Source organism: Microbaculum marinum (assembly GCF_037855135.1).
GTDB classification, from domain to species: Bacteria; Pseudomonadota; Alphaproteobacteria; order Rhizobiales; family Tepidamorphaceae; genus Microbaculum; species Microbaculum marinum.
On the sequence record NZ_JAZHOF010000001.1, the window covers coordinates 557,501 to 611,076 of the forward strand.

The 53,576-nt window shown below is 63.0% G+C and carries 59 protein-coding genes, 1 tRNA gene and 3 pseudogenes (2 of these 63 running past the window's edge); 14 read left to right on the forward strand and 49 right to left on the reverse strand.

Annotation, left to right across the window (positions count from 1 at the left end; all coding sequences use genetic code 11):
• Together V3328_RS02575 and V3328_RS02580 are read right to left on the reverse strand one after the other, a co-directional pair.
• Window positions 1–56 carry the 5' portion of a cupin domain-containing protein gene (locus V3328_RS02575; protein ID WP_340328071.1) on the reverse strand. 397 nt of this gene lie to the left of the window's left edge, so 56 of the gene's 453 nt are visible here — the first part of the coding sequence; it begins with the start codon at window positions 54–56; its stop codon lies off the left edge, out of view.
• A 170-nt stretch (window positions 57–226) separates the two neighbouring features.
• Entirely contained in the window at window positions 227–1,144 is a 918-nt protein-coding gene (locus V3328_RS02580) for a CHAD domain-containing protein (RefSeq protein ID WP_340328072.1), read from the reverse strand.
• Between the two features lie 418 nt (window positions 1,145–1,562).
• Here V3328_RS02580 and V3328_RS02585 point away from each other — a divergent pair.
• A tRNA-Met gene (locus V3328_RS02585) sits at window positions 1,563–1,639 on the forward strand.
• A gap of 397 nt (window positions 1,640–2,036) precedes the next feature.
• Here the strand turns inward: V3328_RS02585 and V3328_RS02590 are convergent.
• The 5 genes from V3328_RS02590 to V3328_RS02610 are packed head-to-tail and all read right to left on the reverse strand — an operon-like array spanning window position 2,037 to window position 6,461.
• Window positions 2,037–3,335, reverse strand: coding sequence for an NnrS family protein (locus V3328_RS02590; protein ID WP_340328073.1), 1,299 nt, complete (start codon window positions 3,333–3,335; stop codon window positions 2,037–2,039).
• Window positions 3,332–4,081 carry an ABC transporter ATP-binding protein gene (locus V3328_RS02595; protein WP_340328074.1) on the reverse strand — a complete coding sequence of 250 codons (750 nt, stop codon included), beginning with the start codon at window positions 4,079–4,081 and terminating at the stop codon, window positions 3,332–3,334. Before V3328_RS02595 ends, V3328_RS02590 begins: the two co-directional genes overlap by 4 nt.
• The gene (locus V3328_RS02600; protein ID WP_340328075.1) at window positions 4,078–4,914 is read right to left on the reverse strand and encodes an ABC transporter permease; all 837 of its coding nucleotides are present in this window, start codon (window positions 4,912–4,914) and stop codon (window positions 4,078–4,080) included. The genes V3328_RS02595 and V3328_RS02600 overlap by 4 nt, the downstream gene beginning before the upstream one ends.
• 60 nt (window positions 4,915–4,974) lie before the next feature.
• Window positions 4,975–5,970, reverse strand: coding sequence for an ABC transporter substrate-binding protein (locus V3328_RS02605; RefSeq protein ID WP_340328076.1), 996 nt, complete (start codon window positions 5,968–5,970; stop codon window positions 4,975–4,977).
• 20 nt (window positions 5,971–5,990) lie between these two features.
• Window positions 5,991–6,461: a hypothetical protein gene (locus tag V3328_RS02610; RefSeq protein WP_340328077.1), complete on the reverse strand. Its 471-nt coding sequence runs from the start codon at window positions 6,459–6,461 to the stop codon at window positions 5,991–5,993.
• 120 nt (window positions 6,462–6,581) lie between these two features.
• On the opposite strand from V3328_RS02610, the gene V3328_RS02615 reads away from it, so the two are divergent.
• The 3 genes from V3328_RS02615 to V3328_RS02625 all read left to right on the forward strand — a co-directional run bounded on the left by V3328_RS02615 (window position 6,582) and on the right by V3328_RS02625 (window position 7,987).
• The gene (locus tag V3328_RS02615; RefSeq protein WP_340328078.1) at window positions 6,582–7,025 is read left to right on the forward strand and encodes an Rrf2 family transcriptional regulator; all 444 of its coding nucleotides are present in this window, start codon (window positions 6,582–6,584) and stop codon (window positions 7,023–7,025) included.
• A gap of 204 nt (window positions 7,026–7,229) precedes the next feature.
• Window positions 7,230–7,439 carry a hypervirulence associated TUDOR domain-containing protein gene (locus tag V3328_RS02620; protein ID WP_340328079.1) on the forward strand — a complete coding sequence of 70 codons (210 nt, stop codon included), beginning with the start codon at window positions 7,230–7,232 and terminating at the stop codon, window positions 7,437–7,439.
• Entirely contained in the window at window positions 7,439–7,987 is a 549-nt protein-coding gene (locus V3328_RS02625; RefSeq protein WP_340328080.1) for a DUF488 domain-containing protein, read from the forward strand. The genes V3328_RS02620 and V3328_RS02625 overlap by 1 nt, the downstream gene beginning before the upstream one ends.
• 237 nt (window positions 7,988–8,224) lie before the next feature.
• On the opposite strand, the gene V3328_RS02630 is transcribed toward V3328_RS02625, so the two are convergent.
• From V3328_RS02630 to V3328_RS02710, 17 genes are all read right to left on the reverse strand, one after another.
• On the reverse strand, window positions 8,225–9,502 hold the full coding sequence (locus V3328_RS02630) for an MFS transporter (protein ID WP_340328081.1): 1,278 nt from the start codon (window positions 9,500–9,502) through the stop codon (window positions 8,225–8,227).
• Between the two features lie 67 nt (window positions 9,503–9,569).
• A complete protein-coding gene (locus tag V3328_RS02635) occupies window positions 9,570–9,779 on the reverse strand; it encodes a hypothetical protein (protein ID WP_340328082.1) in 210 nt (69 codons plus the stop codon).
• On the reverse strand, window positions 9,776–10,105 hold the full coding sequence (locus tag V3328_RS02640) for a hypothetical protein (RefSeq protein WP_340328083.1): 330 nt from the start codon (window positions 10,103–10,105) through the stop codon (window positions 9,776–9,778). The genes V3328_RS02635 and V3328_RS02640 overlap by 4 nt, the downstream gene beginning before the upstream one ends.
• Window positions 10,105–11,022, reverse strand: coding sequence for a peptidylprolyl isomerase (locus V3328_RS02645; protein WP_340328084.1), 918 nt, complete (start codon window positions 11,020–11,022; stop codon window positions 10,105–10,107). The genes V3328_RS02640 and V3328_RS02645 overlap by 1 nt, the downstream gene beginning before the upstream one ends.
• A complete protein-coding gene (gene narI / locus V3328_RS02650; RefSeq protein ID WP_340328085.1) occupies window positions 11,019–11,801 on the reverse strand; it encodes a respiratory nitrate reductase subunit gamma in 783 nt (260 codons plus the stop codon). The genes V3328_RS02645 and narI overlap by 4 nt, the downstream gene beginning before the upstream one ends.
• A gap of 10 nt (window positions 11,802–11,811) precedes the next feature.
• Window positions 11,812–12,513, reverse strand: a complete 702-nt coding sequence (narJ, locus tag V3328_RS02655; protein ID WP_340328086.1) for a nitrate reductase molybdenum cofactor assembly chaperone — start codon at window positions 12,511–12,513, stop codon at window positions 11,812–11,814.
• Window positions 12,510–14,036 (reverse strand): nitrate reductase subunit beta, encoded by a 1,527-nt coding sequence (gene narH / locus V3328_RS02660; protein WP_340328088.1) that lies wholly within the window; start codon window positions 14,034–14,036, stop codon window positions 12,510–12,512. Before narH ends, narJ begins: the two co-directional genes overlap by 4 nt.
• Window positions 14,033–17,818, reverse strand: coding sequence for a nitrate reductase subunit alpha (locus tag V3328_RS02665; RefSeq protein WP_340328089.1), 3,786 nt, complete (start codon window positions 17,816–17,818; stop codon window positions 14,033–14,035). The genes narH and V3328_RS02665 overlap by 4 nt, the downstream gene beginning before the upstream one ends.
• Window positions 17,819–18,107: 289 nt before the next feature.
• A complete protein-coding gene (locus V3328_RS02670; protein WP_340328090.1) occupies window positions 18,108–18,650 on the reverse strand; it encodes a CBS domain-containing protein in 543 nt (180 codons plus the stop codon).
• Complete coding sequence (sdhD, locus tag V3328_RS02675; RefSeq protein WP_340328091.1) at window positions 18,647–19,021, reverse strand: succinate dehydrogenase, hydrophobic membrane anchor protein; 375 nt, start codon at window positions 19,019–19,021, stop codon at window positions 18,647–18,649. The genes V3328_RS02670 and sdhD overlap by 4 nt, the downstream gene beginning before the upstream one ends.
• Window positions 19,018–19,416: a succinate dehydrogenase, cytochrome b556 subunit gene (gene sdhC, locus V3328_RS02680; protein ID WP_340328092.1), complete on the reverse strand. Its 399-nt coding sequence runs from the start codon at window positions 19,414–19,416 to the stop codon at window positions 19,018–19,020. Before sdhC ends, sdhD begins: the two co-directional genes overlap by 4 nt.
• A 4-nt stretch (window positions 19,417–19,420) precedes the next feature.
• Window positions 19,421–20,260 carry a succinate dehydrogenase iron-sulfur subunit gene (locus V3328_RS02685; RefSeq protein WP_340328093.1) on the reverse strand — a complete coding sequence of 280 codons (840 nt, stop codon included), beginning with the start codon at window positions 20,258–20,260 and terminating at the stop codon, window positions 19,421–19,423.
• A gap of 210 nt (window positions 20,261–20,470) precedes the next feature.
• Complete coding sequence (locus V3328_RS02690) at window positions 20,471–20,833, reverse strand: cupin domain-containing protein (protein ID WP_340328094.1); 363 nt, start codon at window positions 20,831–20,833, stop codon at window positions 20,471–20,473.
• Between the two features lie 199 nt (window positions 20,834–21,032).
• A complete protein-coding gene (locus V3328_RS02695; protein WP_340328095.1) occupies window positions 21,033–21,374 on the reverse strand; it encodes a carboxymuconolactone decarboxylase family protein in 342 nt (113 codons plus the stop codon).
• 55 nt (window positions 21,375–21,429) lie between these two features.
• A complete protein-coding gene (locus V3328_RS02700; RefSeq protein WP_340328096.1) occupies window positions 21,430–22,257 on the reverse strand; it encodes a class I SAM-dependent methyltransferase in 828 nt (275 codons plus the stop codon).
• Between the two features lie 37 nt (window positions 22,258–22,294).
• Complete coding sequence (locus V3328_RS02705) at window positions 22,295–22,783, reverse strand: DUF6522 family protein (RefSeq protein WP_340328097.1); 489 nt, start codon at window positions 22,781–22,783, stop codon at window positions 22,295–22,297.
• Between the two features lie 36 nt (window positions 22,784–22,819).
• Window positions 22,820–23,989: an NAD(P)-dependent alcohol dehydrogenase gene (locus V3328_RS02710; RefSeq protein ID WP_340328098.1), complete on the reverse strand. Its 1,170-nt coding sequence runs from the start codon at window positions 23,987–23,989 to the stop codon at window positions 22,820–22,822.
• A 165-nt stretch (window positions 23,990–24,154) separates the two neighbouring features.
• On the opposite strand from V3328_RS02710, the gene V3328_RS02715 reads away from it, so the two are divergent.
• On the forward strand, window positions 24,155–24,619 hold the full coding sequence (locus tag V3328_RS02715; RefSeq protein WP_340328099.1) for a hypothetical protein: 465 nt from the start codon (window positions 24,155–24,157) through the stop codon (window positions 24,617–24,619).
• A 39-nt stretch (window positions 24,620–24,658) separates the two neighbouring features.
• Here the strand turns inward: V3328_RS02715 and V3328_RS02720 are convergent, their stop codons facing one another.
• The 6 genes from V3328_RS02720 to V3328_RS02745 all read right to left on the reverse strand — a co-directional run bounded on the left by V3328_RS02720 (window position 24,659) and on the right by V3328_RS02745 (window position 28,958).
• Window positions 24,659–25,567, reverse strand: a complete 909-nt coding sequence (locus V3328_RS02720) for a TehB-like domain-containing protein (protein ID WP_340328100.1) — start codon at window positions 25,565–25,567, stop codon at window positions 24,659–24,661.
• Between the two features lie 167 nt (window positions 25,568–25,734).
• Entirely contained in the window at window positions 25,735–26,067 is a 333-nt protein-coding gene (locus V3328_RS02725) for a hypothetical protein (protein ID WP_340328101.1), read from the reverse strand.
• Window positions 26,068–26,080: 13 nt separating this feature from the next.
• Window positions 26,081–26,698 (reverse strand): NifU N-terminal domain-containing protein, encoded by a 618-nt coding sequence (locus V3328_RS02730; protein WP_340328102.1) that lies wholly within the window; start codon window positions 26,696–26,698, stop codon window positions 26,081–26,083.
• 39 nt (window positions 26,699–26,737) lie between these two features.
• Window positions 26,738–27,271, reverse strand: coding sequence for a DUF2249 domain-containing protein (locus V3328_RS02735; protein ID WP_340328103.1), 534 nt, complete (start codon window positions 27,269–27,271; stop codon window positions 26,738–26,740).
• Window positions 27,272–27,293: 22 nt separating this feature from the next.
• On the reverse strand, window positions 27,294–28,646 hold the full coding sequence (locus V3328_RS02740) for a hypothetical protein (protein ID WP_340328104.1): 1,353 nt from the start codon (window positions 28,644–28,646) through the stop codon (window positions 27,294–27,296).
• Between the two features lie 57 nt (window positions 28,647–28,703).
• Window positions 28,704–28,958: a DUF2249 domain-containing protein gene (locus V3328_RS02745; RefSeq protein WP_340328105.1), complete on the reverse strand. Its 255-nt coding sequence runs from the start codon at window positions 28,956–28,958 to the stop codon at window positions 28,704–28,706.
• A 367-nt stretch (window positions 28,959–29,325) separates the two neighbouring features.
• Between V3328_RS02745 and V3328_RS02750 the strand changes: the two genes are divergently transcribed.
• The 4 genes from V3328_RS02750 to V3328_RS02765 all read left to right on the forward strand — a co-directional run bounded on the left by V3328_RS02750 (window position 29,326) and on the right by V3328_RS02765 (window position 31,062).
• Complete coding sequence (locus V3328_RS02750; protein ID WP_340328106.1) at window positions 29,326–29,781, forward strand: hypothetical protein; 456 nt, start codon at window positions 29,326–29,328, stop codon at window positions 29,779–29,781.
• Window positions 29,774–30,025: a DUF2249 domain-containing protein gene (locus V3328_RS02755; protein ID WP_340328107.1), complete on the forward strand. Its 252-nt coding sequence runs from the start codon at window positions 29,774–29,776 to the stop codon at window positions 30,023–30,025. Before V3328_RS02750 ends, V3328_RS02755 begins: the two co-directional genes overlap by 8 nt.
• A gap of 253 nt (window positions 30,026–30,278) precedes the next feature.
• Entirely contained in the window at window positions 30,279–30,563 is a 285-nt protein-coding gene (locus tag V3328_RS02760; protein WP_340328108.1) for a hypothetical protein, read from the forward strand.
• 70 nt (window positions 30,564–30,633) lie between these two features.
• The gene (locus V3328_RS02765; protein ID WP_340328109.1) at window positions 30,634–31,062 is read left to right on the forward strand and encodes an organic hydroperoxide resistance protein; all 429 of its coding nucleotides are present in this window, start codon (window positions 30,634–30,636) and stop codon (window positions 31,060–31,062) included.
• 27 nt (window positions 31,063–31,089) lie between these two features.
• On the opposite strand, the gene V3328_RS02770 is transcribed toward V3328_RS02765, so the two are convergent.
• Both V3328_RS02770 and V3328_RS02775 read right to left on the reverse strand, forming a co-directional pair.
• Window positions 31,090–32,274 (reverse strand): NnrS family protein, encoded by a 1,185-nt coding sequence (locus tag V3328_RS02770; protein ID WP_340328110.1) that lies wholly within the window; start codon window positions 32,272–32,274, stop codon window positions 31,090–31,092.
• Window positions 32,268–32,963: an NnrU family protein gene (locus V3328_RS02775; protein ID WP_340328111.1), complete on the reverse strand. Its 696-nt coding sequence runs from the start codon at window positions 32,961–32,963 to the stop codon at window positions 32,268–32,270. The genes V3328_RS02770 and V3328_RS02775 overlap by 7 nt, the downstream gene beginning before the upstream one ends.
• Before the next feature lie 214 nt (window positions 32,964–33,177).
• Here V3328_RS02775 and V3328_RS02780 point away from each other — a divergent pair, with 214 nt between their 5' ends.
• Together V3328_RS02780 and fdxA are read left to right on the forward strand one after the other, a co-directional pair.
• Window positions 33,178–33,654: an RrF2 family transcriptional regulator gene (locus tag V3328_RS02780; protein WP_340328112.1), complete on the forward strand. Its 477-nt coding sequence runs from the start codon at window positions 33,178–33,180 to the stop codon at window positions 33,652–33,654.
• A gap of 122 nt (window positions 33,655–33,776) precedes the next feature.
• A complete protein-coding gene (gene fdxA, locus V3328_RS02785; protein ID WP_340328113.1) occupies window positions 33,777–34,115 on the forward strand; it encodes a ferredoxin FdxA in 339 nt (112 codons plus the stop codon).
• Window positions 34,116–34,347: 232 nt separating this feature from the next.
• Here the strand turns inward: fdxA and ccoS are convergent, their stop codons facing one another.
• From ccoS to ccoN, 7 genes are all read right to left on the reverse strand, one after another.
• Window positions 34,348–34,551 carry a cbb3-type cytochrome oxidase assembly protein CcoS gene (ccoS, locus tag V3328_RS02790; RefSeq protein WP_340328114.1) on the reverse strand — a complete coding sequence of 68 codons (204 nt, stop codon included), beginning with the start codon at window positions 34,549–34,551 and terminating at the stop codon, window positions 34,348–34,350.
• Window positions 34,548–36,821, reverse strand: coding sequence for a heavy metal translocating P-type ATPase (locus V3328_RS02795; protein WP_340328115.1), 2,274 nt, complete (start codon window positions 36,819–36,821; stop codon window positions 34,548–34,550). The genes ccoS and V3328_RS02795 overlap by 4 nt, the downstream gene beginning before the upstream one ends.
• A gap of 3 nt (window positions 36,822–36,824) precedes the next feature.
• Window positions 36,825–37,643, reverse strand: coding sequence for a DUF2189 domain-containing protein (locus V3328_RS02800; RefSeq protein WP_340328116.1), 819 nt, complete (start codon window positions 37,641–37,643; stop codon window positions 36,825–36,827).
• 207 nt (window positions 37,644–37,850) lie between these two features.
• Window positions 37,851–38,732, reverse strand: coding sequence for a cytochrome-c oxidase, cbb3-type subunit III (gene ccoP, locus V3328_RS02810; RefSeq protein ID WP_340328118.1), 882 nt, complete (start codon window positions 38,730–38,732; stop codon window positions 37,851–37,853).
• The gene (locus tag V3328_RS02815) at window positions 38,723–38,893 is read right to left on the reverse strand and encodes a cbb3-type cytochrome c oxidase subunit 3 (RefSeq protein WP_340328263.1); all 171 of its coding nucleotides are present in this window, start codon (window positions 38,891–38,893) and stop codon (window positions 38,723–38,725) included. Before V3328_RS02815 ends, ccoP begins: the two co-directional genes overlap by 10 nt.
• A 17-nt stretch (window positions 38,894–38,910) precedes the next feature.
• The gene (gene ccoO, locus V3328_RS02820) at window positions 38,911–39,663 is read right to left on the reverse strand and encodes a cytochrome-c oxidase, cbb3-type subunit II (protein WP_340328119.1); all 753 of its coding nucleotides are present in this window, start codon (window positions 39,661–39,663) and stop codon (window positions 38,911–38,913) included.
• A gap of 2 nt (window positions 39,664–39,665) precedes the next feature.
• Entirely contained in the window at window positions 39,666–41,303 is a 1,638-nt protein-coding gene (gene ccoN / locus V3328_RS02825) for a cytochrome-c oxidase, cbb3-type subunit I (protein WP_340328120.1), read from the reverse strand.
• A gap of 385 nt (window positions 41,304–41,688) precedes the next feature.
• Between ccoN and V3328_RS02830 the strand changes: the two genes are divergently transcribed.
• The 3 genes from V3328_RS02830 (at window position 41,689) to V3328_RS02840 (ending at window position 44,271) form a co-directional block, all read left to right on the forward strand.
• Window positions 41,689–42,159: a group III truncated hemoglobin gene (locus tag V3328_RS02830; protein ID WP_340328264.1), complete on the forward strand. Its 471-nt coding sequence runs from the start codon at window positions 41,689–41,691 to the stop codon at window positions 42,157–42,159.
• A gap of 63 nt (window positions 42,160–42,222) precedes the next feature.
• Complete coding sequence (locus tag V3328_RS02835; protein ID WP_340328121.1) at window positions 42,223–42,858, forward strand: 5-formyltetrahydrofolate cyclo-ligase; 636 nt, start codon at window positions 42,223–42,225, stop codon at window positions 42,856–42,858.
• A 462-nt stretch (window positions 42,859–43,320) separates the two neighbouring features.
• On the forward strand, window positions 43,321–44,271 hold the full coding sequence (locus tag V3328_RS02840; RefSeq protein ID WP_340328122.1) for a LysR family transcriptional regulator: 951 nt from the start codon (window positions 43,321–43,323) through the stop codon (window positions 44,269–44,271).
• Window positions 44,272–44,328: 57 nt separating this feature from the next.
• On the opposite strand, the gene V3328_RS02845 is transcribed toward V3328_RS02840, so the two are convergent.
• From V3328_RS02845 to V3328_RS02890, 10 genes and pseudogenes are all read right to left on the reverse strand, one after another.
• Window positions 44,329–44,574 (reverse strand): DUF2274 domain-containing protein, encoded by a 246-nt coding sequence (locus V3328_RS02845; RefSeq protein WP_340328123.1) that lies wholly within the window; start codon window positions 44,572–44,574, stop codon window positions 44,329–44,331.
• Window positions 44,575–44,576: 2 nt separating this feature from the next.
• Entirely contained in the window at window positions 44,577–45,746 is a 1,170-nt protein-coding gene (locus tag V3328_RS02850) for a TraB/TrbI/VirB10 family type IV secretion system protein (RefSeq protein ID WP_340328124.1), read from the reverse strand.
• Window positions 45,743–46,720, reverse strand: a complete 978-nt coding sequence (trbG, locus tag V3328_RS02855; RefSeq protein WP_340328265.1) for a P-type conjugative transfer protein TrbG — start codon at window positions 46,718–46,720, stop codon at window positions 45,743–45,745. Before trbG ends, V3328_RS02850 begins: the two co-directional genes overlap by 4 nt.
• Window positions 46,717–47,406, reverse strand: a complete 690-nt coding sequence (trbF, locus tag V3328_RS02860) for a conjugal transfer protein TrbF (protein ID WP_340328125.1) — start codon at window positions 47,404–47,406, stop codon at window positions 46,717–46,719. The genes trbG and trbF overlap by 4 nt, the downstream gene beginning before the upstream one ends.
• Window positions 47,403–48,755 (reverse strand): P-type conjugative transfer protein TrbL, encoded by a 1,353-nt coding sequence (gene trbL / locus V3328_RS02865; protein ID WP_340328126.1) that lies wholly within the window; start codon window positions 48,753–48,755, stop codon window positions 47,403–47,405. Before trbL ends, trbF begins: the two co-directional genes overlap by 4 nt.
• Window positions 48,756–48,758: 3 nt before the next feature.
• Window positions 48,759–49,046 (reverse strand): putative entry exclusion protein TrbK-alt, encoded by a 288-nt coding sequence (gene trbK-alt / locus V3328_RS02870; protein WP_340328127.1) that lies wholly within the window; start codon window positions 49,044–49,046, stop codon window positions 48,759–48,761.
• A gap of 29 nt (window positions 49,047–49,075) precedes the next feature.
• Window positions 49,076–49,849 (reverse strand): P-type conjugative transfer protein TrbJ, encoded by a 774-nt coding sequence (trbJ, locus tag V3328_RS02875; protein ID WP_340328128.1) that lies wholly within the window; start codon window positions 49,847–49,849, stop codon window positions 49,076–49,078.
• Window positions 49,836–50,414: pseudogene (locus V3328_RS02880) on the reverse strand (conjugal transfer protein TrbE); the annotation flags it as partial. The gene trbJ and the pseudogene V3328_RS02880, both read right to left, overlap by 14 nt.
• Before the next feature lie 44 nt (window positions 50,415–50,458).
• Window positions 50,459–51,522: pseudogene (locus tag V3328_RS02885) on the reverse strand (DUF7146 domain-containing protein).
• A 61-nt stretch (window positions 51,523–51,583) separates the two neighbouring features.
• Window positions 51,584–53,576: pseudogene (locus V3328_RS02890) on the reverse strand (ParB/RepB/Spo0J family partition protein) (it continues 88 nt past the right edge of the window).

A 53,576-nucleotide genomic window follows, 5' to 3' on the forward strand; every position in this document is an offset into this window, starting at 1 on the left:
CGGCCGTTGTGACCGGTGCCGTCGCTGGTGATCCCTTTTTCCAGGGTGCTCTTCATGCCCGTCTCCACGATTTGATCGTTGCCCGCGCGCGGGGACGCCAGCGCGCCGTGCAATTGAACCACATCGCTTCACGTTGCGTAAATGTCCGTATCGACAGGGCTTGTGCAGCGGCGAAACCGAGGATCAACGCTCCCGCTGTCCAGGTGACAGCGCCGGGGGGGGGCGGTCAGAGTGGATCCCGCGCGGCATTTTCCAGTGCTGCCTGCCACCAGCGTGCAAGCCTTTCGGCGCGCTCGCTGCGGGTATCGACGAACAGCAGGGCGCCGCGATATCGGGCTGCGTCGGCGCGTCTGGCGCGCAGGACGGTGATCGCATCGAGCACGGCCTCGGCGTCCGCGATGCCGGCGAAGCCGTTGTCGCCGGCGCCGAGGCGACTTTCCAGCAGCACCAGGTCGTTATGCTGTCCCAGATCTTCCCTGAGGTCCTGCAATTCGCGGACCTCCGACTTCAGCAGGCGGGGCCAGAGACCGGTGAACAGGTCGAGCTGGTATCGCCAGTGGATGACGCGCTTGCGGGCCTCGTGCATGTCGTCCGGCAGCCGGGTCGCCAGGCCGTCGGCCAGCACGCGTTGCGCCGTCGCATAGGTCTTGCCCAACCCCTCTACGTACGGGCCCGGGCGGTCGGGCAGGCTCAATGTCCCGAGCTCCGCGCGGCAGGGCGACAGCAGGTCGGCGACCTCCCTGGCCATGATCCGGACCGCTGCGGTACCGGCAGACGCGCGAACCTCGGCGTCGGCGGCCTTGTGGAGGGACTTGACGTCGATCCTGGTTCGGGACCGGCGGGTGTACTTGGCGACGTGAGCGATGGCGTCGTGCAGTGCGACCGTGTCTCGCGCCCCGGAAAGGATGCGGGCGGCATCGCGCGCCTGGACGTTCAGACTGCGATAGGAGTCATCGCCGATGATGGCGCGCAGCAGGCGCAGATAGCTTCTGAACGCCTTGAGGTTCTTTCGCGCCTCGTGCACCGCTTCATGGACATTCCCCTTGCGTGCGGTGAGCCGGCCCACCGCCTCGTCCAGCAGGCCGACCATGATCTCGCCGACCTGCGAACCGATCGGCTCGGTTACGATGACGCGCGAGACCACCGGTTCACGTTTCCATGATCATTTGCGGCCGCGGCAGGCGTCGGAGAGATGCCGGGATGTCAACTGGAATACCGACCGTGGCTCTGCCGCGCCGAGGCGCCGGACGTGGGAATTTTCCCGTGGGCGGCGGCACGCGGCTATACACGGCCGGAACCTGCGCTGCGCCGGCCACGCTCGCCATCTCCGCATGGGTGGAACCGTCCCCGCCGTCCATTCACAAACGCTGTCGCGGTGGCATTGTAGCCGCGCAACATGGCGGTAACATCACAAACGACGAACGGCTGCAAAAAAACAGTCGGAAAACGGACCGCAAGGTTGGATAGGGGGTTTCATTCGGGCCGCCGGATTGCTACATAGAGCCGCGATCATGAAATGGTCGCTTCCAGAACGATCCGGTATATGCCCGGCTCGTCCCTGTCGCGGGGTGGAGCAGTCCGGTAGCTCGTCAGGCTCATAACCTGAAGGTCGCAGGTTCAAATCCTGCCCCCGCAACCAAAAATATGCCGCCAATCCAAAGGGTTGGGGGTTTTTTGTTTTCTCGATCGACTCTCGTGAAACTCCCTCCGGAATCATATCGGAATCACTCGAACCGAAAGCATGGCGTGCTGTGGCGCAGACGAGGCCCTGCGTCGCATTGGGTGCGTAGTTGCTGCATATGGTCCGACGAGCCTTGGATGCGTGGTGGCGGAAGTAGACAGCGCGCGACGTCGATTCTTTGGCAGCCTCACGGCCTCGGATTTCCGGGAACGTGAATGCGTTCTGACGTGCTCCCCTGAGATGTTCCCGCTTTTGAGCTAGCCTGTTCTCAACGAAGGAGACCGGCAATGAAGCGATCACGCTTCTGCGTCATGCACGATGACCTTTGGAGTGCCGGATGGCGGTGTTCGGTGGTCTACTCAATCGCTGCCTTTTTCGGCGATTGCGAAGGACCAGTTTGGCTGGGCACCTCTTTTAGGAGGTCATGCGTGGCCCCAACGTCTCGCTCCGACAGCTCAATCCTCGTCAAGAATGGTCCGTAGGCTGCGAGCCAAAGCATGAATGCCGTCGCCCAAGCAAGCGAGGCGAGGCCGTGGAAGGGTCCGGGCAATTCAATGCCGAAGTCCGGTGAAAGCCGTAGCACGACCGATGCGAAAAGACATATCGCGCCGAGACGAGCGAGGCGCGGCACGCCGAGTGGGCGGCCGGTGTGCAGTAGACCGGCGACGCAGAAGACGCCATACACGCCGAGGCCAAGACCGCCCATGAAAGCTGCATGCAGGCCGGCAATCTCTGTCCATGGAGCGCCGAGGCGCGCAGCGCCCGACAGGATCAGTCCGGTCCCGGCCAGCGCCGATGCGCCCGCCAGCATGAGGATTTCGGCACGCAATGCTGGACCGCCGATGAAGGCCTCTGCCACCCGGTCCATGAACGCAGCGCCGGCGGCGATCAGAAGATAGCCCGTGACGGCGGGGCTCAGGCCGGCCACCTCGCTCGTCATGGTGACCAGGACGAGGCCGGACGCGAGATTCATCCGCCCCGGATGCGGGCGAAACGGCGAGGTCGCTTCCGTGGGATCGAGCACCAGATTCGTGACCGGAACCGTGATCCGCCCAAGTGCGATGCCGAGCAAGCCGAGAAAGGCAAAGCCGATGAGGTGGACCGCGAGGGTCGCCAGACGGATATCACGTACGACAAAGGCAATGCGCGCCATTGCAGCACAACCGGCAAGCACGGCAATCCAGAACGCGAAGCCCAGGAGCCGGTCGGTCCCGCGCACGAGCGAAAGACGAAGCAGGTAGGCGAGAAGCAGTCCGAGCCAGGCGAGGTCGGCGACAGCCCCTACCGCTCCCATGCCGTCCCAGCCGAGGAGTCCGATGACGCGGCCAACGCCCCACAGTCCGGCGAGCATCCATAGCTTCCGGCCGCGCAGCGGTTCGGTATCGGTCCATTCGGGGGCTGCCGTGGTCACGAATCCGATCAGTGCGGCCCCGAATGCACCTACCAGCATCTCATGGGCATGCCATAGCGAGGGCGGAACCGTGTGCGCGAGCGGCAGGTCGAAGCCAAGCGCCAGAACCCAAAGCACGGGCCAAACGGCCGCGTAGATCGCAGCCAGCGGAAAAAACAGCCGAAAGCCCTCGTCGGCCAGCGCATTACGCCAGCCAACCGGCACGTCTTGGAGCGACGATTGGCTTTGGAGGCCGCATTTCATGCGACTTGCCTTTCGTCGACATCGTGGATGTGCCGGAACAGCGGATCATCGGCCAGCGCGCTCTGGACCCAGCGAAAGACGGCGGCATCGTCACGGGATTGCGGTTCATCGGTGAGCCGCCGTTCGCCGAGGATGCCATGGCCTCGCGTGTCGAGCACGGCAATCCGATGAGCGATCCGGGCCGCTTCATGCAGGTCGTGCGTGATGAACAGGCCCGACAAGCGTCCGCACACACAAGTGCTGATCACCAGATCCTGCATGCGCCGGCGCAGCGCCACGTCGAGCGCCGTAAAGGGTTCGTCGAAGTAAATGAAATCGGGCCGCACCGCGAGCGAGCGTGCGATCGCCACGCGCTGTTTCATGCCGCCCGATAACTCGACGGGATATTTGGCGAGGTCCTGGCCATCCAGAGCCACCTGCGCGGCGACCTCGGATATGCGTCGGGTCCGCTGGCGACGGGGGACACGCGCGAGCTTGAGGACGTATTCGATGTTGCCGGCCGCAGTCGCCCATGGCATCAGGCACGGGTCCTGAAAGATCATTGCATGGCGCAGATAATCGCGTTCGATGCGGCCGGCTCGCGGCTCGATGAGGCCGGCGGCGATGTGGACCAGCGTGGATTTTCCGCAACCGGACGGGCCGACGAGCGCGACGATCTCGCCGGGCGCAACGCGAAGATCGACGTCGTCCAGTACGGAGCGGCCAAGATAAGCATGGCCGATTCCATTGAGGGCGAGCACTGTCATCGCTTGACTCCCCATGGCTGGGCAGCGTGACGCCAGCGGTCGATCTCTCCCTTTACCGGGTGGACCAGCGTGTATTCGACGATCAGCAGCAGGATCACGGCGATCAGGACCCAGGCCAGTGCCTGCGCGATATCGAGGTTGATGCGGGCGTCGGCGAGGGCACCGCCTATCCCACCGGCATTTGCGAGGAGCTCGGCCATGACTGCAACCTTGAACGCGGTGCCGAGCGCCAGCGCGAGCGCCGGAAACAGCGTGGTTGTCGTTTGCCGGATGCCGACTGTCAGGAAGCGGCGTACCGCTCCGGCGCCGAACGCCTGCGCCATCCGGTCGAGGCCCCGGTCGCGGGTCGCGATGCCATGCGCTGCACCCAGGAAGACGACCGGCAAGGCGGTAACCAGGATTACCGTGCGCACGGTAGCGTCCGACGGGCCGAACCAGATCATCGACAGCACGATCCAGGCGATCGGCGGCACGCCGAGAAGGACGGTGATCAGCGGCGCGGCGATGCGCAGCGTTGCCGAGGAATAACCGGCGGTAACGCCGAGCACCACGCCCACAGCGGTCATGAGCGCGAATCCGGTCACCGCCCGCTGGAGCGTCATTGTGGCGATTGACCAGGCATCCGGATCGGCCGCCAATGTGCGGATCTCGCGTAGTGTTTCGAGCGGGGAGGTCAGGATGAAGGGGCCATATGCTTCGTGTCCCGCCTGCCAGGCAGCGGCCAGAAGACAAAGGGCAGCCAGACCGGCCCAACCCGACCAGACAAAGTGCAACACGCGCCCCGTCCGTTTGGCGAGGCTAGCGGTCAGGGAGAGATGGAACGGTTCATCCATGAGCCAAACATTGTCCCTAGGACGTCGAGGTGGAGCCGCGACGCATGCCGGCGCTCTCGGCTACAGGTAGAACGCATCGTCGGGCAGCTTGCCGCCGATCCGGGCCATATCGTCGCCGGCCATCGCGGTCAGCATGCGCTCAACGTCGACACGCGCGTCCGACGCTGGGCGGGCGACAAGATTGGAATGCGGTATCGAGGCTGCCAGAAGCGGCGCGGGCATGCCCAAGGCATCGGTTGCATTTGCCGCCGCCGTGGTGGGATCGGCCAGGACTTCCGCAGTGGCCGTCTCGATCGCCGAAAGGATCGCAGGTACGACTTCGCCGTGCTCGTCGAGAAAGGCCTTTATGATCGCGAGTCCCGCCTGCGGAACCACCGGCGCCGCGCCGGTCATTGCGCCCCAGGCTTCCTGCAGGTTGATGACACGGCGGATATCCTTGCCCGCCTGCCTGCCCTGCAGTACGGCTGCCGTCGTCGAGGGTTCGGCTGTAAGCGCTGCCTCAACCCGCCCGGCAAGCAGGAGCTGCATGGCCTCGATCGGGCTCCCAGCATAGGTGATTTGAAGGCCGGTTTCGGCGTTCAATCCATGATGGGCCAGGAGTTGGCTGAAGAGGATTTCGGGCGTGTCGCCGCGAAACGGGACGGCCACTGTTCGACCGGCAAGGTCGGGGATATCGGCAATGGTGGCGTCCCCGGAGGCGATATAGAGCAGTCCGTTGGTCATGACGTTGGCGAGGCGGATGGGAAAGTCGCGATTGTATAGGTTCGCCGCCGCCTGCACCGGTACGACCGAGAGTTCGATTGTGCCCGAGGTCAGGCCTGCGCGCAGCTCGTCCGGGTTGCGCCAGGCGGTCATGGTCGCCGTGTCGGCGAGATCGGCGAATTTGCCGGTGGCGACTGCGTGGGCAAGCGTAACAGAGGGGCCGGCGGGCGGACCGTAGAGGGCGAGTCCTGCTACCCGCGCTTGCGCACGCAGCCCATCGGGCAGGGCCAGGGCGGCAGAACCCGCAAGGGCCGCCAGAAGAAGCGTACGGCGTGACGTCTGGAACGAAGGCATGATGGTCTCCTGTGTCGCGATCACCTGGATGTTGAAATGGTAGCGCCCGTGCGCCTGGGCCTTACGCGCATGGCGGCGTTTGACCTGGATTTGCGCCGAAAGCCCTCTCGCAGGGCCGATCCCAGCAGCACGGCAAGCGCCACGGGTATTGCATAGAGATTCAGGGCGCCGATCAGGGTGAGGCGATCGAGAGTCATGAAGCCACGCGCTGGGCCATAGAAGGCGTGCAAAGCGATCATCCCCAGCACGGCGAACGGCCAGAGTGCGAGCCTCTGCCAATGGCGGTTCAGGGCAGCCGAGATCAGCAGCGGGGCGAGCCAGAGCAGACCCCATGCGAGGATCAGGATGGCAAGCCCACCGGTCGTCATCAGCGCCGAAAAGCCAAGGTCCAGCGGCCAGAGCGCGCTTCGCCATGTGGCGAGCGCGACCGCCACGACGAGGAGGCCGACGAGAGCGAGCCCATGAAGGGCGAGTATCGTCTTCCTAGCCATCGGCCGAATTCCTGATCGATGAGGACTGAACCATGTCGGCCTCAATTGGTATTTCAGATACCGATTATCGTGCTAACCTGTACCCCCTCTTGATCTTGATGAAAAGGATCAACTTTACGCATGCGGCTCACCAGCTTCACCGATTTCGGCCTGCGCGCGCTGATGCGCATGGCGGCCGAGCCTGACCGGGCTCATTCGACCGCTGAGATCGCGGCGGAGTTTGGCATCTCGCGAAACCATCTGACCAAGGCTATCTCGGCGCTGGCGGCCGCTGGGATCGTGGAGACGCGTCGGGGGACCGGCGGCGGCGCAGTCCTGGCGCAGCCAGCCGAGCGGCTTCGCCTGGGCGATATCGTGGCCGTGCTCGAGCGCAAGTCCGCGCTTGTCGAGTGCCTTCAATCCGATGGCGGCAACTGCGTGATCACGCCAAGTTGCCGGCTGAAGGCCTTACTCACCCGGGCGCGGTCGCGCTTCCTCGAAGACCTAAATGACCACACGCTCGCCGATTGTGCGCTTGCGGTCGCCGGCGCACGCTATGCGGCAGACGACACGCGGGAAGCATGACTATGAAGATTGGCGGAGCAGGAGCACCATCTCGACGCACCAGTGATGACTGGCGACAGACTGCGCCTGACGATTGTGCTGAAAGATTAATTAGCGCGACATGTCGGGGAGAGTCGTCCCGCAGCGACGCCTCCGAAGTGCCTAGCCACTTCTCTAGGAGGTTTTCCTGTAGATAAGATATTCTTACTAATAGGAGGAGAAAGCATGACGAAATTCTCCGTAGGCGATCATGTCAGTTGGAATTCCGAAGCCGGGCGGGTCACCGGCAAGATTGTTAAAGTACATCGCGATGACTTTGCCCATAAGGGACACTGGCGCCGAGCTTCGAAGGACGACCCGCAATATGAGATCAAGAGCGATAAAACCGACCATATTGCCGTCCATAAGGAAGGCGCACTGACGAAGTTAAATTGATGGTGGCGCAGTTTACCACCATTGGTCACTCCGACCGCAGCCTCGATGAATTCCTCGTCATGCTGCGCGACGCACAAGTGAAGATGCTGGTTGATGTGCGCTCGTTTCCTCGCTCGCGCACCAATCCTGTTTTTAACATCGATTACTTCTCGCGCGACCTCGAGCAAGTCCAGATCGGATACCGCCACTTCCTGGCCCTTGGCGGACGGCGGCGGAAGCAGCCGCAGGTCGATGAGAGTCTTAATGCTCTGTGGCGGGTTCAGAGTTTTCATAACTATGCCGACTATGCCATGAGCGATGAATTTACCGTCGCGTTCAAGGAATTGGTCGAACTTGGCGCGGTGCAGCGGCTAGCATTGATGTGCTCGGAGGCCGTCTGGTGGCGATGCCATCGCCGGATTATCGCGGACTACTTGCTTTTAAACGGATACCCAGTTGATCATCTTATGAGAGCTGGCCGTACAGATCATGCAAGTCCGACTCCCGGTGCTATTAAAACGGAATCGGGCAAAGTAATTTATCCCAAGGTCGGAGCGAAACGCGCGTGAAGCGTTGTTCTTCGGTTTCATAATCGCCCGGTGCGGGACGACAATCAACGAACTGGTACGTCGACAAATCTGGTCCATGCTGCCCTTTGGTATCGGCGGAGGTTTCTTCCGGAAGGCGGCTGCGCATTCTATGCCAGAATAAAGGACAACCGTAGGTAGTGCAACACAGAGCAATCTTCGGGGTGCCCATCGTGAAGAAATCGGTCCACCTCAGACTGATAGCGATCGGGGAGTACGTTATTCTCTAGGCTGCTTTGCGGCAGGGTCGTCCGACATTTCGTGTGCTCGTTTGCCCATCACCGGCAGCTTGCGAACTTCCGTAAGATAATTCAGAAAAAGCGACACGGTGACGATGCCGTAGAGGAGCATGAAGATGCTCGAATTGAACCTCAGTGTCTCGAGGATCGCGCCAAACATGATCGGCAACAGGAACCCGCCGAGCCCGCCGACCATTCCGACGATCCCCGATACGGTTCCTATGGAGTTGGGAAATTCGTCACCGATATACTTGAAAGTGGACGCCATGCCGGAGGCAAACGCGACGCCCAGGATGAACAGAAGGCCTGCGAAGAACCAGAAGGGCAGCGCTATGGAGAAATGAAGCGGGTTGTCGTCAACCGTGTAGATGACCAGGTCGTGCCTTGGATAGGACAACAGGAAGAGGCAGATCCAGGCTGCCCATAGGACCCACCAAGTGACCGCGTGCGCGCCAAACCGGTCGGCCAGCCAGCCCCCCAGCGCACGGAATGCCCCTCCCGGTAGTGAGAAGCAGGCCGCGAGCAACGCGGCTTGCGCGATCGAGAAACCGTATTCGCTTCTGAAATAGCTTGGCATCCATACAGACAGGGCTGTGAAGCCGCCGAACAGGATCGAGTAGTATTGACAGTACTTCCAAACGCGGGGGTTCTTGAGGAGGGCGAGTTGGCGTGCCGTTGACCCGGCCGTCGTCCGCCCCGTGCCTGGATCGGGTGCCGAAAGGAGCCAAAAGAGCACCGCCGTCATGACAAGGGCGACTGCATAGACCTTGGGCACGGCCTGCCAGCCATAGGCGCTGATCAGAGCCGGCGCAACGAACATGTTGACGGCAGCACCGACGGTGCCGGCTCCGAAGATGCCCATGGCGAAGCCGCGACGTTCCTTCGTAAAAAAGCGTGCCACGTACGGGGTGCCGACGGAGAACGAAGCGCCGACCAGACCCAGCGCCAGTCCGAGCAGAAGAAACTGCCATAGGGTTGTCGCGTAAGCGGACAGCCAGACCGGTATCGCGCAGGCCACCAGAAGCACGAACATGACAACGCGCCCGCCCAGCCGATCCGTCCAGATTCCGAGCGGCAGCCGAAAAAGGGAGCCGGTCAGGACCGGGGTGGCCGTCAGCAGTCCGAACTGAAAGGGGTCGAGACCGAGCTCATCGCGTATCGGAATGCCGGTGACGCCGAACATCATCCAGACGGCAAAGCAAACGATAAAAGCCCATGTTGTCACGAGCAGAACAGTGATGCTTCGGATGTTCGACATCATGCTTCCTCTGCAACACCAGAAGCCTCGTGGCCGGGCGCAGAAGCATGCGCCCGTGAACGTGAATTCAGCCGAACACCAGATAGATCAGGATCACGACGCCGACTATGGTGGTGACGAGCCAGATCATCGGCCAGGCGCGCCCCTCCTCGCGCTGCACGGTTGCCGTTTCCAAAGGCGCCTTGCTCGATATGTCGGTATTATGCGTTGTCTCCGTGCGTCTCTTCAGGGACGGATTCAAGCCCTCGCGCTTCTCATCATCAGGTCCTTGCGTCATTCTCCGCTCCCCTGGTCGGCGGCAGCCGCGACGCCCATGGCACTACGCTCCATGGCGAGACGCCACTGCACCATCGTCAACAGGCAGGCCATACCGGGATCGGCGCTATCCCGCATGCTTGATATAAGAGTCGCCCAGTCCTCCTCCGAAGCGAGCTGCGAGAAGGCGGTGAAGGCGCCACCGACGTAATCCGCAGTGCTTTCGCCCGATATGTCCGCCGCCTCTTCGATCTCCGCCATGAGGTCGGGCATCGTCCCCCGCATCAAGGTCTGCAAAGGGCCGGAGGAGCGGCGAGCCTCGGCGAGGATGTCACCCAGCATCGCCATCAGGACGCACCGGGTTCGACCATCGCCTCAATCGCGATGCCTTCGACCTGGGCGCGTTCGGCAAGACCGGCAACGTAGCGCGCAGCGGCGATCGACCAGCTGCGCGCCTCGAGCATTTCGGCGATCTTGTCCTTCACCACGTCGAACGGTAACGCATGACCCTCGATCCGGCGCGCCAGGCGAAGCACGTGCCAACCATAGCGCGAGCGCACCGGCTCCGACCGTGTCTGGCCTTCTCTGAGGGCCTCGATCGCATTCTGAACCTCGGGCAGGAGCTCCCCGCGCCGCACCTGCCCGAGCGAGCCATCCTGATGCGCCGAGGGACAGGCTGACAGCTCCCGCGCCGCTTCAGCAAAGGCGGCAGGATCATCGCCGATCTCGACGATGATCGTACGGCTATGTGCCTCCGCCTCAACCCATGCTTCGGGGTTGTCACTTTCCGGCTCAATCAATATGTGCGAGACCTCGAACAGGTTCGGCGTACGGAACTTTCCGGGCTGCGTCTCGTAAAAACGGCGGCATTCCTCTTCGCCGGGAACAGACGGCGACACCTCCTCCTCAAGAAGCGCTGTGATCACCGCGTCTGCCTCTGTCTCGACGCGACCGGCCTCATCAGCCTGTGGATCGGTGTCAATGTCGAGCCGCTGCGCCTCCTGCAAGAGCAACTCACGAATGGCCAGGGCGCGCGCCGCTTCCTTCCAAGCGGACTCGGGGTCGGGCGCGGAGTGGTGCTGCATCTCCCGTGCGATGGCCTCCGGCGCAACCTCGACACCGTTTACGCGCACTTGTGAGAAGCTCGGCGGTGGAGCGGGGCGGGGTGATGCACCGCCGCAGCCGCAGCTCTGGCAGGCGCTCATCATGACCGGCTCAGGCCGCTTTTCGGTTTCAGGTTTTCGTGTCGGCGTGGCGTTGCTCATGCTCCGCTTCCTCCACTCTCCGATTGTTGTCGGGCCACCGTCTGGCCTCCATAGCCGCCCAGCGCGGGAGGCTCCGTCGCCCGTCGCCTCACCGGTCCGAGGGATCGAACGATCTGGTAGCCCGGACGGAACAGGTACCAGATGGGCGCGCTCCAGATGTGGACGAGCCGCGTGAACGGCGTGATGACGAACAGCGTCAGGCCGAGAATGATGTGCAGCTTATAAACTAGGGCCACATCGGAAATCAGATCCGGCGCCGCGGGATTCAGCGTGAGGATGCCGCTGGCCCATCCCATGAACTGGACCATGACGCTGCCGTCGAGATGCTGCATGGTCCAGTAGATCGTACCAATGCCCAGCACGAGTTGCAGCCAGATCAGCACCAGAACGGCGATGTCTCCGAAGGAGGAGCTCTTCCGGATGCGTGGGTCGGCCAGCCTCCGGTGCAGGAGAATCGTCGCTCCGGCGAGAGCGAAGATACCGGCAATCCCTCCCACGACAAGAGCCAGCAGCTGTTTGAAGCCGTGGCTGATTCCAAGTGTCTCGATGACGCCGATCGGGGTGAGCAAACCGAACAGGTGCCCCACGAAAAGCACCAGCACGCCCAGATGGAAGAGATTGGAGCCGATCATCATCTGCCGACGGCGCAGGAACTGGCTCGACTGGGCTCTCCAGCTGTACTGCGAGGCGTCGAAACGCAGGATCGAACCGACGAACAGAACCGTGAGTGCCAGATAGGGATACCAGCCGAAGGCCAGCTGATTGAGAAAGTCATTCATTGCATTCTCCTCAACCTTCGGTTCTGGTTCGGGCGGATACCTTCGCCTTACGGGCAGCCCGGATCTTGGCGACGATCCCTGTCGGCCCGCCCATCTCATGCGGTTCGGTGAAGGTGACGGGCTTCTCCTCCCACTCATCGTCGATTCTTGCCGGATCGTCGGAGGGCGCGTTCTTCTGCAGTTCCTCCAGCGCGACGGCATCGGGACGATGCGCGGCCAGTGCGAGCAATGCACTAAGGACCGATGCGTAATCCGAGCCGCGCTCGGTCAGACGCTGTTCGAGCGCCGCAAAGACGTGAGCCGGCTCACCAAGCATTTCGCGCGCTTCGGCTGGCCGCAAGCACGAAACGAATTCGAGGAAGACGGGAATGAAATCCGGCATCTCTTGCGTCTCGAGCAGATAGCCGTGGTCGATATATTGCTGGCCGAGATCGATCATTGCCTGGCCGCGCTCGCGGCTTTCGCCATGGACGTGTTCGAACAGATGCAGCGAGAGCGCGCGCGAGCGGTCGAAAAGCTCGCTGTAATCGGCCTGCGCGTCGAGCAGGTCCTGCGTCTCCAGCCGCGCCAGCAGCGGCTCGAGCCGTCGTATCGCGGCGCGCGGCAGTGCCTTCTCGGATGTCAGCGCCTCGCGGATTTCGCTGATATTCGCCTGGAGTTCGGCCGAGGGATAGCCGAGCAGGATGGCCTGGGCGCGCAGCGTCAGTCTCATGTCGGCGCATCCATGAAGGGCTTGCGGGGCGTGCGCTTGGCGCCCCCGAAGAGGTTCATCTTCGTGGCCCCATTGGTATCCTCCTGGAAGCCGAATCCGGTGGAACCACGAAGCGCATAGGCATCTTCGTTTGTCTCGCGATGGGCTGTCGGGATCACATAGCGGTCCTCGTAATTCGCCAAGGCCATGATCTTATACATCTCCTCGATCATCGCCTGGGTGAGCCCGACCCGCTCGGGGATTGCGGGATCGATCCGGCCTTCCACGCTCTTGGCACGCATATAGGAGCGCATGGCGAGCATGCGTTCCAGTGCAGTAGCAACCGGCGCCTCGTCGCCCGCGGTCAAAAGATTGGCGAGATAACGCAATGGGATGCGCAGGCTGCGCACGTCCGGCATTCCGTCCTTGGCGCTGATCTTGCCGGCTTCATGCGCCGACTGGATCGGCGAGAGCGGCGGCACATACCAGACCATGGGCAGGGTGCGGTACTCGGGGTGAAGAGGAAAGGCGACCTTCCACTCCACCGCCATCTTGTAGATGGGCGAGCGGATTGCCCCCTCCAGCCATTGATCCGGGATTCCCTGCGCACGTGCCTCGGCCTGGACCTCGGGATCGTTCGGATCGAGGAACACACCGAGCTGGGCGGGATAGAGGTCTTGCTCGTTTTCGACGGAGGCTGCCACCTCGATCCTGTCAGCGTCGTAGAGCACCACGCCGAGGTAGCGGATGCGCCCGACGCAGGTCTCGGAACAGACGGTCGGCTGGCCGGTTTCTATGCGCGGATAACAGAAGATGCACTTCTCGGATTTGCCCGTGGACCAGTTGTAGTAGATTTTCTTGTAAGGACACCCTGAGACGCACATGCGCCAGCCGCGACACTTCTCCTGATCAATGAGGACGATGCCGTCCTCCTCGCGCTTGTAGATGGCGCCCGAAGGGCAGGAGGCGAGGCAGGACGGGTTGAGGCAGTGTTCGCACAGCCTCGGCAGATACATCATGAAGGTCTTTTCGAACTCGCCGTAGATCTCCCTCTCGACGCCTTCGAAATTGTAGTCGTGGCTGCGCTTCTCGAACTCGCCGCCCAGCATGTCCTCCCAATTTCCCGACCACTCGATCTTGTTGATGACCGAGCCGGTCAGCAGCGAACGTGGCTTGGCCGAGGGTTGCGCTTGAAGTTCTGGAGCCTTCTGCAGCCACTCGTATTCGAATGTGTAGGGTTCGTAGAAGTCGTCTATCTCGGGCAGGTGGGGATTGGCGAATATCTTCGACAGGATGCGCCACTTCGAGCCTTGGCGCGGAATAAGCTTGCCGCGCTTCGTGCGGACCCAGCCGCCTCGCCAGCGCTTCTGGTTCTCCCAATCTTTCGGATAGCCGATGCCGGGCTTCGTCTCGACATTGTTGAACCAGACGTATTCAACGCCTTCGCGGTTGGTCCAGACATTCTTGCAGGTGATCGAGCAGGTATGACAGCCGATGCATTTGTCGAGGTTCAGGACCATTGCGATCTGCGCTCGGATTCTCATTCCGCGGCCTCCTTGCCCTTGCGAGTTCCGGTGCCCCAATCAGCGGTGCCGCTCTCGACATTCGCCGCGTCGTCGGCGGCTTTGTCGAACCAGTTCACCTCGCTCATCTTGCGCAGGATCACGATCTCATCGCGATTGGCGCCCACCGTTCCATAGTAGTTGAACGCGTAGGCGAGCTGGGCGTAGCCGCCGATCATGTGGGTCGGCTTCATATTGATGCGCGTGACCGAATTATGGATGCCGCCACGTTGGCCCGTGACCTCCGAGCCGACTGTGTTCACGACCTTCTCCTGCGCGTGATACATGATGCATGAGCCGGGCATGATGCGCTGGCTCACGATCGCCCGTGCGGTGAGCGCGCCATTCACGTTGAAGGCCTCGATCCAGTCATTATCGACGATTCCTGCCTCGGCTGCGTCCTTTTCACTGATCCACACCGCCGGCCCGCCACGGTTCAGGCTCAGCATGATGAGATTCTCGGTGTAGGTTGAATGGATCCCCCACTTCTGATGCGGCGTGAGGAAGTTGAGCAGGATCTCAGGGTTGCCATTTGGCAGCTTGCCGAGCGCCCGCGCCACGCTGCGCGTATCGATCGGCGGCTTCCACGTGACGAACGCCTCGCCAAAGGCGCGCATCCAGTGGTGGTCCTGATAAAGCTGCTGGCGGCCCGTTATGGTCCGCCACGGGATCAGCTCGTGGACGTTGGTGTAGCCGGCGTTGTAGCAGACGCTCTCGCTCTCGATCCCCGACCAGGTCGGCGAGGAGATGATCTTGCGTGGCTGGCTGACAATATCGCGGAATCGGATCTTCTCCTCCTCCTTTCCTTCGGCAAGATGCGCGTGCGGGCGCCCTGTCGCCTTCGAGAGCACGTTCCAGGCTTTGATCGCCACCTCACCGTTCGTTTCCGGAGCAAGCATTAGGATCGTCTCGCAGGCATCGATATCGGAGTCGATCTTCGGCCGCCCCGCCGTTGGGCCTTCTGCGACGCGTCCGTTCAGATTGCCAAGATGCTCTATCTCCCGCTCGGCCTTCCAGTTCTGCCCCTTGGAGCCATTGCCGAACTTCTCGAGGTCGGGGCCGAGGGAGGTGAAGCGCAGGAAGGTCTCGGGATAGTTGCGCTCGACAAGATGCACGCTGGGCATGGTCTTGCCGGGAACCGGTTCACACTCGCCGCGATTCCAGTCCTTCGGCTCATAGGCCTGCCCGAGCTCGCCCGGCGTATCGTGCTGAATCGGCGACAGGACGACGTCCCTTTCGATCCCCAGCACTTCGGGCGCCACTTCGGAGAACTTGCGTGCGAGACCGCGAAAGATCGCCCAATCGCTGCGCGCCTCCCATGCGGGATCCACCGCCGCCGTCAGCGGATGAATGAAGGGATGCATGTCCGTGGTGTTGAGATCGTGCTTCTCGTACCAGGTGGCCGTCGGCAGGACGATGTCCGAGTAGGTGCTGGTGGTCGACATGCGAAAGTCGACATTGACCATCAGGTCGAGCTTGCCGACCGGCGCTTCCTTGCGCCAGACGACCTCCTCCGGCCGCTGGATTTCTTCGCGATCGTCAGTCCCCACCACGCCGTGCAACGAGCCGACGAAGTGTTTCAGAAAATATTCATGGCCCTTGCCGCTGGCGCCCAGAACGTTGGAGCGCCAGAAGAACATGTTGCGTGGCCAGTTGCGCGGATTGTCCGGGTCGGAGTTCGAAAGTTTGATCTCGCCGGACTTCAGCCCTTCGACCACGGCCTCGCCGGCGTCGCGTCCGGACTCGGCGATCTTTCCGCCGAGCTCCAGCGAGTTCGTTTCGAACTGCGGTGCGGAGGGCAGCCATCCCATTCGCTCGGCCCGGACATTGTAGTCGATCATGGCGCCCGACCAGTCGCCGGCCGGCGCCAGCGGGGAGAGGAGCTCGGAGACCTTCATTGTCTCGTAGCGCCACTGGTCGCTATGGGCGTAGAAGAAGCTGGTGCCGTTCATCTGTCGCGGCGGCCGGGTCCAGTCGAGCGCGAAGGCCAGCGGTAGCCAGCCGGTCTGCGGGCGCAGCTTTTCCTGGCCGACATAATGTGCCCAACCGCCCCCGGATTTGCCGACGCAGCCGCACATCACCAGAAGCTGAATGATGCCGCGGTAGCTCATATCCATGTGGTACCAGTGATTGAGCCCCGCTCCGAGGATCACCATGGAGCGCCCCTTGGTGGTCTCGGCGTTGGCGGCGAACTCGCGCGCCACCTGAATGATGGCCTGCCGCGGCACGCCGGTCACCTTTTCCGCCCAGGCGGGCGTGAAAGGGATATCGTCGTCGAAACTGGTGGCGACGTTTTCGCCGCCAAAGCCGCGGTCGAGGCCGTAGTTGGCACAGTAGAGATCGAAGACGGTTGCCACCCGCAGCTTGCCGCCGTCCGCACGCTCAATCTCGCGAACCGGCACGTTGCGTTTGAGGATCCGTTCGTGTGTGGTGGCGACCCAGTCATGCGCGGCGGTGCCGCCGAAATAGGGGAAGGAGACGGGCATGATCCCGTCATGGGCGTCGGCAAGGCTCAGGCGAAGCCGGATGTCGCGGCCCTTGCCGTCCCGCTCCTCGAGGTTCCACTTGCCCTGTTCGCCCCAGCGGAATCCAGAAGAGCCAAGCGGCGCCACCAATTCGCCGGTCACCTCGTCGATGCCGACGGCCTTCCAATCGGGGTTGTTGGTTTCGCCGAGACTGTCCGGCAGATCTGCGGCACGCAGCATCCGGTCGGGCACGAGCTGACCGTCGCGCTCGGCCAGCGTGACGAGCAGCGGAAAGTCAGAGAAGCGGCGCGTGTAGTCGGCGAAATACTCCGCCTGCCGATCGAGATAGAACTCGCGCAGCACCACGTGGCCGAGCGCGAGGGCAAGCGCTGCATCCGTGCCCTGCTTGGGATGCAGCCACATGTCGGAGAATTTCGCCGCCTCGTTGTAGTCGGGCGCGATGACGACGCTCTTGGCGCCCCGATAGCGAACCTCCGAATAGAAGTGGGCATCCGGAGCCCGCGTCATCGGCACATTCGAGCCCCAGACCAGCAGGAAGCCGGCATTATACCAATCCGCGCTCTCCGGCACGTCTGTCTGCTCGCCCCACACCTGTGGGGAAGAGGGCGGCAGGTCGCAATACCAGTCGTAGAAGGAAAGCATCGTGCCGCCGAGCAGCGACAGGTAGCGCGTGCCGGCCGCATAGGAGATCATCGACATCGCGGGGATCGGCGAGAAACCGGCGATCCGATCCGGCCCGTACTCGCGGATCGTATAGGCGTTCGCCGCGGCGATCAGCTCGTTGATCTCGTCCCAGCCCACGCGCACGAAGCCACCACGGCCACGCTTGGCAACCCAGTCGCGGCGCTTGGCACTGTCCTGGACAATCGAGCGCCACGCAGCCACGGGGCTCATCGAACTGCGCGCCTCGCGCCAGTGCCTGATCAAGCGGGCGCGCACCAGCGGGTATTTGATGCGCGTGCCGGAATAAAGATACCAGGAATAGCTCGCACCGCGCGGGCAGCCGCGGGGCTCGTGATTGGGCAGGTCCGGCCGGGTTCGCGGATAGTCCGTCTGCTGCGTCTCCCAGGTAACGATCCCGCCCTTGACGTAAATCTTCCAGGAACAGGATCCGGTGCAGTTCACGCCGTGCGTGGAGCGGACGATCTTGTCCGCCGCCCACCGCTTCCGGTAGGCGTCTTCCCACTTCCGGCTTTCCCTTGTCGTGATGCCGTGACCACCCGAGAACGTTTCCTGATCCCTGCGAAAGTAGGTCAGCCGGTCAAGGAAATGGCTCATCGCCTCATACCTCCAGGCGCATTCCGATTGCGATCGTTCATCGGCAGCAACTTCTCGAGTGTTCGACTAGCGTGCGGGATATCCTTATTGAGGTCAATGGCCTTGCAGTACTGGATGAATGCTTGGGTTCAATCGGTTAAATGCCGTGCTTGATGCGAGATTTTTCATCCAGCAGCCGTCGGATGGCATCGCGATGTCATCGGCCTTGATCCTGATCTCTCTTTGTCGCCTTTGTTGCTGCATTTGCCTTCTATCGAAAGAGTGAACGAGAGCCATTGCAATGGCGAGGCTAGCGATATCCGATGCCCATGACATAGTCGCGTAACAGGTCTTCCTCGTACTCAACCTCGCGCAGCAGGGCTTGAAGCACGTCGCGCGCGAAGAGCGTACCGAGGGGCCGGTTTTCCCGATCGACGACAGGGATGTGCAGATATCCCCTTTCCTTCATGAGATTCCAGGCCATCTGGAGCGAGTCGTCAGGTCTGCAGGAGGCGACACTACGCGTCATGACCGAGGCGACCATCATTGTGCACGTATGTCCTTCGCACTGGCTGATGCGTGATACGATGTCGGTCTTGCTGACAACTCCCGCCATTCTGCCGGCGTCGTCGCAGACGACAACGAGACCTGTGTGACCCGTGCCGAGGCGCGCGGCGGCCTCCGTAAGCTGTGCCTTGTCGCTGATCGTGACGAGTCGTTCTCGCGCGGCTGGAAGCAGGGTGTCGACCTTCACAAACGTCTCCTTGAGCGGCCACGGATTCATGAATGACTTCCAGTATCCATTTCCGTTGTTCGCCGCAGCCTCGGTTGGAAATGTGCCGTCCATCGTCATCGCAGGATCGCAACAATGGAAGCGATTGTCAGCGTCAGACAGGCAAGTTGAATCGATATCTTCGCGGTAATCTTCGTGGATTCACGGCGCAGGTAATCTTCGGCAATGACCTGCAGACCGAGCGCCATGTGATAGAACAGCATCGGGACGAAGAGCGTCAGCAAGACAACGTTGATCCGTGAGCCGCGCCAATCGAGAAAAGCCTGATGGCCGGCGGCCATCAGGGGAACGATCGAGACGACGAACCAGATGGTAAGCGGCACCAGCGCGATGGCGGTTACACGCTGAGCCCACCATTGGCTTGCACCCGACCTGGCGGAGCCGAGTCCGCGCGCGCGCGCCAGTGGGATCTGGATTTGGTAGCACCTCATTCGACGCCCCAAGCCAGGAAAATCGCCGCCGCCCAGCAACCGATTGTGAGTGCCGTGCTCACTGCGACCACAGCCCAGCCTGAGGCGTATATCGTCCGAAGAGCGAAGCCGCGGCCCGTGTCCCAGAAAAGGTGTCGGATGCCGTTGCAGAGGTGAAAGAAGATGGCGAAGGTCCAGCCGGCCAGGAGGACGAGCCCGAACCAGGACCGCACGAAGACCAGAACGCCATCATATGCAGAAGGCCCGATCGCTCCCGCCACGAGCCAGGCGACGATCATGAGACTGCCCACGCTGAGAGCGACGCCCGTCAATCGATGGGTGATAGAGAGCACCGAGGTAAGCTGCGGCCGGTAGATCTGAAGAGCGGGTGATGTCGGGCGATGGCTATGCGTCATGATTTCAGCTGCTGCGTTGGATGATCATCTTCTTGATCTCGGCGATCGCCCTGCCGGGATTGAGGCCCTTGGGGCATGTTCGGGTGCAATTCAGGATCGTATGGCAACGGTAGAGGCGAAACGGATCTTCGAGTTCGTCGAGGCGCTTGCCCGTCGCCTCGTCGCGGCTGTCAGCCAGCCATCGCCATGCTTGCAGCAGCGCTGCAGGACCCAGGAACCGATCTCCGTTCCACCAATGGCTCGGACATCCCGCGGTGCAGCAAAAGCATAGAATGCACTCGTAGTATCCGTCGAGCCGGTGCCGGTCCTCGGGCGATTGCCGTCGCTCGCGATCCGGCGCCGCCGTCGCGGATTGAAGCCATGGTTCGATCGATTCATATTGCGCGTAGAGATGGGTGAGATCGGGTACGAGATCCTTGATGATCGGAAGGTGATTGAGCGGGTATATCGCAGCGGGATTTGCCGTTTCGGACAGGAAGCGCGTGCAGGCGAGCCAGTTTGTGCCATCGATGTTCATGGCGCACGATCCGCAAATGCCCTCCCGGCAGGAACGGCGGAAGGTCAGCGTGGGATCAATCTCGTTCTTTATTTTGATCAGTGCGTCGAGGACCATGGGGCCGCAGTCCTCGATATCGACTTCATAGGTGTCGAGGCGAGGATTGGCCGACTTGTCCGGATCGTAGCGGTAAACCTCAAGACGCTTGATTTTCGCGGCTCGTGATGGGGCGGGCCAAAGCTTTCCGCGCGTAATGCGAGACGAGCGGTCCGTCTTGAAGTTTCTCGGCACGGGAAACCGCTTGAGAAGCGTGTATCGAGGGTTCTGATCGGAGGAGCGAATCAGCATGGCCGTCTCTCAATTGTGTCCCCCGGTGTGGTGATCCGGATTGATCCGCACTATGGCGCCGCCTTCATTCTCCCAGCGGTCGATGCAGTTGCAGTCATAGCGCCCGACAATCGCCCGGCTCGGCTCTCTATAAGAGCGACTGGCCCAATGGCCGCCCTGCTGTGCAGCCGCTTGAGCGCGCTCTATCGGTGATGGTCGCAAGATCGCACCTCACTCCGTCCCGGTCCGTCGGGATCGAGTTGCAGGTTGCGGGAAGAAGATCGTCAGCAGCAGCGACGAATCTTCGATGCCCTTGAGCGAGTGCGGCGCGCCGCCGGCCAAATACACCCATTGGTTCGGTCCCAGTTCGAGGACGGTGCTTTCCAGGCCAAGCTGCACTCGGCCTTCGAGGCAGTGGAGGGTGATGTTGCCGGGGACCTCGTGTTCGGGGATCTCGAGGCCGGCACGCACGATCAGGCGGATCGCCTCGAACTGATCCGTCTTTATGATGGCGCTGGTTCGGGCACCGGCGATCGCAGCGCCCATCGGCGCAACGTCGACGATCTCTCCGGGTCTTGCGTGATGCAGCGCCATGAAGCAGCTTCCTTTCTAATTTCGCATCGCCACCGGCCAGGAGACTGTCGCCACATGACCGTCGCGGTCGTTCGGACGGAGTGTGAGGCGATGTCCGAAGGTGCGATGGCGCGCAGCAACGCGTTTCGTCCGACCTGGCCCGGCGAGCGACCATGTGTTGGCCCATGGCGTTTGCCTGCGGGGGGACAGCGCATCGCGATCAATCATTTTCACCGCCCTCACCCAGCGCTGTCAGCGCGAGCGCAGAATGGGCGTAGGCAGCGCCCGCACGCATTTCGGCGGCGACCCAGATCGCTTCCATGATCTCTTCGGCGGATGCGCCCCGCCTGCGTGCCTCCTTGGTGTGACCCTGGATGCAGTATGGACACTGAGTCACATGGGCGACAGCGATGGCGACCAGCTGTTTGGTCTTGGCCGACAGAGCTCCGTCGCGGAAAACCGTTTCGCTAAACGTGCGAAATGCAGCCTCGGCATCGGGGGCAAGGGCCTTTCGCTTCTCAGCGAGGCTGCGGGTCGGTTTCGGGTAGAGAGCGTCATTCATTGGGGGCAGGTTCCATTTGATGGCGTAGCGGGTTGTGTCCGGCGCGATGGAGGTTTCATCCGGCCTCCTGCCTCTTTTCAGCGACGACGTAGATCGCGTTGAGATTCTGCTGATAGCGCTCGAATACCGCGCGCATCGCCAAGACGCGCCTTCTGGCTTTCGGGCTGACCAGGATGTTCTTCGCAATGCGGAGAGCCCCGATCAGACCTTCGTCCTCGATCAGGCGTTTCGGGCGGAGCAGGTGCATGGGTGCGTGCCCGACCTTGGTGACCTGAAAGCCTGACTGTTCGAGAAGGCTCTTCCATTCCGGAGCCCGCAAGGGCCGCGCGCCGACGTGGATGGCCGAGGAGAGGTCGCGGTCGATTCTCTGGTGTTCGGCCGGATCTATTGCCTCGGGAATGATGCAGAGCTCATGAATGCCGTAGCGGCCGCCAGGGCGAAGCAGCCGATAGGCTTCCCGGACAATGCGCTGCTTGTACTCGGCCATGTTCATCGTCAGCATGGCTTCGCCGATAACGACCGAGGCACATGCATCGGGCAGGCCGGTGTCGTCAGCCGTTCCGGTGACAACCGAGATGTTGCGCGCTCTGGGAAGCTGGCGCTCCGACCAGGCGGCTGCCTTGGTGTCTCTTTCGACGCCGACATAGCGGCTAGGATTTATTTCCAGAATCCTGCGCGCCGTGGTTCCGAGACCGGGAGCCAGTTCGACTACGTCGTCATCCGATGTGATGAGTAGGTCGTCGAGCAGCGCTCGGGTCATGCCGAGCCCTCCGGGACGAAGAACACGCTTGCCCAGGCGGGCGAGCAACCAATGTCCCGGCATTTTGGCGATGTCGAGATCGCTGCCCGGAAGATCGAGCGGGGACATTGATTGCATGCTCATAGCAGAGTCCTTGGCGGCTAACGGAGCTCCCTGTGCATCAACCGGTCGCCGGGCGCGACGTCTGCCGAACCGGGGTCTCGCCGAAATTGATGACGGACCGATCGAGAATGCGGCCGGACGCGTGAACGCTTATGCGCGCGCGGCGGTTGCGGTGAAAGAGGGTGAGTCGGAACTGGTCGCGATGCTGATCGAGCCCCTTTTCGCAAATGCTGGTGATCTGCCCCTCATGCATCAGTCGCCGAACTTCCGAGTCCTTCAGGTCGAAGAGTTCTGCGAGAAGTGCGCTGCCGACGACAAAGCCATCCTCCTCGATGTCGATCCGTTTCGCCTCGTGCGTGGCCGAGAGGCCGTCGCCGGGAGGGGAGGAAGGTATGTCACGCCCTCGGCCGATCCAGGCCGGCGGGTCGCTTGCGGGGAAGGATTCCCACGAGGCTTCGGCGACGCAGTCCCACTCGGGATCGCCGGCTTCGGGCGAGGCAACGTCGGATAGCTGCGATGGGGAAACCTTGAGATCGGACCGTTCCATCGCTTGGCTCCTTCTACATGAACTTAAACATTCATACTAAATATATCTTAGCCCATCATCATCGAATCTACAATGATCAAACGTGCTGGAGAGGTCCGTGCCGCCGCGGCGGTGGCGTCTAGCGACGTGTCTAGGGGTGATCGCCACCTTGATCACTCCGTCGCGCTGGTTGGCAAAGAGGTCATAGGCGTCCTCGATCTGATCCAGTCGGAAACGGTGCGTGACGAGGCGGCGGGTGTCGAGGCGGCCCGACGCAATGACCTCCATCAGGCGACGCATGCGTTCCTTTCCGCCCGGACAGAGGGTCGTGACGATCTTCTGGTCGCCCAGGCCCGCGTGGAAGGCGTCAAGCGGGATCTTGAGATCGGCCGAATAGACACCCAGTGACGACAATGTGCTCCCTGGCCGCAGCACGCGCAATGCGGCTTCAAACGTCTCCTGACGTCCCAGCGCTTCGATGGCGACGTCGACACCGCGGCCGTCGGTGCGTCGCATGATCTCCTCGACCGGGTCGGTCTTGGTGAAGTCGATCGCGTGATCAGCGCCGACGGCGCCTGCCAGTGCCAGCCGCTCAGAGATCGCGTCGACAGCGAAAATCGTGGTGGCACCCATCAGGCGGGCTCCTGCCGTGGCGCAGAGGCCGATAGGTCCTTGCGCGAAGACGGCCACGCAGTCGCCGATCTTGATCTGGCCGCTTTCGGCGCCGGAGAAGCCGGTGGACATGATGTCGGGACACATGAGGACCTGTTCGTCCTCCAGCTCGTCCGGTATCGCGGCGAGGTTGGCCATTGCGTCGGGCACCAGCAGGTATTCGGCTTGGGCGCCATCTATGGTGTTTCCGAAGCGCCACCCGCCGAGCGGCTTGAAGCCGTGCTTGGTGTCGCGACCGTCCTGAGAATGACAGCCGCAGAGGCAGGCGGCGCTGTGACCACTCGGCGTGATTGCTCCAGCGATGACGCGCTGGCCCTCCTCATATCCTTGAACGGAGCTGCCGAGCTTCTCGATGATGCCGACGGGCTCGTGCCCGATGGTAAGGCCTGGGGCGACGGGGTATTCGCCTTTGAGGATGTGCACGTCGGTTCCGCAGATCGTCGTCGTCGTAATGCGGACCAATGCATCGAGCGCGCCGACTTCGGGAATCGGCTTTTCATCGAGAACGATGCGATTGGGCTCAACGAAGACGGTGGCTTTCATCTTCTGCGCCATGGCTCACTCCTTCCACTTGGAGGCGTAATGCCGGGGCGACTGGCGCAGCGCGGCAACAGCCCGCAATGGGCCGCATGCTGGGGAAGCCGGCGTTGCGGCTTGTGTCGTCCTAGTAAAACAAATATCCTCTGTATATCTTAACGCGTGGATCGGGAGTACGCAACGGTGGAGCTGCCGCATTCGAGAATATCCGCATTCTCTGTCTTGTTGATCATCGTCGCGGCGGGTTGGCTGGGCATGCTGGTCGGTGTTTCGTTCCTCGCCACCCCGGCAAAATTCCTGGCGCCGAGTCTCACGCTGCCGGTTGCTCTGGACGTTGGCCGGCATACCTTTGCCGTCTACAACAAGGTCGAGTGGGGATTCTGTGTCGCTTTGTTGCTGCTGGCGTTTCTGGGAAGGCGCGGCTGGATCAGTGGTGTGTTCACGATCGTCGCTGTATTGATTGTTGCGCTCGAAACCGTGTGGCTGCTGCCTCTTCTCGATGCGCGGGTCGGCGTCATCATTGCAGGAGGTGAGCCCGCCCCGTCGAACCATCACACGCTCTATATCGCGCTGGAAGCCGCGAAGATGGTGGCAATCATTGTCGTTCTGGTGGACATGTCATGGCGCGTCCTGCGGCGGCCCAACTAGCCGGAGCCGCCGCTGTCCTTAGTCTTCGGACCGTCGAGGTCATCTGCCGGCACGTCGATAGAATTCGATAAAGAACCGGCCCGGCTCCAGGAATTCCACATGATGCAGGACCTCGGGCTCGATGACGATGGTTTCGGGCGCCGCCGCTTCTCGAACTCCGTTCTTCGGAGGCTCCAATTCGTAGCGAACTCTTCCTTCCAGAACATGGAGGAGACCCCATGTGCCGGCTTTGGTTGAATGGGCGGAGCGAAGCTTGTCGGGAAGATTGTCCGAGGTGAAATCAGGTGAGCGTCCGTAGGCTTTGGCGTCATCGGGCAGCTTGGCTGGGATATCGGTCATTGATAGCTCCATTGGCATTCGAGGGGGCAAACGAGGCCTCGGTTTGGATGTCCTTTCGGAATCGTGCCGACGTGTCGGCAGCTCGATCCCGGAGTTGGCCGACGGGATGTAGATGAACATGCGCGAGCAGTAGTCGCAGGCGAGGGAGCCAGGCTTTCCTTCGCGGAAGGCGTACCAGACCTTGGGATGCCCGAGCTGTGGATCGGCCCCATTGCACGACACGCGGGTCTCTCGTGTGATCACGACGTCGGCAAAGAGCGAGGTGTCGTCCTGTGTTGGGGGCTGTTTTCGGAGTGTTGCCGTGACGATCTCGGGAAACGCGGACGCGCAAGACGCGATTGCGGCATTCGGTTCGACAGGCTCGACCGCGTAGGAGGACCTGATCGGGGCGGCTGTCCGCGTCGTCGGCGACCCGTTGCCGACCGAAAATGTCTGTATTGCTGCGTCGAGCCGCATTGCGACGAGGTGGGCGGCGTGTGCGGATTCGGCGCATATGATGATCTCCGCCCATGCGGGATGCCCGACATGCCCCGGCGGGTCGCACGGCCCCTCGGGCTGAATTCGCCACAGCGACGTTGGGCGTTTGAATTGCGTCCGGTCGGCGTGCATTCAGAATATCCCAACGACAATCGCGATGAGGAAGAGGAAGGCTGCACCGGCAATCAGGCGAGGAGCGAGAAAGGCGCATCGGGAGCGTACGGTGTCCGTCACTCTCAATATCTGGGCCCGGAGACCCGTTTGAAGCGCACGGCATGCGTGTCCAACAACAGTGGTCGTCATCGATCGGACTCCCGCTCGCCGGAAGTTGATGGGAGGCGGGCATCGGCAATGGCAGGATCGTGAGAGACGATATGCCCGGCTTGCCGAGGCGGCTCGGTCCAGGTCAAGCGCGGTGTCAGACGATGCAAGAAGACGTCGAAGCGGCGGGCAACGTCAGGTTGCGCTGTTCGCAGCAGCGCGTAGGTGCGGCCGGCAAGACGGCATGCGTTTTCGGCCTCTCCGGCTTGAGCCAGGCTGTGGAGGCTTTCGAGAAGAAGATCGGCAATGGGGAAGGCAGGTCTGACCGGCTCGTTACGGGCCGCGATACGGTGCTTGGATGTCGAGTTCATCGTCAGCCAGCCCTCAGCGAATGCCAAAATGCGCCTTGGCGTCGTCGCTCATCAGCTCTGGCGACCAGCGCGGTTCATGGGTCAGCGTGATCTCGGCCATTTCGACGCCCTCGACAGAGGCCGTGCACTCCCGTGCACCTTCGGTGAGATAGCTGGTGGCGGGACAGCCGGGCGTCGTGGTAGTCATGATGACCGAGGCGACGCCGTCGGCATCGACATGCACATCATAGATCAAGCCGAGATCGACGATATTGTAGCCGAGCTCCGGGTCGATGACCCGGCGAAGGGCCTCCTTGATCTTCTGCGCGACTGCGTCTGTCTCGGTCGGCGCCGCGGCGTCGACGGTTTGTTCGATGATGATCGGCGCGCCAGCCATGAAATGTTCCATGATCGCGCCGAGGAGAGCCGGCTTGAGATGCTGCCACTCACCCTTGTTCTTGGTGACGGTAATGTAGTCCGACCCGAAGGACAGGGCCGCAACGCCAGGCACCTCGAAGAGCCTTGCGGCGAGCGGAGAGCGAGCGGCTTCGCTACGATCAGAGATGCTTAGGGTTCGGCCCGGGAGAACGTCTCTGCCAGGCAGGAACTTCAGGCTCGCCGGGTCGCTTGTCGCTTCGGTCTGGATAAACATCGTGAGACTCCCAAGGGGTCGGCGACGGGCAGTAGGCTCTCAAGCCGCCGGTTTCTGGCCTTCGCCGACGCGCACGAGGATCTTGTAGGTGGTGCCGTCCGGCTCGAAACCGCCCTGCCATGCATGCCCTCGCTTGGCGAGCTCGGGGAAGAGAAACATCGGTTCGCGGCAGAGCAGGGCTTGGAGAACGTCGCCTGATTCCATCGTCTCCAGCGCCGCCAGGATGCGGACCATCGGCTCGGGTGGCTCGAGGTCGCGATTGTCCATCTGCTGGGCAGGTTCGGGCCAATCATCCGTGTCCGGGGCTTCGGCCGCAGCGCTTGCCTCGCCCTCGACGGGGGCTTCAGCACGCCTGAACAGGACTTCCCAGTCGCCGCCCTCGATCTCCCTGGCTTCGTGAGCAAAGCCCTTGCGGCCGAGCACCTGGAACAGCGGAACCGGCTTGAATGTCGCGTAAAGCCGCAATCCTTCGTCGGGGGCGAGAGCATCAACGGTTTGCATGATCTTTTCGAATGGTTCACCGCCGCCGCGGAGGATCGGACGAACGTCGAGGTCGACAAAGGTCTGTGGCATGGGGGGTTGGCCTCCTTTCCGGTCAGGTTGAGTTCGGGAGGGACACGAGGAGATGCGGCCGGTGCGCGCCGTCGGGCAGCGGGACCTCCGCCGTCAGGTCCGACAGCAGCCGCGTGCGCAGGAGCTGCACGGCGATCGCGAGTGTGGCGACAAGCATCACTCCGTTCGCCATTCTGAAAGCTGTGGCATGCGCGAAGAGCAGAGCCGCGGTCGCGCCCCAGACGGACAGAAAATAAAGGAGGAACCACGGCCGGGCGCGTCCTTCGATGACGAGATCCTGCACCCGAGGCGTTGCAGTCTTGCCGAGCACGGGGCCGTAGCATTCGAGCCAGGTCAGGAAGGCGACGATCTTGTAGAGCTTGGCGAGCCCGAGGCCGGTCAGCCATCCGAACGCTGCGAGGAAGACGACGGCGCCGATCTGGTCTGAAAGACGGTTCGTCGCGATCAGAACGACAATGAGCGCGACGGCTGCGGCGAGCGAGATCAGCGCGAGGGCGGCCATCTGGCTGTTGAGCTCGATGATGCGGCGCTTGCGGGCGCGATAGAGATAGAAGATGTCGGCACCGTAAAGTGCCAGAGCGGCAAACCCGAGAAGGGCGCCGACGCAGAGCGCGGGTAGGATTGTCACGTCGCGAAGGATCTGCGCAACTCCGCCGAGGATCACCACGGCGAGCGCGCCTGTCCCAAGCCAGAAGACCGCACGGGGACGGGCGCCTTCCAATTCCGGTGCGAGCATGAACATCGCCAGGAGACGGTAGCTCACGCCCATAGCCGCAAATGTCAGCCAGCCGCCGAGCCCGGCGAGGACGTGCAGCGGCAGACCGCCCGCGGTGATCGCCAGGAGCGCTTCGGAATGGACCGGTCCGGCGAAGACGAGACTGAAGGTTGCGCCGAGTGCGACTGTTGCGGCGAGGCACAGGAGAGCCACCGCGACGAAACGCGCCGGCAGGGGGAGAGGTCGAGCCTGCCAGAGCGTGCGACCGAGATTATAGAGGACGAGCGCAAATCCGGATGCAAGCAAGCCGGCGGCGAGCGGGAAGGGCCATGCGCCCACGTCGATCGTGCCGGAGAGCTGAAGAAAACCGGAAAGCAGCGCGGCGAGCCCCGCCACAAGCAAGACAAGGGTTGGCAGAGGCAGCGAATTGCTGTGAAGGGGCCGTGCGATGAGGACCGGGACAAACTGAAAGAGCGCCCCGCAAAGCAGAAGGCTGAGCCAGCCGATGGCGATGAGGTGGACAAGAACGAGCGTCTGCGGAGCCCGGATCGGCGCAGATGGAAAGCCATATCCTGCCGTCATGAGGCACTCGCCGAGGATCAGCGACAGGAGCGCTGCGGCGAAATAGGACATGGTCCAACGTGAGAGCGTGACACCCATCGTGAGATTTTCCACCGGACGCGACGCCGGTCGGAGCCGGCGTCGCGTCGAGGCGTCTTAGGCCGCCTTGGCGTGCTTGCCGATCTCGACGCGCCAGACCTGTGGCCCCTGTTCGACATAGGTCCAGGAGAACTGGCCCGGATACTCGGCTTCGAGCTGATAGTAGAGCGGCTTGGGATCGTGATCGTTGACCAGGACGAAGGATGCGCCCGGTTCCAGCGCGTTCACGAGCTCGAAGATCTTGGCGTGGCGGTCCGCCGGCACGAGGCTCCGGACATCGACGACGTCGGCGGTGTTTGAGGGCTCACTCATGGCATTTTCCTTGTCTTGGTGTGAGGTCTTGAGAGCGGGTCATGGCCGAAGCGGCCCTGCCCAGCATCGCTGGTCCGCCGCATGGTGGCGAAGGCCCTGGCCAGAAGCCTTCCCATTGCTTCTCCGCGCAGCAGCCATCGACTTTGTGCCGTGGCGCCAAACGGCGCCGCGGATCGAAGGGCCGGATAGGCGTGGTCGTTGTGGTTCATGGCAGCGCGTCTCCGGAGGCGGCATTCACGCTTTCCAGTCTTCCTGCTAAAAGATGTATTGTCAATGTATCTTTTATGAGATAGGAGAATGGAGACGGAAGCGGAGGGTCCGGCTGGTTGGTCGGCGAGGCCGCTGAGCGATCCTACGGAGGTGCGCCATGAACATGATGGTGGGCGGGATCAAACCGATGCAGGCCGCCGGATCAGGACAGGTGGCGGCCCTCATGGATGGGCTTCGTGAGCCGCCCCTTTCCCTCGCCGCCGGCGACATCGCGGAGCTGCCGGTATCGGAGTTGGCGGCGATCGTCGTGTCGCATTTCCGTGCGCATGGCCACATCAGCAATGTGATGACGCACATTTCCGGCGCGCGGTGGGATCGTGTGGAGGAGGCGATCCGCGTGATCCTCGATCCCTGCGCCGGCAAGCGTCAAATGACACCGCTTGCCGAAAACATCGTCGATCTTCTGTGCGCCGAGCGGGGAGTCACGGGGCGGATCGTCAAGCCGTATTTCGAGACGCTTCTGGGCCGGCTGCTGCCGGCTGACGTCGCGGCGCGCATGTGCGCCCATGTGGCGTGTCTATCCGGCGATCAGGCGAGATACCGTCATGGGTGAGCAGGCTTTGTCCAAGGAACGGGTCGTGGACGTTCGAGAGATCAGTCCAAGCGTTCGGCATACGGTCATAACTCAACTGGTCACGCATCTCGCGGCGGGCGAGACGCTGCAGCTCATCGTCGACCACGATCCGCGCCGCCTGAGGCTGCAGCTTGAGGTCCGCGACGGCGGCATTTGTTGGGAGTATCTCGAGAAGGGACCCGACATCTGGCGCGTTCGCCTCGGTCGCGGAGCGAGCACATGAGCTTGGGTGAAGCCCTGACCCCGGTTTGGAATCGATTCCGACGGGCATGCGGCGTGGGGGCGCCTGCCCTGTCCAGGCCGTCGCCGCAGAGGATGCAGGACGACCGCAGCACGGAGTGCCGGGACCGCCGGCTCGATCAGCTGGAGCGAATTTACATGGCCGCGAATGCGGGGCTGTGGGGTGACATCAGCGTGATGGTCGCGGTGGCTGAAATGCTCGAAAGAGACAGATTTGCGGAGACGAGGAGCGAGCGATGATGCCATCGAGCGATGAACGGCTCTACATGTCAGCCAATGGAGTAAGACAGCCAATCGGTCCGGACGACTCCGACATCCGTTCCTACCACGAGTCGCTTATTCGCGCGGATTACGAGCGGTGCCATCCGGACGACTCGTTCGAGGATTTGAAGCATCGCGCCCGGTTCTCGAAAGAGGACCAGGGCTTGCTACGCGACTGGATGGCGGTCGCCGCGGAGCGGGCGCGGCAACAGCAGAAGGATGCGGCGCCCGAGATCAGGCGGCCTCCGATTGCGGCCTAGCGCGGGCCGATCGTGTGGAACGCCGCCTGGTTGGGCGCAGATCGCTTTTCATCAGCAAGAGGAAAGACCGATGCCCGAAAAGATCTTGTACACGGCCGTGGCGACCGCCCGAGGTGGGCGCGAGGGCCAGATCCGCAGCGACGATGGCGTGCTCGAGGCTGCGCTCTCGGTGCCGAAGGAGATGGGCGGTCCGGGCGGCGCACGAACCAATCCGGAGCAGCTGTTTGCGGCCGGCTATGCGGCGTGCTTTGAGGGAGCCGTGCGGCTCGCAGCCAAGGAAGCCGCTCTTCAGGTCGGTCCCGACACGAATGTCACGGCCCATGTCGGCATCGGGTCGCGGCAGGCCGGCGGCTTCGAGCTCGCGGTAACGCTGGAGGTCCATGTCGACGGCGTGGCCAAGGATCGGGCGGAAGAGCTCGCAAAGACGGCACATGAGAAAATCTGCCCCTATTCCCATGCGACGCGCGGAAATGTCGAGGTTCAGATCCGCCTGATCTGAAACCCTGACGCGCCAGGCCAAACGGGACTACGTCTTTTTCCGCGCCCAAAGGAGCATCGGCCCGTAGAGAACCACGAAGGCGCAAAACGCCGCCGTCCAGGCGGCGGCGGCCAGCTCGTGCAGCGTGGCGGCCCGGTCGGGGAGGACAATCGTTGCCAGGCGCAGTACCACCGAAAGGATCACGAGCAGATAAATCAGTGTCGTCGTCGGGGGAGACGTGAGGGGGCGGCCGGAATGTCCGCGAGTCGCACGAGTCATCACCGCGAGCGTCATCACCCCCACCGCGCCAGCGGTCCAAGCATGGAGCGCGACGGCGGGCGGAACGGCCTGCGGCCATATAGTCGAGATGCCGACCGCGAAAAAGCCCAAGGGTATGAAGGCATATCCGACATGCAGGATGAGGACGAGCGGCTCGCGGCAGGTATGCAGGCCTGACCACCGTGCGAGCCGGGCGCCTTGCGCGAGGGCGCTCAGAATGAGCGCTGCTCCGGTGAGCAGCCGATCCGGGAAAGCGATCCAAAGCCCGAGGCTCAGCACGGCGATGCCGAGTGCGTAGCGGTCGAATGCGTTGAAGGGCGTCGGAAGATGCCGGCTTTGTTGCTTCGCGAGCCAATTGCGGGTGAAGCTGGGGACGATCCGCCCGCCGATCAGCATGATCAGGATCACCAGGATCGAGGTGGTCGCACGGATAGCGTGGAGCGGCTGGCTGAATAGGTAGAGCTCGATGTGGAAGGCGATATTGACGAGCGCAAAGACCACGAGGATCAGCGCGACCTTGAGATTGCGGCGATCCCTCCCGGCAAGGATTTCGCGGAAGACGATGGCGGAAAAGCCGAGAAGGAACAGGCTGTCGACCGTGGCCGCGGCTACGAATCCGACGATGTCGGTGAACAGGATTGCGATTCGCCCGGCCAGCCAGAGCGTGAAGAGAGCAAGCAATGGCATGCCGCGAATCGGCAGCCGGCCGGTCCAGTTCGGAATCGCCGTTAGCAGGAAACCTGCCACGACGGCGGCGCCGTAACCGAAGAGGAACTCGTGGGCGTGCCAAGCAACGGCGCCGTAACGCGACGCAAAGCTCAGATGCCCGGTCAGCAGCGCGACCCATAGAACCATCGCGAACGCCGCCCAGGTGGCGGCGCCGAGGAAGAACGGGCGGAAGCCATAGCTGAAGAGCGCGAAGCGCGATAGGGCCGTCGGCATATTTGTCACCATGGGAGCAGGCTCAGCGGGTCGGGACCGATGAGCAGCCTATGACCCTGGAGGAGAAACCACAGATAGGCAGCGAGGCTGATGGCCGTGTGCAGCATGAACGGCCCAGAGAACCGGATACGGGCGTTGCGCGAGGCGATGGCGAGAAAGGGCAGGACGGAGGTGCCGCGCGAAAGCGCCTTCCAGCGCTCGTCTCCGAGACGCGCTCGCGCGCGACGGTCGAGGAGGGGCATTCCCGCTGCGGCCAATGCGGCCATGCCGCCGAAGAGAATGAGGGATACGATGTCGCCATTGGGCGGAAGATGCGCTCCAGCCCAGATCAGGAAGCCCCAAAGCACGGGATGCCGCGTTATGACGACAATCGGCGCGAGCGGGAGCGTCGGATTGCGGCGGCGAAGCGAAATCGACAGCGGATTGGGCTCGGCAAGCCCGGCGACGACAAACCAGAACGCCAATGGCATGGCGACGACGGGGATGACGGACTGCCATGGCGCGAAGCTCCAGAGCGCCATGTAGGGCGCACTTCTCGCAGTGATGACGATCCAGACGAGCAGCGCGAGCGAGAGAACGGAATATGCCAGAAGGTATCCGCGGCGGCCGAGGAGCGCGATCAGTCGCCGGCGGACAGGCGGTGCTGGCGGTACGACGTGGGCGGTCAGGAAGAGAAGGATCGCAAGGAGAAGCTGGGCCATGGTCGGGAAACGTCAGCGATGAGTGGACTCTAGAATAAGATTCATCTATTATCCATCATATATCTGGTGCAGAGGAACTTCATGCATTCCGTGAACGACCGAGACGAGGCAGGTTCTGAACGAGGCGCCGAGCGTGCGGCGCGCTCTCGGCTCCCCTTGCCAGCCCGTGCGCGCTGATCGCCGCGATGCCGCGTTGCGGACCAGGTAGAAACACATGCGTCTAACGACATTTTCCGACTACGCACTGCGCGTGCTGATGTACGCCGGATCCGCCGGCGATCGCCTGATCACCATCGAGGAGACCTCGAGGGTTTACGGGATCTCCCGCGCGCACCTGATGAAGGTCGTCAATATCCTGACGAAGACGGGATATCTGAAGGGGGTTCGCGGGCGATCGGGCGGGTTCACGCTCGCCAGACGGCCCGAAAAGATAAATCTCGGGGCGGTCGTGCGGACGACCGAGCCGGATTTCGCCTTGGTCGAATGCTTCGCAACCGGCAATCAGTGCGTGATTACCGGCTGCTGCCGGCTGCCCAACGTTTTCAATGAAGCATTGACTTCGTTCGTCACCACATTGGACCGCTATACCCTTGCCGACATCATGCTGGCGGAACGCGATTTCAGGGTGCCGAATCCGCCGGTTGAGGAAACGCGCGGGCCTGATTTTGCGGCTGTCGGGATGCGTCGCTAGCCGGGACGATGGGCCGGCACGGGGGCAAGCCTGATCCGGCCTTCACGGACCGCGAAGCGAGATGTCGCTTGCCTTAAAGATATATGTTACATATATCTTTAAGCATCGGAATGAGGATGGGCATGACCCACGTTGTCACCGACAATTGCATCAAGTGCAAGTTCACCGATTGTGTGGAGGTCTGCCCCGTAGACTGCTTCTACGAGGGGGACAACATGTTGGTGATCCACCCTGACGAATGCATCGATTGCGGTGTCTGCGTTCCTGAATGTCCGGCTGAAGCGATCTTTCCGGATACCGATCCGGCGGCCGAGCCGCAATGGCTTCGCCTGAACCAGGAATATGCCGACAAGTGGCCGAATATCACCCGGAAGAAAGATCCCATGCCGGACGCTGACGCGTTGAATGGCGTCCCGAACAAGCTCTCGGAGTTCAGTCCGAATCCAGGCGAGGGCGACTGAGGTTCAAGCCGTTCGGCGAACGCATCTCAAAATAGCGAGGCTGCGACCGCGACGAGACTGGCCGTGAGCGCAATGAGGCTGGGCACAATGACCGCTGCCCCGAAAAGAAGCGCGACTGCGCCGATCCAGTCGACTTGCCGGCAAATGAATTTCATCGTGGAGCCATCCTAACGCTCGCTGTGCCGCAGGCTAGATTTCTCATAATAGTCAAAAAGAGTTGGCCTTCTTAGTTTCAGCGCCGTTCATTATCATTCTTGCGGGCGGATTGGTCCGAGGGCTCTGTGAGTGGCCAGTCTTCCTTCTGGGCGAGCAGGACCCTTTCCGCGGCGCCGTCAAGATCATCATATTGACCGGTTCGCATCGACCATATGAATGCGAGAAGAGCGACCGCTCCCATTGCGAGGGCTATGGGGATGAGCCACGCCAGAACCGTCATAGCGCTTTGTCCGGCAATGGCAGCATGGAGATGTTTCTCTTTGCGGCACCGGTCGTGCGCTGTTTGGTGCGGGGAAATCGCAACGCATTTGCGACCACCAGCACGGAAGACAAGGACATTGCCAAGGCGGCGATGAGTGGCGTGACGTGACCGGCTACTGCGATCGGGATCACGAGCGCGTTGTAGGAGACCGCAAATATCAGGTTCTGCCGTACCAGACGATTGGCCGTGCGCGCGATCGTCAGGGCTTCCGGAACCGCCATCAGTCCGCTGCCGAAGTAAACGAGGTCGGCTGCGGCCCGGCCGACATCGGCGGCGCTGGCGGGAGCCATGGAAACCAGAGCGGCGGACAAGGCGGGGGCGTCATTTAGGCCGTCTCCGACCATCAGGACCTTGCCTCCCTCCCGGCGGCGCTCTTCAAGCCATGCGGTCTTGTCCTCGGGGAGGAGCGCGGCGTGGGACGTCTGGATCCCCAGGGAAGCTGCCGCAGCGGATACCGTCTCGGGGCGGTCGCCCGAAAGCATGGCCACTGCCAGGCCACGATCGCGCAGCATCTCGACAACCTCACGGGCTCGGGGGCGCAAGGCGTCTGACAATTCGAAGAAGCCTGCGGAGCTGCCGTTCCTCGCGAGGGCCGTTCCCGAGAATAGGCTGCGGTCGGCGGTGCTCAGCTGTCGACCCAGCGCCCATTCCGGCCGCCCGAGCCGATAGTGGTCGCCGCCCACGCGTCCTTCAACGCCGTATCCTGGCCGCTCTCTGAACTCTTCAACCTCGATGTGACTTGCCTTTTCTGCAAGCTCCGCCACGGCGCGCGAGACCGGATGCCGCGATCTTGCTGTCAGCGCGGCCGCGGCACTGAGATCCTTCCCGGTGACGCTGCATCGCGCTACGTGAAGCTCACCGATCGTCAGCGTCCCGGTCTTGTCGAAAACCACGGTGTCCACTTCGGCCAAGCGTTCCAGCGCACTGCCTTCCTTGAGGGCAATTCCGCGTTCGAGCAGGCGGCGCGCGGCAACCACCTGCACCATGGGAACAGCCAGGCCCAAAGCGCACGGACAGGTTATGATGAGCACGCAAATCGCCACGGTCAGCGAGCGATGCCAATCGCCCGTAGCGGCGATCCAGCCGAGAAACGCCAGCGCGGCGAGCCCATGGACGACGGGCGAGTAGAGGGCGGCAGCGCGGTCGGCGATGCGTCTATAGTGCGCTCTGGCGTGCTCAGCCGCCTCCATCATTCGGATCATGCCGGCAATGAAGGAATCGCGCGCGGTTCGCGTGATACGGATCTGGAGCGAGCCGTTCAGATTCATCATGCCTGAAAGGACTTGGGTTCCCGGTGTCACAGCAACCGGACCTGCTTCTCCCGTAACGAGCGCCGCATCGATGTCAGCGGTCCCGACCTCGACGGTCCCGTCGAGCGGGATGCGCTCGCCGGCGGCGACCAGCACGAGCTCACCCGGTTCGATCTCGCCGTGCGGCTTGTAGGTTCTCGTTCCGTCCGGCGCGATGACGCTCGCGCCGCGCGGCATCATCTTGGCAAGTCCGAGCACCGCCGTTCGCGCTTTTCGCCGCATCAAGTGATCGAGTGTTCGACCACCGAGGAGGAAGAAAATCAACGCGGTTGTGGCGTCGAAATAGGCATGCGGCTCATTCTGAAGGGTGTCGTGGACACTGAGCGCCAGGGCGAGCAGGATGCCCAGAGAAATCGGTACATCCATGTTCGTCGCGCCCGACCTGACGGCCGCCCAGGCCGACCGGAAGAAGATGCGCCCGGAATAAGCGACTGCGAGGACCGCCAGGAGCGCGGAGAGGAGGTGAAAGGCGTGGCGTGTTGTCTCATCGGCGCCTGCCCAGACCGAAACTGACAACAGCATGATGTTCATAGCGGCAAAGCCTGCGACCGCCGTCGCGCGGATCAGCCTCGCGAGCTCGGGGTCGGCTTCGTCATCCTCGTATGAAAAGAGGCTGGCCTCGTAACCGGCGTCGGAAAGGGCGCGTAGAAGCGGTGGCACCGGGCCGCCAGGCCGCCATTTCACGGTGGCGCGACGGGTCGACAGATTGAGCCTCGCCGAGACAACCCCCTCGAGCTTCGTCAATGCCCCTTCGATTGCCGCGATACACGATCCACAGTGAGCGGAGGGTACGGATAGGTCGGTCTGGACGAGCCCGTCCTCGATATTGCGGCTGGCGTGGAGAATCTCCTCGGCCGACGGCCTTTCTGCGCGTTGCGACGGAAGAGGTGACTCTGCACCGGGAGCACAGCAGGCCATTTGCTAGGCCTCCTCCCGGGCGACAGTCCGATAGGCATGCCAGGTCGCGTGCCCGAGCCAAGGGAAGAGAAGGACCAGGCCGGAGAGCCCGGTGGCGATGCTGACGACAAAAAGGGTGAGGACGATCGCGCCCCAGACGACCATTGGAATGAAATTGTTCCACACCAGTGCCATGCTCGTGCCCATGGCGGTGAGCGCGTCGGTACGCCGGTCTAGCAGCATGGGGATCGAGAACACGCTGATAGCAAAGGCGAATGAGGCGAACAGGCCGCCGGTCGCCGTGCCGACGACGAGCATGGCCCATCCGAGCGGCTGCGTTAGCAAGAGGGCGAGGATGTGATCGAGACCCGGAAAGGGCCTCAGACCGAAGAAGAGAGCGTAGATGAGCACGGCGGCGCGCATCCACAGAAGCATGAGCAGGCACAGCAGGACGCCCGTGAAATAGACCTGTCCACCGGCTCTGGGACGCACGAACAGCATCCGGTTGAGAGTCACGCTCTCTCCCGCCTCCAGGGCCCGGCTCTTTTCATAAAGTCCGATCGCCAAGACGGGAGCGACGATCATGAAGCCTGCCAGCGCCGGGAAGAGGATATAGTCATGCCCGAAGTAGCCAAGCAGCCATACCAGGCTCAGGGACAGGAGAAAGACGCCAGTGCCGTAGACAAGGCTTGGTCCGGGCTGCTTGACAAGGTCACGCCACCCCGCGCGAAGCCACTGCAAGCCGATGCCGGGCGGCAAATGCCTTTGCCAGCGCTCGCTCCTTGTCTCCTCGATGCCGGACGTTTCGCTCAACAGACCGTAGGATTTGTCGGCTTCAACCATCTGCTGGTGCTCCTCAGCACGCTGATTTGGCCGCTCTGTACCGCCCATTCTCGCCGGCATCCTTCAAATGGGGGACGCAATCGGGTTGGGAGTTGATGGCGACATAGACGAGATGGATATTGGCGGCCGCGAAGACCAGAATTGCGGCGGGTATGATGACCCAGATCAGCAATCGCGTGCGGCTTGTAAGCCTTCTGCGGGCAGCCGTCATGGATTTTCGACCCCGAGCGAATGGACATAAAGCGCGAGGATCTTGATCTCGGTATCGGTCATCCGTTCGTCCCAGGTTGGCATGTGGCCCTGCCTGCCGCCGTGGACGGTGGCGACGATCGTGTGTAGATCGCCACCATAGATCCAATATGGATCCGTCAGATTGGGGGCGCCGAGATCCTGGTTGCCTCGCGCATCTTCGCCATGACAGGCGGCGCAGTTGGCCAGGAAGACTTCTCGTCCCGACTCAATGCTTTCGATGTTTTCGGCAGTGGAATAATCCGGGTTGGAAAGTGAATAGACATAGGCGGCGGCCATGCGCACCTGATCGCGATCAAGGATCCCATCGCGCCCGAAGGAAGGCATCTGCGCGAAGCGGCTGTCGGGATGCTCGCTGTTGATGCCGACCCGCATGGTCTCGGCTATGATCTCAGGGTTGCCGCCCCACAGCCAGTCATCGTCCGCCAGGTTTGGATAGTTGGCGCGACCCCTGCCATCGATGCCATGGCACGCTGCGCAATTGTCGCCGAACAATTGATGTCCGGAGCTCCTGACGATCGACATGAGCTGCTCATCCGCCTGGATTTCGCTGAAGCTCGCCGATTCGATCCTGTCCATCCAGGACGCACGCTGCGCGGCTGCGTCGACCAACTGCTCTTCAACCGTCTTGCGTTGATCCGTTTGCAGGAGGCCTTTCGTGTAGGTCGTGCCGAAGGGCCAGGTCGGCATGAGTATCCACCAGAGAACGGCGAAGATATGCGTGACGATGAGGAAGATGAGGATGCCCCGCGGCACCGGGGTATCCAACTCCTTGATGCCGTTCCACTCATGACCGGTAGTCTTGTGGCCGCTGACCGGATCGCGCTCGTCTATTGCCATGGCTTGTCGTCCCGGTCGAGAATGCTTTTCTTGGCCCTGTCGAACCGCTTCTTGTTGGAGGGCCAGAAGGTGTAGGCAAGAACGCCGATCGCGAGCGCCAACAGATAGAACAGGCCCCAACTCTTGGAAAAGGCGACGAGGGTGTCGTGGTCGATGTCCATGAGCGTCTCCAGCGCCGTCATTCGATCGGTTCCGGCGGTTTCTGCGGAGCGGCAGTGTCCAGAAAAGCCGCGTCGGTCAGCCGGCCGAGCACCTGCAGATAGGCAATGAGGGCGTCCATTTCGGTGACTCGGGTGGCGACGCCGTCGAAGGCGCGGACCTGCGTTTCCTCGCCGTAGCGCTCCGTGACCCCGGAGGCGGAATCGCTGTCCGGGGAAGCCTGGCCGTAGGCGTCGCGGGCGGCATTCTCGATCATCTCGTCGGTGTAGGGCACGCCGACCGCGCGCTGTGCCTCGAGGTGCAGCGGCAGGTCCTCAGTTCGAAGTGAATTCCGGGCGAGCCACCGATAGGCCGGCATGTTCGATTCGGGCACGACGTCGCGCGGATTCGTCAGATGGGCGACATGCCAGAAGTCTGAATATTTCCCGCCGACGCGCGCAAGATCGGGCCCGGTTCTCTTCGATCCCCACAGCATGGGATGATCGTACCGGGACTCGACGGCCAGCGAATACGGACCGTAGCGCTCGACTTCGTCCTGCAGAGTCCGGATCATCTGGCTGTGGCAGGCATAGCAGCCTTCGCGGATGTAGATGTTGCGTCCTGCAAGCTCCAGCGGTGTGTAAAACCGCATGTCGGGTGCTTCCTCGACCGTCTCGTCGATGGTGAAGAGCGGCGCGATCTCGACGATGCCGCCGACACTTGCGGCGGCGATGATGGCGAGCACGAAGCCGATCGTGGAACGCTCGAGTTTGCGATGGAAGAATTCCGGCATCGTCACTCTCCCGGGACCGCGACAGGCTGGGGGGCGTCTGACCCGCGTGGAGCAGTGAGTGGCGCCGTACGGAGGGTCATCCAGATATTGTAGGCGCCGACGATCGCGCCGAGCAGGAACAGAAGTCCTCCGAAGGCGCGTGCGATGTAATAGGGGTGCATTGCGACGAGCGAGTCGACGAACGAATAGGCAAGCGTGTGCTCGTCGGTATATGTCCGCCACATCAGGCCTTGGATGATGCCTGAGTTCCACATGGCGAAGATGTAGACGAGCGTACCCGCCAGGGCGAACCAGAAGTGGACCTCGACCAGGGTCGCCGAATACATGCGTTCACGCTTCCACAGGCTGGGCACCAACGTATAGAACGAGCCGAAAGTGATCAGTGCGACCCAGCCGAGCGCGCCCGCGTGAACGTGGCCTACGGTCCAATCTGTATAATGCGACAGCGAGTTGACCGGGCGGATGGCGAGAAACGACCCCTCGAAGGTGGCCAGGCCATAGAAGACCGCAGCCACCATCATGAAGCGGAGCGTGGCGTCGTCGCGCACGCGATGCCATGCCCCGTTCAGCGTGAGCAGTGCATTTCCGGCCGATGCCCATGACGGGACGAGCAGCATGACCGAGAAGGTCATGCCAAGCGTCTGCACCCAGTGCGGCAACGCCGTGTAGTGGAGGTGGTGCGATCCCGCCCACATATAAAAGAAGGTGATGCCCCAGAAGCTCAGGATCGAAAGCCTGTAGGAGAAGATGGGCCGCTGCGCCCGTACAGGAAGATAGTAATAGAGCATTCCAAGGAAGCCGGCCGTGAGGAAAAAGGCGACGGCATTGTGGCCGTACCACCACTGCACCATGGCGTCCTGCACACCGGGCCAGACAGTATAGCTCTTGGCGTGTCCCAGAGAGACCGGGACCGCGATATTATTGACGATGTGAAGGATCGCGACGACAACAATAAAGGCCATGAAATACCAGTTGGCCACATAGATGTGCGGCTCCTTTCGGCGTGCGATCGTCCGGATATAGAGGATGAAATAGGTTACCCACACAATGACGAGCCAGATGTCGGCATACCATTCGGCTTCGGCATATTCCTTCGACTGGGTGACGCCCATGAGATAGCCGGTGACGGCAAGCAGGCAGAAGAGATTATAGCCGACGAGGACAAACCATGCCGAGAGCTGGTCGGGCATCCGCGCGCGCGATGTGCGTTGCATGACGTGGAAGGACGTGGCGATCAACGCATTGCCGCCAAAGCCGAAAATGACCCCAGTGGTGTGGACGGGCCGGAGACGGCCGAAGCTGGCCCATTCCTGGTCGAAGGTGAGGTCAGGCCATGCGAGAAGGGCCGCCACCCAAACGCCGATGAACATCGCAAAGACGGCCCATGCCATGGCCGCGATGACGCCGGCCTTGATGGGCTCGTCGTAATAGCTTGAGAATCTCTCGGGACTGGGTTCGGGCTCGTAAAAGCCGTTTATTATGACGAAGACACAGGCGAGACCAAAAGCGAGAATAATGAACCCGTGCGCGCCAAGCATATCCTGGCGGCCCGCGGCCGCGAGTGTGAGACCACAGATGGCGACGAGACCCGAGATGACAAGCGCTATCTGGCGCTCGCCGCCTGTTAACGTTGCAACCATGTAGCAGTCACTCTCGTTGGTCGTCGGACGCGGCGCGTCGCCTGTATGGGAGGTGCGCCGCTTAACATGCATTTCGTATATATCTTATCTTGAGAGAGGACAACAGGGTGCGTTATGTCGCGGACGGGTGGGCGGCGACATCGTGTCAGAAGGGGAGATCGCCGCCGCGCCGTCACCGAGGCGTCTCCTTGCACCTCCCATGCACACAGGGATTGCCTCGTGATGAGGTAAATGATACATTGGCCATATATGTTATGGCTTTAGCGACGCTCATCAAACGTGGCCAAGCCTGCGCGTTCTGCGAAGCGGGCGGTGAGTTGGCGTGCGGCTACAGCTTGGGGCGTTCGGCTTGGTGGCGGATGCGCATATCGAGGGAAAGGACGGCATGTCACAGAATGACCGGCGCGCGCGTATCACGGCTGAAATCGTATCGAACACGGGGATCGATGAAGAGCTGATCCACCGGTTTGTGCATGCTTTCTACGCTCGCGTTCGTGAAGATTCCATTCTGGCGCCGATATTCGATAGTCACGTCAATGATTGGGGCGCGCATCTGGAAAAGATGTGCGCGTTCTGGTCGTCGGTTGCGCTGTTGACCGGACGATACCATGGTCGTCCCATGGAAAAGCACTTGCCGCTCCCGATTGATGCGCATCATTTCGATCGGTGGCTAGCCTTGTTCGAGGACACGGCGAGACAGGTATGTGCGCCTGCCGCCGCAGATCATTTTATCGAACGCGCCCGACGCATCGCCGAAAGCCTGGAGATGGGAATCGCTACCCAGACGGGCGTTCTCCTGGGCAAAGGGGAGCGTTACATAAGCAATGACTTGAAGGCGCAAGAGGCGGCAGAATAGCGGAGGTCTACCGTGGCGAAGCGGGAGAATGAGAATGGGCAATACGCCTCTCCGCCATGTCTTATGCACGAGATCGAACCCGGTTATTCCGGTCTGCCGGTGTCAGATCCGAAACAGCAGGAGCTCGACGTCAGTCGCTGGCGCAAAGCCGAACGGTCCCGTCAGATTGCTTCGCGTCTGGCGCTCCCATCGGAGCAACGTCGGGTCCATGGCAAAAGGATCGCCGGCCATCTCAAGAAGTTGATTGGAGATGCGGCTGAGCAGGTCGTGAGCGCCTATTGGCCGTTCCGCGGAGAGCCGGATCTCAGGTCTTTGATGACGGCGCTCGCGTTCGACGGGGCGCGCACGGCGCTACCCGTCGTCATCGAACGGGGTCGTCCGCTCGTCTTTCGTTTGTGGAAGACGGGCGATCGGCTGGAGAAGGGGGTCTGGAACATCCCGGTTCCCGCTGACGGTGCTGTGGTTGTTCCTGATGTCGTGATTGCGCCCGTGGTAGGGTTCGACCGCGAAAACTACAGGCTGGGCTATGGCGGCGGCTTTTTTGATCGTACTCTCGCGGCCACGACCAAGCGTCCGCGTGTTTTTGGTGTCGGATACAGCTCTGCTTTCATGCCTACGATCTATCCGCAGGCTCATGACATCCCGATGGACGCGATCATTACCGAGCAGGGCGAGATGCGGTTTGACGTTGGCGTTTAGCACATGCGTGCAACGGTTCCCGCAGTCTTGACAGGCCATATCGTGACACGCGGGACTACGACGCACGGGCGGGGCTTGTACGATTTCCGTTTCAGGCGTCTCCGTGGCCGAGAGATTGCGCGCCGGCGTGTCGAACGACTTCGCATTGAGGACCGATCGCCGCGACGGCATTCGCTCCAGCTATAGGGCATTCGGCGGAACGCTGCTTCCGCGCTGCAAGGAATGCCTGTGGCATGCGGGCTCACGACCTCGCTGCTGAAACTTTTCTCACTGAGAAAAAGATATATTGGGAATGACTCTTTAGCGTAGTGGGCGCATACCCGCACTCGCGTGCGGTGAACCGTCCCAGATGACAAAGGGATAGAAGGTTGTCGAGCCTTATCCGCTTTCTGGCATGCGGCGCCTGGCAAGCTGTTGAATCGGCAGGAGTACAGTCGAGCGGTGGTTTGAGAGACGAGGGCAGTGGTCAGGGCTCTAAAATACTTCATCACCACGGCTGAACTTGGGAGCTTCCGCCAAGCTGCTCTTGTTCTGCGCCGCAAGCAGTCGACGGTCAGCCGCGGAATTCGGCGGTTGGAGGATGATCTTGGCGTTTCGTTGTTCGAACGCGGACCCAATGGCGTGCGGCTGACGGATGCGGGCAACTCGTTTCTCGCACAGGTGCTGCCGGCGTTCGAGCAACTGCAGGAAGCGACGAAAGGGGCAGCGGCGGCCGGCCGGGGCGAGCTCGGTATCGTCCGGATTGGTACGTTAACGTCTTTGATCGGCGGATTTCTGCACGAGTTGATTCGGCAGTACACTGTCAGCAATGCGGGCGTCGCAATTGATCTAATCAATGGGAGCCGCCAGGAGCTTCTCGCGGGTGTTCGCGCGCGCAGGTTGGATATCGCGTTTGTAACATGGTTAGGTGAGGTACACGACTGCGATGTAGTGCACCTTTGGCGGGAACGGATTTACGTCGCCATGCCGAAGAACCACAGGCTGGCCGCATTCGCCGAGATCGACTGGCCTGATCTGGCCGGGGAGCGCTTTATCGTCGGTCGATCGCCACCAGGTCCAGAGGTCCGCGATTTTATTGTTCAGCGGACATTCGGGCGAGCACCTTCGGTGACCATAGAATTTCGAGCGGGCTCAACCCAGGATCTTGTCCGGCTCGTGGCGCTCGGGCAGGGCATAACATTGGTCTCAGAGGCGTGGGAGAAGGTAGAACTCCCTGGATTGGTTTTATGCCCATTGTGCGACGAAGCGGATATCTTGCCGTTCTACGCCGTGTGGTTGCCACAGAACGACAATCCTGCCTTGCGGCGATTTCTCAGCGTCGCTCACGTTCTGGCCGGTCGAGTCAGGCGTGGGAGCTCCGATTGGGCGTCCCCGCGGGCCGCATTTGGTGGACGATTCTCGCAATCGCGTTGAGACCATAGTCGATCCGCGTTGTTTGCCGCTCCCCCAAGCTGTGTCGACGGCGACAACTCAGCCTTCGCCCTGAGAGTCCCTGTCCCGGACTGCCTTGCGCGCCTTGCTGAAACCACGATCCGTTGCAATGAAGCGCTCCAGCATCGGGACGATCAAACGCACCGAGTCGCCTGGTGATTGGCCGGTTTCACGACCGAGGATCTCGGCATATGCAACAAGGTCACGGTGCAGGCTGGCCGGGAGCTCCACGGTGACCTTGACGGGCTTGTCGTCGGGCAACGGACCGAGCTTCAACTTCACCATTGTCAGCCTCCATAGGGCTCGAGAACCAGGTCGCGGGTCACGATCACACGGACTGGAAACCCGGGCCGGATCGTGAGCGTCGGTGCGACCTGCAATTGGCGTTGGACGATCTGCTGGCCCGCGTCGTTGATCGTGTCCTGCGCACCATTGCGGATCGCCTGGATCAGGCGTTCGTCATCATCCATCGTCAGTTCCGCCCCGACCGAGAGCAGCGTGGAGAGCCCGGCGGCCTTGGCCAGATCCCACCAGTGGTAGTCGACCCCGTCCTCGAGCCCTGCGTAGCCCTGCGTGTCGGCGCCGGGCTGGCGTTCGAGGACGATGGAGCGGCCATTGGGAAAGATCAGCCGGTTCCAGACGAGCAGCACGCGCCGGTCGCCGAAACCCACGTCATTGCTGTATTCGCCAATAATGCGCGTGCCCTGCGGGATCAGCACCATGCTGCCGGTCGGACTGTCATAGATGTGCTGGGTGACCTGCGCCGTGATCTGACCGGGGAGGTCCGACCTGATGCCTGTAATCAGCGCTGCCGGAATGACGGACCCGGCCTGCAGCACGAAGGGCGATGCCGGTGGCATGACGCGGTCGAGTGCGACGGTGCGCCGGTCGACCGGGGCGTTGAGGAAGGCGAGATCGCTGCTTTGAGCAACACCCGTTTGGTTGCCGAGATTCAGTCCGGCGAGTCCAGGCGCGGGCGTATCGCGCGCAGCGCCTGGTGCGGTCTGGAAGAACACCCGGCTGGTGCGCGCCGCTTCCTCTTCGGCAAGCCGTCGTTGTTCCTCCGGATCGACGGCTGGCGCGTTGATCGCTGGCGGCGGAACCGGCTGTCCACGCTCCTGGGCGTCGAGGATCGGTCGGCCGAGATCGCCGGGAAGTGGCGGACCGAGCACCGGACCGGTGTAGTCGCTGGGCAACTCGTTCAATCCGTCGGCGGTATTGCGGTTCTCGGTCGAATAAAGTTCGTCGCTGCCAGCGCCATTGTCGGGCGTCTGAAGCGCGTAGATCAGGGCGCCACCGACACCGAGGGCAGCGATAAGACCGAGGCCGGCGAGAACCCGGCGCGAGAGCCGCGTTACACGCGGCGGTGTTCCCCGGAGGCGCATCGGTTCGGCGGTGTCGGCGGACGGTGCTTCGAGTGGCACATCTTCCTCCCTGGTGTTGTCGATGTCGCTCATGATCCGGGCCTCCCGTCGGTCCGCACGATCCTGACGGTCTGCTGACGGTCGCCGCCGCCAAGCCGCAGCTCGGCCGCCGCGAAGATGCGGTCGACGATAAGGATGTTTCGGTAGATGCGGCTGTTGACGATCTCAGGAGCGCCATCCGAGCCGAGGACGAAGAGCGGCGGCATCTCGCCCTGTACGATCCCGGCGGGGAAAACGATATAGACCCGCCGCCCGTCATCGAAGACCGAGACCGGCCGCCAGGGCGGGCTGTCGCCCTGCAAGCCATAACGGTAATGGCGTGCGGAAGCCGCCGGGATCCTCGGTGTTGTCGGCGTTGCGCGCTGTGTGGCGGGCGGCTGCGGATAGGCCCAGGCGACTGCGGGCATGTAGGGATCGTCGCGCGATCGCAGCTCGATCATGTAAGTGCGCCGGTCGGTGATGATGACGAGGTTGGTCACGATGTCGGGCCGCGTCGGTTTGACGAGGATATGAACGCGACGGGATGTTCCCGAACCGCTCTCCGTGTCGCCAATGATCCAGCGAGCGGTGTCTCCGGCCGCGATCGGTCCCGCACCGGTCAGCGCTTCGCCCGGTTCAAGCGCGATATTGGTGATCTGGCCGGGCGCGGCATAGACCTGATAGAGAGCGCCCTCGCTCCAGGGGTAGATCTGGATGGCGTTGTAATAGCCCTCCCGGCGGGGCTCGACCCGTGCCGCCGCATTGGCGTTCTCGACGCGGCCTGTTGGTGTGGAAGATGCCTGGCCACCTCGCGCGACGGTCCAGGCCGGCGGCGTGTGAAGCGGTCGTGGCCGCTCGTCAGTCGTGGGTCGCTCGACCGTCGGCAGCGGCGGTACGCTGTCGTCGTAGCTGATCTCCGGCGGACGATACGTGGCGCAGCCTGCGAGCGCCGACGCGGAGATCAGTGCAAGCACGGTTGCGGATTTACGGAGAGCCGGAAACGCGGGTTGGCGGACAATCGTACTCATTGGCCCATCTCCCGCGACCAGTTGATGGCGTTGACGTAGATCCCGAGCGGGTTGGCGCGCAGCCTCTCGGCGTCGCGCGGGGGCTGAATGACGATGGTCAGGATCGCGGTCCATCGCTCTGTCGTGGAGAGCTGGCCGTTCTCGTAGTGCCGCTCGATCCAGGCGACGCGAAAGGAGTTCGGCGAGGCGCGAATGACGCTGGAAACCTCGACTGCGACTTGCTGTCGTCCGACCCGTGTGAACGGATCGTTGGCGCGGGCATAGTCGTTGAGCGCTAGCGCGCCGCGATCGGTGGTGAACTCATAGGCGCGCAGCCAGTTCTGGCGCACGATGATCGCGTCGGCGGGGATCGCGCGCACCTGCTCGATGAAACGCGCCAGATGGAATGCGATCTGCGGATCGCTCGGCTCGAAGCTGGCGTCGGCAGGGCCGACCGCATGCGCCTCGCCGAGATTGTCGACCTCGACGACCCAGGGAACGACGTTGCCGGTCGTGGATTGCCAGACAAGGGCGCTCGCGAAGCCGCCGGACAATATCAGGCAGCCGAAGGCCATCAGACGCCAGTTGCGGGCTTGCACGCGGGCCGAGCCGATGCGTTCGTCCCAAACCTGGGCCGCGCGCTGATAAGGCGTCTCCGGTTCAGGAGACTTGCCGTAGTGGGTCGTGGATCGTTTGAAGAAGCTCATGAGCGGTTCCCCTCGGAAAGATTGACGGAACTGGCGCCGCCATGGCTGTCGCCGGAGCGCACGGCATGCGCGGCGGCCTGGACGCCATGGGAGAGACGCTGCGAGCGCTTCATGCGCTTCGCCCAGTCAGGCGCACCGTCGGTCGGTGTGGATGGAACTGCGGTGGAACCCGCCGTGCTGGCCCCGCCGCTAAGTACCCCGCCGGTCGTCTCGAACGCCGACCGGGCGCCCGACTGGAAACTCTGTCGCATGCTGCCGGAAGCGCTGGACGCGGCGCGGCGCAATGGCGACGTGGCGGCCTTGGCCCCCGTCCTCGCAACCGCGCCGAGACCGGAAGCAACGCCGGCGGCGCCGGACTGGCCGGCCGATCCGAGGCTATAGGCAGTTGCGGCGCCACCCGCGGCCGATGCACCGCCGCGCGCGGCGGCGGCTGTACCGGAGAGCGCCATGCCGCCGCCTCTGGCGGCGAGACCCACAGCACCCGCACCCGCCAGGGCAGCGCCGCCCACGGCAAGGCCCGTGCCGACGGCGGCGCCCGCTCCAAGCTGCGGCCCGCCGGAGACAATGCCGTTGGCGATGCCAGGTCCGAATATGCCGAGGCCGAGCAGCGACAGCGCTGCGAGCACCACGGCCATCGCCTCGTCGATCGTGGGTGTAACGCCACCGAAGCCGGCGGTGAATTGCGAAAACAGGGTCGAGCCGATGCCGATGATGACGGCGAGCACAAGCACCTTGATGCCCGACGAGATCACGTTGCCGAGCACCCGCTCGGCCATGAACGCGGTCCTGCCGAAGAGTCCGAAGGGGATGAGGACGAAACCGGCGAGCGTCGTCAGCTTGAACTCGATCAGGGTGATGAAGAGCTGGATGGCGAGGATGAAGAAGGCGAGCAGGACTAAGGACCAGGCAAAGAGTAGGCAGGCGATCTGGATGAAGTTCTCGAAAAAGGCGACCCATCCCATCAGGTCGGAAATGGATTCGAGCAAGGGTCGCGCCGCATCCAGCCCGGTCTGGGCCACACGGCCCGGCCGCATCAAATCGGCTGCTGTGAAGCCGGTGCCCGACGCCATCAGGCCGAGGCCGGCGAAGCTCTCGAAGACGATGCGGGCGAGATTGTTCCAGTTGCCGATGATATAGGCAAAGACGCCGACGAAGAGCGTCTTCTTGACGAGCCGTGCGACGATGTCGTCGTCGGCGCCCCAGGACCAGAACAGCGCGGCGAGCGTCACGTCGATGACGATCAGCGTCGTGGCGATGAAGGCCACCTCGCCACCGAGCAGACCAAAACCGCTGTCGATATAGCTGGTGAAGACCCCGAGGAAGTTGTCGATGACGCCCGTGCCGCCCATGGATCACTGATCCTCGATGTCGCGTTGGACGGGATCGGAGGGTGAGTGGCCGAGGAAGCGGTTACGGGTCTCGGCCCAGACGCGAAGACATTCAGGATCGCGCGCCGCCGCCTCTCCCATCTGCTGGCAGCGCCGTTGCTCCGCGCGCAACGGATCCGTGGCTGGGGCCAGCGCCGGCGCAGGAGCCGGCGGGACCGGCTCGTCCTCACGCGCCATTTCGATTACCGTCGCCGTGATGGCGAAGGCGACGAAGATGATCGCGCCGATCCGCGCCAGATTCTTGCCCTCCATCGCTCCTTCCTTTCCGGCCATCGGCCGCGTCAGTTGCCGCCTGTGTTGAACATTTGCGCATTGCCGGGCTGGTAACCGCTGCCGGGCGTCAGGAAGCGCTCGCGCTGGACCCGCCCTTGCTCGGCGGCGGCGGCGCGTTCGGCGTCGGTCAGGGACTGGGCGCGGCCATTGGCGGCAATGACGGCCGTGAGGTCGGAAAGCTGCTGGGCTTGGAGTGCGAGAAGCTGGTTTCCAGCTTGCGTCGCCTGAAGGGCGCCGGTCGCGCCCTGGCTCTGGTCGACAAGCGCTTCCATCTGGGCACGGTTGGTCTCGATATTGCCGACCACGCCAGCCTGGACGCGCATGGCGTCCTGCAGACCGCCAACTGTGTTCTCCCAGCGGGAGCGGGCATCGGCGACGAGCTGCTGTTCCGACGCGCTCATGTCGATGTTGGCGTATTTCTGCTGGAAAGCTTGGTCGATCTGCTGGACGTCGAAGGCGATATTCTGCGCCTGCTGTAGAAGGGATTGCGTGCGGCCGACGGCCTGTTGAAGCTGCTGGAGCGACGAGTAAGGCAGGCTCGTCAGGTTGCGCGCCTGGTTGATGAGCATCTGCGCTTCGTTCTGAAGCTGTGTGATCTGATTGTTGATCTGCTCGAGCGCGCGTGCCGCCTGCAGCACGTTCTGCGCATAGTTGGTGGGATCGTAGACGATCCATGCCGCGGAGGCCGGTGGCGCCAGCACCATCGGCAGCACCGCGACCGGTGCGGCGATGAGCGCGGCGGCAAAGCGCACCGCGCGCGAACGGGATTTACGTGTCTTCATGGTCAGTCTCCTTCTTGGGCTGGGGGGTGAGATTGCTGAGATCGGGAATGAGATCGGCCGCCCAGTCGGCACCGCGCTCGCGCAGCCAGGCGGCGAGGAAGTCCGTGCGGCCATGTTCGGAGAGGATGCGCGCGATGGCGGTCTGATCGGTCTTGGCGGAGGTGGCGCAGAGCGCGAGCGCCACTTCGCTGAGGCCCAGGTCGAAGAGCCGGTTGCCGCGCCGCGACTGGCAGTAGTAGTCGCGCTTGGGCGTGGCCCGCGCGAGGATCTCGATCTGCCGGTCGTTGAGGCCGAAGCGGCGATAGATCGCGGTGATCTGCGGCTCTATCGCGCGCTCGTTGGGGAGCAGCAACCGCGTCTGGCAGCTCTCGATGATGGCAGGCGCAACGGCCGAACCGTCTATGTCGTCGGAGGCCGGGTGTTTTGTTTCGCACTGCAAAGCCCCGCAGGGGCGGCGGAAAAGACCCGGCCGCAGCCATTGCCGGCCCGGGCCGGCTGCCGTTCGGTCGCCCTCTGAAGAAGGCCGGGGCGCGGCCCTCTCCGACATCGGATGGAACATCCCCGCGTGAAGATGGCGGTGACGCTCCGCCTGCCATCGGCATCTGCCGGTCACATTCCGTAAGAGACCTTCAGGAAACGCGCCACTTCCTGGGGCACGAGTTGCACCCGAACCGATGCCGTGAGGGCGTCGATCCCGCGAAGCCGCAGGTCCTCGTTGAGATCGCCCAGCATTGGCGCAATCATCAGAGCCTCGATCCCATCGGCCTCCGCGCGCTCGGTCAGTGCGTCGCAGGCATCCGCACCGGCCGGGTCGTCGTCGCGGACGATGTAGAGCCGGCGCAGCGTCGGTGGGAGCAAGTGGCCGGCGAGGTGCGCTGCCGATAGTGCTGCGGCCATCGGCAAGTCGGGGAGACGCATCGGAGCGACAGCATGGTCTCGATGCCTTCGCCGGCGGCCATGACGTCCCTCGCCACGCCGAAGCGCACCGCGTTGCCGAGGAGGTCTCCCATGGCCCGTCGCGGCGTGTCGATCGGTGCCTTGCCGAGCGTCTCCGTGTTGAACCCATGCGGATCGAGCCAGGTGCGATGGGCGCCAGTCAGATGTCCGTCGAGATCGGTGACGGATGCGATCATCGCCGGCCAGGTCTCGGTCGGCGCATGCTCGTCGGGCCGGTAATAGCAGTGCGGGTGAAAGCGCAGGCTGCCGGTCCCGTGCAAAACCGTGATGCCGCGGTCCCGCAAGTACGATTCCACGAGTGTGCCCGCGATCGGCCGGGCCATCGCAAAGAGGCGCCGTGCCGCTTCTCGCGATCCGGTCGGTGCCGGTGCCCCTTTGCGCTTCGGTATCGTGGCATTCGCTTCCGGGTGGGGGAGGCTGAGGAACCGCCGCGCCTCGTCGACCACGTCCTTAAAGTCGTCCAGGCCGCAGCATTCGCGGATGACGTCGAGCAGGTCCCCATGCTCGCCCGTTGCGGCGTCGGTCCATTTGCCCGCCGCGCCTTTGCCAGACTCCGGTCCGGTCAGGCGCACGAACATCGAGCGGCCGGGCGTGTTGCGGGCGTCGCCGACCATCCAGTAGCGGCCTTCGCGACGGCCGTTGGAGAGGTAGGCGCGGCACACGGCCTCGGCTTGTCCGGCGAGGCGGCGTGCGAGATCGGCGGCGGTGTCGTGCATGGTTCCCTCCGAAAGAACAGGGCCCGCCGACGGGCGGGCCCTGAGTGAGACGGAGACCGTGCTATTCGGCGGCGACGGATGCGGACGGCTCGACCGGGTCAGGATCGGATGACGACGCGTCTCCGTCCATGGCCGTTTCGCCGCCGTTTGCGTCCAATTGCGCTTCGCCGTTCGCATCAGTGGCGTCGACCAGTCCCGGCGTGCGCAACGGTTCCGGCAGCCAGCCGGTGCCGTCGAGCAACTGCTCGGCGCGCTCGGCCATCTCCGCCTTCTTGAGATGGTCGATCCCCTGTGCGGCCCGCTCTCCCTTGGCCTCGCGCACCGCCTCGAGGATGCGAGGCTTGGTGACGCGACCGAGATAGCTGTCGACGGTTAGCCGCCAGCCGGCCTCCACCATGCCGAGCGCGACGGCCCGCGCGAGCCGGTCGGCCTCGCGGATGCGCTGCCGGACGCCGTAACGGTCGCCCTTTTCATGGAGCGCGTTGACACCGAAGGAGACGCAATGGGCGAGCAGCGCCAGCCGGCTCGCCTCGTCCAACGTATCGATCCGCTTCCACAGCGCCTCGTCGTCATTGAGCGGCAGCTCGGCCTGCCAGGCTTCCTGCCGTTCCGCGATGGCCTTGGCCGAGACGCTGTCCTTCAGGTCATCGGCCTGCACGGGGAAGAAGATGTGCCGGACCGAGGCCTCCAGGCACCCCGGCGACGAGACGTGCTGGAAGGTGTCGCGCACCAGCCGGTGCAGGAGCGCGGTCATCGCGACGTGCGGATTGCCGGCGACGGCATCGCGCAGCGCCAGCGTGCGATAAGCGGTCAGCTCGGTGACGAGGCGATCCGGCAGCGGCCTGACGACGTCGTCCTCCTCGTCCGGCCTCTCGCCACCGGTCGTGATGACCGTCGGCCGATCGGCCTCTGCGTCGGATTCGACCCCGGATTCGGGATCGTCCTCGGCCTCCGGGGCTTCATCCTCCGGCCGGACGTAGCCGCGGTCGACGGCGAGCCGCCCGTCATGGGCGATGCTGACGAAAGTGCCGGCACGGGCGGTCTCGGCCGGCTCGTAGCGCATCGGCCGCTCCTCGTAGGCCTCAGCGCCGCCTCGATCTCGCCGAGCCGCTCGTCCACCTCGTCCGGCAGTTCGTCCGCTTCGGCGTATTCGGCCTCAAGCCGTTCCATCTCGCCCCGCAACGCCTCGCGGGCGGCATGTTGTTCCTCGGTGAGATCGACCGGCGTGCTGGCGAGCGGACGCAAACCGTGGGTATGTCCATAGGGGAAGTCGACCGCGACCTCGATCCACCTCCAGCCTTCCCCGGCGATCGCCTCCGCCTCGGCCTTGAGCTTGTCGGTGACGAGGCGCTCCAGGAGCGGCACGTCCTCGACCCAGCCGCCGTCGTCGTCCTGGAAGAGATCGCGCATCACCGTCCCGCCGGCCTCCTCATAGGCCTCGATCGTGACGAAGCGGACGCGGCGGTCGGCGGCACGGACGGTGTGCTCCGTCAGCATGCGGCGGATCTGGTACGGCTCCTTCGCCCAGCCGTGCTGGATCGCCTCCCAGACCTGCTCCTGCCGGGCGTGATCGTTCGAGACGGTGAAGGCCATGAGCTGTTCGAGGGTCATGCCGTCCTCGGCATAGATGTCGAGCAGCGTCGCCGACACGGTGACGAGCTTCAGACGCTGCCGAACGGTCGCCACCGAGACGAAGAACCGCGCGGCGATCTCTTCCTCGCCGAGCCCCTGGTCCCGAAGGGCCTGAAAGGCACGGAACTGGTCCAGGGGGTGGAGCGGGGCCCGCTGGACGTTCTCGGCCAGCGAGTCCTCCTCGCCGGGGATGTCGGCGCCGGCCTCGCGTACGACGCAGGGAACGACCGCGGTCTTGGCGAGCCGCTTCTTCTTGATGAGAAGCTCGAGCGCCCGGTAGCGGCGGCCGCCGGCCGGAATCTCGAACTTGCCAGTCTCCTGGCCTTCGGCGTCGAGGACCGGCCGGACATTTAGGCCCTGCAGGAGGCCGCGGCGGGCGATGTCCTCGGCCAGCTCCTCGATGGAGACGCCGGCTTTCACGC

What these genes read in the sequence shown, in the direction of transcription:
- V3328_RS02590 (WP_340328073.1), bottom strand. Translation starts at nt 3,335, where the DNA reads ATGAAATGCGGCCTCCAAAGCCAATCGTCGCTCCAAGACGTGCCGGTT.
- V3328_RS02595 (WP_340328074.1), bottom strand. Translation starts at nt 4,081, where the DNA reads ATGACAGTGCTCGCCCTCAATGGAATCGGCCATGCTTATCTTGGCCGC.
- V3328_RS02600 (WP_340328075.1), bottom strand. Translation starts at nt 4,914, where the DNA reads ATGGATGAACCGTTCCATCTCTCCCTGACCGCTAGCCTCGCCAAACGG.
- V3328_RS02605 (WP_340328076.1), bottom strand. Translation starts at nt 5,970, where the DNA reads ATGCCTTCGTTCCAGACGTCACGCCGTACGCTTCTTCTGGCGGCCCTT.
- V3328_RS02610 (WP_340328077.1), bottom strand. Translation starts at nt 6,461, where the DNA reads ATGGCTAGGAAGACGATACTCGCCCTTCATGGGCTCGCTCTCGTCGGC.
- V3328_RS02615 (WP_340328078.1), top strand. Translation starts at nt 6,582, where the DNA reads ATGCGGCTCACCAGCTTCACCGATTTCGGCCTGCGCGCGCTGATGCGC.
- V3328_RS02620 (WP_340328079.1), top strand. Translation starts at nt 7,230, where the DNA reads ATGACGAAATTCTCCGTAGGCGATCATGTCAGTTGGAATTCCGAAGCC.
- V3328_RS02625 (WP_340328080.1), top strand. Translation starts at nt 7,439, where the DNA reads ATGGTGGCGCAGTTTACCACCATTGGTCACTCCGACCGCAGCCTCGAT.
- V3328_RS02630 (WP_340328081.1), bottom strand. Translation starts at nt 9,502, where the DNA reads ATGTCGAACATCCGAAGCATCACTGTTCTGCTCGTGACAACATGGGCT.
- V3328_RS02635 (WP_340328082.1), bottom strand. Translation starts at nt 9,779, where the DNA reads ATGACGCAAGGACCTGATGATGAGAAGCGCGAGGGCTTGAATCCGTCC.
- V3328_RS02640 (WP_340328083.1), bottom strand. Translation starts at nt 10,105, where the DNA reads ATGGCGATGCTGGGTGACATCCTCGCCGAGGCTCGCCGCTCCTCCGGC.
- V3328_RS02645 (WP_340328084.1), bottom strand. Translation starts at nt 11,022, where the DNA reads ATGAGCAACGCCACGCCGACACGAAAACCTGAAACCGAAAAGCGGCCT.
- narI (WP_340328085.1), bottom strand. Translation starts at nt 11,801, where the DNA reads ATGAATGACTTTCTCAATCAGCTGGCCTTCGGCTGGTATCCCTATCTG.
- narJ (WP_340328086.1), bottom strand. Translation starts at nt 12,513, where the DNA reads ATGAGACTGACGCTGCGCGCCCAGGCCATCCTGCTCGGCTATCCCTCG.
- narH (WP_340328088.1), bottom strand. Translation starts at nt 14,036, where the DNA reads ATGAGAATCCGAGCGCAGATCGCAATGGTCCTGAACCTCGACAAATGC.
- V3328_RS02665 (WP_340328089.1), bottom strand. Translation starts at nt 17,818, where the DNA reads ATGAGCCATTTCCTTGACCGGCTGACCTACTTTCGCAGGGATCAGGAA.
- V3328_RS02670 (WP_340328090.1), bottom strand. Translation starts at nt 18,650, where the DNA reads ATGACGATGGACGGCACATTTCCAACCGAGGCTGCGGCGAACAACGGA.
- sdhD (WP_340328091.1), bottom strand. Translation starts at nt 19,021, where the DNA reads ATGAGGTGCTACCAAATCCAGATCCCACTGGCGCGCGCGCGCGGACTC.
- sdhC (WP_340328092.1), bottom strand. Translation starts at nt 19,416, where the DNA reads ATGACGCATAGCCATCGCCCGACATCACCCGCTCTTCAGATCTACCGG.
- V3328_RS02685 (WP_340328093.1), bottom strand. Translation starts at nt 20,260, where the DNA reads ATGCTGATTCGCTCCTCCGATCAGAACCCTCGATACACGCTTCTCAAG.
- V3328_RS02690 (WP_340328094.1), bottom strand. Translation starts at nt 20,833, where the DNA reads ATGGCGCTGCATCACGCAAGACCCGGAGAGATCGTCGACGTTGCGCCG.
- V3328_RS02695 (WP_340328095.1), bottom strand. Translation starts at nt 21,374, where the DNA reads ATGAATGACGCTCTCTACCCGAAACCGACCCGCAGCCTCGCTGAGAAG.
- V3328_RS02700 (WP_340328096.1), bottom strand. Translation starts at nt 22,257, where the DNA reads ATGAGCATGCAATCAATGTCCCCGCTCGATCTTCCGGGCAGCGATCTC.
- V3328_RS02705 (WP_340328097.1), bottom strand. Translation starts at nt 22,783, where the DNA reads ATGGAACGGTCCGATCTCAAGGTTTCCCCATCGCAGCTATCCGACGTT.
- V3328_RS02710 (WP_340328098.1), bottom strand. Translation starts at nt 23,989, where the DNA reads ATGGCGCAGAAGATGAAAGCCACCGTCTTCGTTGAGCCCAATCGCATC.
- V3328_RS02720 (WP_340328100.1), bottom strand. Translation starts at nt 25,567, where the DNA reads ATGCACGCCGACCGGACGCAATTCAAACGCCCAACGTCGCTGTGGCGA.
- V3328_RS02725 (WP_340328101.1), bottom strand. Translation starts at nt 26,067, where the DNA reads ATGAACTCGACATCCAAGCACCGTATCGCGGCCCGTAACGAGCCGGTC.
- V3328_RS02730 (WP_340328102.1), bottom strand. Translation starts at nt 26,698, where the DNA reads ATGTTTATCCAGACCGAAGCGACAAGCGACCCGGCGAGCCTGAAGTTC.
- V3328_RS02735 (WP_340328103.1), bottom strand. Translation starts at nt 27,271, where the DNA reads ATGCCACAGACCTTTGTCGACCTCGACGTTCGTCCGATCCTCCGCGGC.
- V3328_RS02740 (WP_340328104.1), bottom strand. Translation starts at nt 28,646, where the DNA reads ATGGGTGTCACGCTCTCACGTTGGACCATGTCCTATTTCGCCGCAGCG.
- V3328_RS02745 (WP_340328105.1), bottom strand. Translation starts at nt 28,958, where the DNA reads ATGAGTGAGCCCTCAAACACCGCCGACGTCGTCGATGTCCGGAGCCTC.
- V3328_RS02750 (WP_340328106.1), top strand. Translation starts at nt 29,326, where the DNA reads ATGAACATGATGGTGGGCGGGATCAAACCGATGCAGGCCGCCGGATCA.
- V3328_RS02755 (WP_340328107.1), top strand. Translation starts at nt 29,774, where the DNA reads ATGGGTGAGCAGGCTTTGTCCAAGGAACGGGTCGTGGACGTTCGAGAG.
- V3328_RS02760 (WP_340328108.1), top strand. Translation starts at nt 30,279, where the DNA reads ATGATGCCATCGAGCGATGAACGGCTCTACATGTCAGCCAATGGAGTA.
- V3328_RS02765 (WP_340328109.1), top strand. Translation starts at nt 30,634, where the DNA reads ATGCCCGAAAAGATCTTGTACACGGCCGTGGCGACCGCCCGAGGTGGG.
- V3328_RS02770 (WP_340328110.1), bottom strand. Translation starts at nt 32,274, where the DNA reads ATGGTGACAAATATGCCGACGGCCCTATCGCGCTTCGCGCTCTTCAGC.
- V3328_RS02775 (WP_340328111.1), bottom strand. Translation starts at nt 32,963, where the DNA reads ATGGCCCAGCTTCTCCTTGCGATCCTTCTCTTCCTGACCGCCCACGTC.
- V3328_RS02780 (WP_340328112.1), top strand. Translation starts at nt 33,178, where the DNA reads ATGCGTCTAACGACATTTTCCGACTACGCACTGCGCGTGCTGATGTAC.
- fdxA (WP_340328113.1), top strand. Translation starts at nt 33,777, where the DNA reads ATGACCCACGTTGTCACCGACAATTGCATCAAGTGCAAGTTCACCGAT.
- ccoS (WP_340328114.1), bottom strand. Translation starts at nt 34,551, where the DNA reads ATGACGGTTCTGGCGTGGCTCATCCCCATAGCCCTCGCAATGGGAGCG.
- V3328_RS02795 (WP_340328115.1), bottom strand. Translation starts at nt 36,821, where the DNA reads ATGGCCTGCTGTGCTCCCGGTGCAGAGTCACCTCTTCCGTCGCAACGC.
- V3328_RS02800 (WP_340328116.1), bottom strand. Translation starts at nt 37,643, where the DNA reads ATGGTTGAAGCCGACAAATCCTACGGTCTGTTGAGCGAAACGTCCGGC.
- ccoP (WP_340328118.1), bottom strand. Translation starts at nt 38,732, where the DNA reads ATGGCAATAGACGAGCGCGATCCGGTCAGCGGCCACAAGACTACCGGT.
- V3328_RS02815 (WP_340328263.1), bottom strand. Translation starts at nt 38,893, where the DNA reads ATGGACATCGACCACGACACCCTCGTCGCCTTTTCCAAGAGTTGGGGC.
- ccoO (WP_340328119.1), bottom strand. Translation starts at nt 39,663, where the DNA reads ATGCCGGAATTCTTCCATCGCAAACTCGAGCGTTCCACGATCGGCTTC.
- ccoN (WP_340328120.1), bottom strand. Translation starts at nt 41,303, where the DNA reads ATGGTTGCAACGTTAACAGGCGGCGAGCGCCAGATAGCGCTTGTCATC.
- V3328_RS02830 (WP_340328264.1), top strand. Translation starts at nt 41,689, where the DNA reads ATGTCACAGAATGACCGGCGCGCGCGTATCACGGCTGAAATCGTATCG.
- V3328_RS02835 (WP_340328121.1), top strand. Translation starts at nt 42,223, where the DNA reads ATGCACGAGATCGAACCCGGTTATTCCGGTCTGCCGGTGTCAGATCCG.
- V3328_RS02845 (WP_340328123.1), bottom strand. Translation starts at nt 44,574, where the DNA reads ATGGTGAAGTTGAAGCTCGGTCCGTTGCCCGACGACAAGCCCGTCAAG.
- V3328_RS02850 (WP_340328124.1), bottom strand. Translation starts at nt 45,746, where the DNA reads ATGAGCGACATCGACAACACCAGGGAGGAAGATGTGCCACTCGAAGCA.
- trbG (WP_340328265.1), bottom strand. Translation starts at nt 46,720, where the DNA reads ATGAGTACGATTGTCCGCCAACCCGCGTTTCCGGCTCTCCGTAAATCC.
- trbF (WP_340328125.1), bottom strand. Translation starts at nt 47,406, where the DNA reads ATGAGCTTCTTCAAACGATCCACGACCCACTACGGCAAGTCTCCTGAA.
- trbL (WP_340328126.1), bottom strand. Translation starts at nt 48,755, where the DNA reads ATGGGCGGCACGGGCGTCATCGACAACTTCCTCGGGGTCTTCACCAGC.
- trbK-alt (WP_340328127.1), bottom strand. Translation starts at nt 49,046, where the DNA reads ATGGAGGGCAAGAATCTGGCGCGGATCGGCGCGATCATCTTCGTCGCC.
- trbJ (WP_340328128.1), bottom strand. Translation starts at nt 49,849, where the DNA reads ATGAAGACACGTAAATCCCGTTCGCGCGCGGTGCGCTTTGCCGCCGCG.